The organism is Pseudoalteromonas maricaloris, from assembly GCF_024746855.1.
GTDB classification, from domain to species: Bacteria; Pseudomonadota; Gammaproteobacteria; order Enterobacterales; family Alteromonadaceae; genus Pseudoalteromonas; species Pseudoalteromonas maricaloris.
In genome coordinates this window covers 3,427,501-3,484,523 of sequence record NZ_CP024625.1, presented here as the reverse complement: position 1 = coordinate 3,484,523, position 57,023 = coordinate 3,427,501, and the positions used below count along the sequence as shown (strand labels likewise).

Annotated in this window: 58 protein-coding genes and 2 tRNA genes (1 of these 60 running past the window's edge); 43 read left to right on the top strand and 17 right to left on the bottom strand. The window is 43.4% G+C overall.

Going from position 1 to position 57,023, the window contains the following annotated elements:
* Positions 1–4 precede the first annotated feature (4 nt).
* From CTT31_RS15475 to rsmD, 3 genes are all read right to left on the bottom strand, one after another.
* On the bottom strand, positions 5–451 hold the full coding sequence (locus CTT31_RS15475; RefSeq protein WP_010374111.1) for a GatB/YqeY domain-containing protein: 447 nt from the start codon (positions 449–451) through the stop codon (positions 5–7).
* A gap of 20 nt (positions 452–471) precedes the next feature.
* Positions 472–687 carry a 30S ribosomal protein S21 gene (gene rpsU / locus CTT31_RS15470; protein WP_010362466.1) on the bottom strand — a complete coding sequence of 72 codons (216 nt, stop codon included), beginning with the start codon at positions 685–687 and terminating at the stop codon, positions 472–474.
* 186 nt (positions 688–873) lie between these two features.
* Positions 874–1,458, bottom strand: a complete 585-nt coding sequence (rsmD, locus tag CTT31_RS15465; RefSeq protein ID WP_010607193.1) for a 16S rRNA (guanine(966)-N(2))-methyltransferase RsmD — start codon at positions 1,456–1,458, stop codon at positions 874–876.
* 262 nt (positions 1,459–1,720) lie between these two features.
* On the opposite strand from rsmD, the gene ftsY reads away from it, so the two are divergent.
* The 7 genes from ftsY (at position 1,721) to CTT31_RS15430 (ending at position 9,577) form a co-directional block, all read left to right on the top strand.
* The gene (gene ftsY / locus CTT31_RS15460; protein ID WP_211858640.1) at positions 1,721–3,904 is read left to right on the top strand and encodes a signal recognition particle-docking protein FtsY; all 2,184 of its coding nucleotides are present in this window, start codon (positions 1,721–1,723) and stop codon (positions 3,902–3,904) included.
* Positions 3,905–4,017: 113 nt separating this feature from the next.
* Complete coding sequence (gene ftsE, locus CTT31_RS15455) at positions 4,018–4,695, top strand: cell division ATP-binding protein FtsE (RefSeq protein WP_017218471.1); 678 nt, start codon at positions 4,018–4,020, stop codon at positions 4,693–4,695.
* Positions 4,692–5,678: a permease-like cell division protein FtsX gene (gene ftsX, locus CTT31_RS15450; RefSeq protein WP_211858639.1), complete on the top strand. Its 987-nt coding sequence runs from the start codon at positions 4,692–4,694 to the stop codon at positions 5,676–5,678. Before ftsE ends, ftsX begins: the two co-directional genes overlap by 4 nt.
* Positions 5,679–5,976: 298 nt before the next feature.
* The gene (gene rpoH, locus CTT31_RS15445) at positions 5,977–6,834 is read left to right on the top strand and encodes an RNA polymerase sigma factor RpoH (RefSeq protein WP_039493011.1); all 858 of its coding nucleotides are present in this window, start codon (positions 5,977–5,979) and stop codon (positions 6,832–6,834) included.
* 194 nt (positions 6,835–7,028) lie between these two features.
* Positions 7,029–7,742, top strand: a complete 714-nt coding sequence (locus CTT31_RS15440) for a 1-acylglycerol-3-phosphate O-acyltransferase (RefSeq protein WP_010374100.1) — start codon at positions 7,029–7,031, stop codon at positions 7,740–7,742.
* Positions 7,742–8,077, top strand: coding sequence for a ribonuclease E inhibitor RraB (rraB, locus tag CTT31_RS15435; RefSeq protein WP_010374098.1), 336 nt, complete (start codon positions 7,742–7,744; stop codon positions 8,075–8,077). The genes CTT31_RS15440 and rraB overlap by 1 nt, the downstream gene beginning before the upstream one ends.
* Positions 8,078–8,302: 225 nt before the next feature.
* Positions 8,303–9,577 (top strand): HD-GYP domain-containing protein, encoded by a 1,275-nt coding sequence (locus CTT31_RS15430; protein WP_130164977.1) that lies wholly within the window; start codon positions 8,303–8,305, stop codon positions 9,575–9,577.
* Here CTT31_RS15430 and CTT31_RS15425 read toward each other — a convergent pair.
* Positions 9,574–9,891 (bottom strand): hypothetical protein, encoded by a 318-nt coding sequence (locus CTT31_RS15425; protein WP_010374094.1) that lies wholly within the window; start codon positions 9,889–9,891, stop codon positions 9,574–9,576. The genes CTT31_RS15430 and CTT31_RS15425 overlap by 4 nt on opposite strands.
* Before the next feature lie 373 nt (positions 9,892–10,264).
* Here CTT31_RS15425 and CTT31_RS15420 point away from each other — a divergent pair, with 373 nt between their 5' ends.
* Complete coding sequence (locus tag CTT31_RS15420; RefSeq protein ID WP_260491543.1) at positions 10,265–11,521, top strand: outer membrane protein transport protein; 1,257 nt, start codon at positions 10,265–10,267, stop codon at positions 11,519–11,521.
* 46 nt (positions 11,522–11,567) lie between these two features.
* Here CTT31_RS15420 and mutS read toward each other — a convergent pair whose 3' ends face one another.
* Positions 11,568–14,159 (bottom strand): DNA mismatch repair protein MutS, encoded by a 2,592-nt coding sequence (gene mutS / locus CTT31_RS15415; RefSeq protein ID WP_260491542.1) that lies wholly within the window; start codon positions 14,157–14,159, stop codon positions 11,568–11,570.
* Positions 14,160–14,183: 24 nt separating this feature from the next.
* Here mutS and CTT31_RS15410 point away from each other — a divergent pair, with 24 nt between their 5' ends.
* The 4 genes from CTT31_RS15410 (at position 14,184) to CTT31_RS15395 (ending at position 18,333) form a co-directional block, all read left to right on the top strand.
* Positions 14,184–14,675 carry a CinA family protein gene (locus tag CTT31_RS15410; RefSeq protein ID WP_260491541.1) on the top strand — a complete coding sequence of 164 codons (492 nt, stop codon included), beginning with the start codon at positions 14,184–14,186 and terminating at the stop codon, positions 14,673–14,675.
* A gap of 66 nt (positions 14,676–14,741) precedes the next feature.
* Positions 14,742–15,797, top strand: coding sequence for a recombinase RecA (recA, locus tag CTT31_RS15405; protein ID WP_017218478.1), 1,056 nt, complete (start codon positions 14,742–14,744; stop codon positions 15,795–15,797).
* A gap of 339 nt (positions 15,798–16,136) precedes the next feature.
* On the top strand, positions 16,137–17,453 hold the full coding sequence (locus CTT31_RS15400) for an adenylosuccinate synthase (protein WP_010378944.1): 1,317 nt from the start codon (positions 16,137–16,139) through the stop codon (positions 17,451–17,453).
* A gap of 241 nt (positions 17,454–17,694) precedes the next feature.
* Entirely contained in the window at positions 17,695–18,333 is a 639-nt protein-coding gene (locus CTT31_RS15395) for a tetratricopeptide repeat protein (protein WP_010378945.1), read from the top strand.
* A 348-nt stretch (positions 18,334–18,681) separates the two neighbouring features.
* Here CTT31_RS15395 and CTT31_RS15390 read toward each other — a convergent pair whose 3' ends face one another.
* Positions 18,682–20,553 carry a cation:proton antiporter gene (locus tag CTT31_RS15390; protein WP_211858627.1) on the bottom strand — a complete coding sequence of 624 codons (1,872 nt, stop codon included), beginning with the start codon at positions 20,551–20,553 and terminating at the stop codon, positions 18,682–18,684.
* Positions 20,554–21,118: 565 nt separating this feature from the next.
* Here CTT31_RS15390 and proB point away from each other — a divergent pair.
* Positions 21,119–22,225 (top strand): glutamate 5-kinase, encoded by a 1,107-nt coding sequence (gene proB / locus CTT31_RS15385; RefSeq protein ID WP_026001031.1) that lies wholly within the window; start codon positions 21,119–21,121, stop codon positions 22,223–22,225.
* Positions 22,226–22,228: 3 nt separating this feature from the next.
* A complete protein-coding gene (locus tag CTT31_RS15380) occupies positions 22,229–23,476 on the top strand; it encodes a glutamate-5-semialdehyde dehydrogenase (RefSeq protein WP_211858626.1) in 1,248 nt (415 codons plus the stop codon).
* 186 nt (positions 23,477–23,662) lie between these two features.
* On the opposite strand, the gene CTT31_RS15375 is transcribed toward CTT31_RS15380, so the two are convergent.
* Positions 23,663–23,738 (bottom strand) — tRNA-Ala (locus CTT31_RS15375).
* Positions 23,739–23,867: 129 nt separating this feature from the next.
* Here CTT31_RS15375 and CTT31_RS15370 point away from each other — a divergent pair.
* Together CTT31_RS15370 and CTT31_RS15365 are read left to right on the top strand one after the other, a co-directional pair.
* The gene (locus CTT31_RS15370; protein WP_017218483.1) at positions 23,868–24,263 is read left to right on the top strand and encodes a hypothetical protein; all 396 of its coding nucleotides are present in this window, start codon (positions 23,868–23,870) and stop codon (positions 24,261–24,263) included.
* Positions 24,260–24,772, top strand: coding sequence for a prolyl-tRNA synthetase associated domain-containing protein (locus CTT31_RS15365; RefSeq protein WP_083229911.1), 513 nt, complete (start codon positions 24,260–24,262; stop codon positions 24,770–24,772). Before CTT31_RS15370 ends, CTT31_RS15365 begins: the two co-directional genes overlap by 4 nt.
* Here the strand turns inward: CTT31_RS15365 and CTT31_RS15360 are convergent.
* On the bottom strand, positions 24,731–25,864 hold the full coding sequence (locus CTT31_RS15360; protein ID WP_211858624.1) for an MFS transporter: 1,134 nt from the start codon (positions 25,862–25,864) through the stop codon (positions 24,731–24,733). The genes CTT31_RS15365 and CTT31_RS15360 overlap by 42 nt on opposite strands.
* Positions 25,865–26,052: 188 nt before the next feature.
* Here CTT31_RS15360 and CTT31_RS15355 point away from each other — a divergent pair, with 188 nt between their 5' ends.
* The 4 genes from CTT31_RS15355 (at position 26,053) to CTT31_RS15340 (ending at position 29,058) form a co-directional block, all read left to right on the top strand.
* Positions 26,053–26,589, top strand: a complete 537-nt coding sequence (locus tag CTT31_RS15355) for a DUF2058 domain-containing protein (RefSeq protein WP_010378951.1) — start codon at positions 26,053–26,055, stop codon at positions 26,587–26,589.
* Between the two features lie 72 nt (positions 26,590–26,661).
* Positions 26,662–26,985 (top strand): c-type cytochrome, encoded by a 324-nt coding sequence (locus CTT31_RS15350; RefSeq protein ID WP_039493034.1) that lies wholly within the window; start codon positions 26,662–26,664, stop codon positions 26,983–26,985.
* A gap of 121 nt (positions 26,986–27,106) precedes the next feature.
* Positions 27,107–27,874, top strand: a complete 768-nt coding sequence (locus CTT31_RS15345) for a class II aldolase/adducin family protein (protein WP_010607214.1) — start codon at positions 27,107–27,109, stop codon at positions 27,872–27,874.
* An 8-nt stretch (positions 27,875–27,882) separates the two neighbouring features.
* A complete protein-coding gene (locus CTT31_RS15340; RefSeq protein ID WP_045988902.1) occupies positions 27,883–29,058 on the top strand; it encodes a mandelate racemase/muconate lactonizing enzyme family protein in 1,176 nt (391 codons plus the stop codon).
* Between the two features lie 128 nt (positions 29,059–29,186).
* On the opposite strand, the gene suhB is transcribed toward CTT31_RS15340, so the two are convergent.
* Entirely contained in the window at positions 29,187–29,990 is an 804-nt protein-coding gene (suhB, locus tag CTT31_RS15335) for an inositol-1-monophosphatase (RefSeq protein WP_045988903.1), read from the bottom strand.
* 215 nt (positions 29,991–30,205) lie between these two features.
* Between suhB and trmJ the strand changes: the two genes are divergently transcribed.
* The 16 genes from trmJ to CTT31_RS15255 all read left to right on the top strand — a co-directional run bounded on the left by trmJ (position 30,206) and on the right by CTT31_RS15255 (position 43,975).
* On the top strand, positions 30,206–30,934 hold the full coding sequence (trmJ, locus tag CTT31_RS15330; protein ID WP_039493041.1) for a tRNA (cytosine(32)/uridine(32)-2'-O)-methyltransferase TrmJ: 729 nt from the start codon (positions 30,206–30,208) through the stop codon (positions 30,932–30,934).
* 291 nt (positions 30,935–31,225) lie between these two features.
* Positions 31,226–31,717, top strand: coding sequence for a Fe-S cluster assembly transcriptional regulator IscR (gene iscR / locus CTT31_RS15325; protein WP_010378960.1), 492 nt, complete (start codon positions 31,226–31,228; stop codon positions 31,715–31,717).
* Between the two features lie 23 nt (positions 31,718–31,740).
* On the top strand, positions 31,741–32,955 hold the full coding sequence (locus tag CTT31_RS15320) for an IscS subfamily cysteine desulfurase (protein ID WP_010378962.1): 1,215 nt from the start codon (positions 31,741–31,743) through the stop codon (positions 32,953–32,955).
* A gap of 60 nt (positions 32,956–33,015) precedes the next feature.
* Positions 33,016–33,399, top strand: a complete 384-nt coding sequence (gene iscU / locus CTT31_RS15315; protein WP_010607219.1) for a Fe-S cluster assembly scaffold IscU — start codon at positions 33,016–33,018, stop codon at positions 33,397–33,399.
* Between the two features lie 9 nt (positions 33,400–33,408).
* Positions 33,409–33,732: an iron-sulfur cluster assembly protein IscA gene (gene iscA, locus CTT31_RS15310; RefSeq protein ID WP_010378967.1), complete on the top strand. Its 324-nt coding sequence runs from the start codon at positions 33,409–33,411 to the stop codon at positions 33,730–33,732.
* A gap of 60 nt (positions 33,733–33,792) precedes the next feature.
* Positions 33,793–34,317, top strand: a complete 525-nt coding sequence (gene hscB, locus CTT31_RS15305; protein WP_211858621.1) for a co-chaperone HscB — start codon at positions 33,793–33,795, stop codon at positions 34,315–34,317.
* 41 nt (positions 34,318–34,358) lie between these two features.
* A complete protein-coding gene (gene hscA / locus CTT31_RS15300; RefSeq protein ID WP_211858620.1) occupies positions 34,359–36,221 on the top strand; it encodes a Fe-S protein assembly chaperone HscA in 1,863 nt (620 codons plus the stop codon).
* Between the two features lies 1 nt (position 36,222).
* On the top strand, positions 36,223–36,561 hold the full coding sequence (fdx, locus tag CTT31_RS15295) for an ISC system 2Fe-2S type ferredoxin (protein ID WP_010607222.1): 339 nt from the start codon (positions 36,223–36,225) through the stop codon (positions 36,559–36,561).
* Positions 36,562–36,650: 89 nt separating this feature from the next.
* Complete coding sequence (locus CTT31_RS15290; RefSeq protein ID WP_211858619.1) at positions 36,651–38,084, top strand: NAD-dependent succinate-semialdehyde dehydrogenase; 1,434 nt, start codon at positions 36,651–36,653, stop codon at positions 38,082–38,084.
* 99 nt (positions 38,085–38,183) lie between these two features.
* The gene (locus CTT31_RS15285; protein ID WP_069022632.1) at positions 38,184–39,065 is read left to right on the top strand and encodes a nucleotidyltransferase family protein; all 882 of its coding nucleotides are present in this window, start codon (positions 38,184–38,186) and stop codon (positions 39,063–39,065) included.
* A 46-nt stretch (positions 39,066–39,111) separates the two neighbouring features.
* Complete coding sequence (locus tag CTT31_RS15280; RefSeq protein WP_045988907.1) at positions 39,112–40,185, top strand: phosphotransferase enzyme family protein; 1,074 nt, start codon at positions 39,112–39,114, stop codon at positions 40,183–40,185.
* A 141-nt stretch (positions 40,186–40,326) separates the two neighbouring features.
* Entirely contained in the window at positions 40,327–41,703 is a 1,377-nt protein-coding gene (locus CTT31_RS15275) for a Gfo/Idh/MocA family protein (protein WP_039493056.1), read from the top strand.
* Between the two features lie 80 nt (positions 41,704–41,783).
* Entirely contained in the window at positions 41,784–42,284 is a 501-nt protein-coding gene (locus tag CTT31_RS15270) for a nuclear transport factor 2 family protein (protein ID WP_260491540.1), read from the top strand.
* A gap of 29 nt (positions 42,285–42,313) precedes the next feature.
* Positions 42,314–42,580 carry a YkoF family thiamine/hydroxymethylpyrimidine-binding protein gene (locus CTT31_RS15265; RefSeq protein WP_017218496.1) on the top strand — a complete coding sequence of 89 codons (267 nt, stop codon included), beginning with the start codon at positions 42,314–42,316 and terminating at the stop codon, positions 42,578–42,580.
* Positions 42,580–43,200, top strand: coding sequence for a nicotinamide riboside transporter PnuC (gene pnuC, locus CTT31_RS15260; protein ID WP_039493061.1), 621 nt, complete (start codon positions 42,580–42,582; stop codon positions 43,198–43,200). Before CTT31_RS15265 ends, pnuC begins: the two co-directional genes overlap by 1 nt.
* On the top strand, positions 43,163–43,975 hold the full coding sequence (locus CTT31_RS15255) for a phosphotransferase (RefSeq protein ID WP_260491539.1): 813 nt from the start codon (positions 43,163–43,165) through the stop codon (positions 43,973–43,975). Before pnuC ends, CTT31_RS15255 begins: the two co-directional genes overlap by 38 nt.
* 66 nt (positions 43,976–44,041) lie before the next feature.
* Here CTT31_RS15255 and CTT31_RS15250 read toward each other — a convergent pair whose 3' ends face one another.
* Positions 44,042–44,224 carry a helix-turn-helix domain-containing protein gene (locus CTT31_RS15250; protein WP_010607231.1) on the bottom strand — a complete coding sequence of 61 codons (183 nt, stop codon included), beginning with the start codon at positions 44,222–44,224 and terminating at the stop codon, positions 44,042–44,044.
* A gap of 197 nt (positions 44,225–44,421) precedes the next feature.
* On the opposite strand from CTT31_RS15250, the gene CTT31_RS15245 reads away from it, so the two are divergent.
* Positions 44,422–44,496 (top strand) — tRNA-Arg (locus tag CTT31_RS15245).
* A gap of 14 nt (positions 44,497–44,510) precedes the next feature.
* Here the strand turns inward: CTT31_RS15245 and CTT31_RS15240 are convergent.
* Positions 44,511–45,476, bottom strand: a complete 966-nt coding sequence (locus CTT31_RS15240; RefSeq protein WP_260491538.1) for a zinc transporter ZntB — start codon at positions 45,474–45,476, stop codon at positions 44,511–44,513.
* 283 nt (positions 45,477–45,759) lie between these two features.
* Here CTT31_RS15240 and CTT31_RS15235 point away from each other — a divergent pair, with 283 nt between their 5' ends.
* The 3 genes from CTT31_RS15235 to CTT31_RS15225 are packed head-to-tail and all read left to right on the top strand — an operon-like array spanning position 45,760 to position 48,111.
* A complete protein-coding gene (locus tag CTT31_RS15235) occupies positions 45,760–46,194 on the top strand; it encodes an ATP-dependent zinc protease family protein (protein WP_010378990.1) in 435 nt (144 codons plus the stop codon).
* Positions 46,191–47,096, top strand: a complete 906-nt coding sequence (gene rimK / locus CTT31_RS15230) for a 30S ribosomal protein S6--L-glutamate ligase (RefSeq protein WP_010378991.1) — start codon at positions 46,191–46,193, stop codon at positions 47,094–47,096. The genes CTT31_RS15235 and rimK overlap by 4 nt, the downstream gene beginning before the upstream one ends.
* Positions 47,083–48,111: a succinylglutamate desuccinylase/aspartoacylase family protein gene (locus CTT31_RS15225; RefSeq protein ID WP_010378992.1), complete on the top strand. Its 1,029-nt coding sequence runs from the start codon at positions 47,083–47,085 to the stop codon at positions 48,109–48,111. Before rimK ends, CTT31_RS15225 begins: the two co-directional genes overlap by 14 nt.
* On the opposite strand, the gene CTT31_RS15220 is transcribed toward CTT31_RS15225, so the two are convergent.
* From CTT31_RS15220 to recQ, 4 genes are all read right to left on the bottom strand, one after another.
* Positions 48,101–48,664: a mechanosensitive ion channel domain-containing protein gene (locus CTT31_RS15220; RefSeq protein ID WP_010378993.1), complete on the bottom strand. Its 564-nt coding sequence runs from the start codon at positions 48,662–48,664 to the stop codon at positions 48,101–48,103. The genes CTT31_RS15225 and CTT31_RS15220 overlap by 11 nt on opposite strands.
* A gap of 58 nt (positions 48,665–48,722) precedes the next feature.
* Positions 48,723–50,390, bottom strand: a complete 1,668-nt coding sequence (locus CTT31_RS15215; RefSeq protein WP_130127004.1) for a POTRA domain-containing protein — start codon at positions 50,388–50,390, stop codon at positions 48,723–48,725.
* Between the two features lie 151 nt (positions 50,391–50,541).
* Positions 50,542–50,829 carry a DUF3630 family protein gene (locus CTT31_RS15210; protein ID WP_039493070.1) on the bottom strand — a complete coding sequence of 96 codons (288 nt, stop codon included), beginning with the start codon at positions 50,827–50,829 and terminating at the stop codon, positions 50,542–50,544.
* Complete coding sequence (gene recQ / locus CTT31_RS15205; RefSeq protein ID WP_370602703.1) at positions 50,829–52,652, bottom strand: DNA helicase RecQ; 1,824 nt, start codon at positions 52,650–52,652, stop codon at positions 50,829–50,831. The genes CTT31_RS15210 and recQ overlap by 1 nt, the downstream gene beginning before the upstream one ends.
* A 184-nt stretch (positions 52,653–52,836) precedes the next feature.
* Between recQ and rarD the strand changes: the two genes are divergently transcribed.
* Positions 52,837–53,727: an EamA family transporter RarD gene (rarD, locus tag CTT31_RS15200; protein WP_260491537.1), complete on the top strand. Its 891-nt coding sequence runs from the start codon at positions 52,837–52,839 to the stop codon at positions 53,725–53,727.
* Here rarD and CTT31_RS15195 read toward each other — a convergent pair.
* Together CTT31_RS15195 and maoP are read right to left on the bottom strand one after the other, a co-directional pair.
* A complete protein-coding gene (locus tag CTT31_RS15195) occupies positions 53,716–54,951 on the bottom strand; it encodes a GGDEF domain-containing response regulator (RefSeq protein ID WP_260491536.1) in 1,236 nt (411 codons plus the stop codon). The two genes, rarD and CTT31_RS15195, sit on opposite strands and share 12 nt — an antisense overlap.
* Positions 54,952–55,180: 229 nt before the next feature.
* Positions 55,181–55,552 carry a DUF413 domain-containing protein gene (gene maoP / locus CTT31_RS15190; protein ID WP_010607241.1) on the bottom strand — a complete coding sequence of 124 codons (372 nt, stop codon included), beginning with the start codon at positions 55,550–55,552 and terminating at the stop codon, positions 55,181–55,183.
* An 87-nt stretch (positions 55,553–55,639) separates the two neighbouring features.
* On the opposite strand from maoP, the gene CTT31_RS15185 reads away from it, so the two are divergent.
* Positions 55,640–56,485: a LysR family transcriptional regulator gene (locus CTT31_RS15185; RefSeq protein WP_010607242.1), complete on the top strand. Its 846-nt coding sequence runs from the start codon at positions 55,640–55,642 to the stop codon at positions 56,483–56,485.
* A 148-nt stretch (positions 56,486–56,633) separates the two neighbouring features.
* On the top strand, positions 56,634–57,023 hold the beginning of the coding sequence (locus CTT31_RS15180) for a porin (protein ID WP_010607243.1). It continues 540 nt past the right edge of the window; the window shows 390 of its 930 coding nt (coding positions 1–390); its start codon is at positions 56,634–56,636; the stop codon falls past the right edge of the window.

The following is a 57,023-nucleotide window of genomic DNA, read 5'->3' as shown; positions in this document are numbered from 1 at the left end:
GGGCTTAAGCGGTAAGTCTTTGCTTAATTAAACCAGAGACTTTACCCATATCAGCACGACCTTCAGCTTCTGCTTTAATCGCACCCATTACTTTGCCCATGTCTTGCATGCCTGACGCACCAGTTTGTGCAATCACGGCATCAATTAGCTCGACAATTTCATCTTCGCTAAGTGGCTTAGGAAGGAATGTCTCAAGTACGCTAATTTCGTTAGCTTCGATATCAGCTAAGTCTTCACGCCCTGCATCTTTATACTGGGTATAAGAATCGCGACGCTGCTTAACCAACTTAACTAAAACCGCAGTAATACCTGCGTCGTCTAGTGTAGTTTGGTTGTCGATTTCTCGCTGTTTAATTTCAGCAAGTACCGCACGAATCGCGCCAAGACGAAGTTTCTCTTTGGCTTTCATCGCTTCTTTTTGCGCGTCTTTTAGCGTAACTAATAAGCTCATTGATACAAGACCAATACTGATTAGTATAATTTAACGCGACGTGCGTTTTCGCGAGAAAGCTTCTTCATGTGACGCTTAACCGCTGCAGCTTTTTTGCGCTTACGCTCAGCAGTTGGCTTCTCGTAGTGCTCGCGACGACGAACTTCAGAAAGGATACCTGCTTTTTCACATGAACGTTTGAAACGACGTAGTGCAACGTCAAACGGCTCGTTTTCTCTTACTTTAATTACTGGCATTAAAAATTCACCTACCTAATTAATGAGCTTAGCTCTATCTGGCTAAAAACTAGCCAATTGGTTCAAAAATGGTGCGGTATTGTAATCTGAAGCAAGACCGCATGTAAAGCCTAAATTATAGCTAAAAACACCAGCCCTGTCATGTTATACGCTAGCGGCTGTTTTTTCATTCTTTGTGAGGGAATTTCAGCGCTGATAAAGGCGGCAGATCACTTGTCCTGCATGCTTTTCTTTAATCACTTGCCAATTTTCTGGTGTTTCAGGTTGTGCTTCTTGTTCAAATTCAACATAGATGAGTGCGTCTTCGCTGAGCCAAGATTGTGACTCAAGTAAGTCACAACAAGGAGTCACAAGTCCTTTGCGAAAGGGGGGGTCAATAAAAACCAAGTCATATTGCTGTTGCTTAAGGTTATTTGCCAGCATGGTTAACGCGTCGGTATTAATGATTTCAACGTTATCCAGTTTGAGTAAAGTTGCATTATTGCTAAGCTGCGTCGCCGCGGTTTTATCCAGTTCGATAAAGGTCCCGCTTGCAGCGAAGCGCGAAATAGCCTCAAATCCTAGACTGCCAGCACCAGCAAAGCAATCGAGTACTTTTGCGTCTCTTACGTCCTGCATGAGCCAATTAAAAACGGTTTCTTTCATTCTATCTGTTGTTGGTCTTAATCCCACAACATCATGAACAGGTAACTTGCGACCTTTATGCTTACCACTGATCAGGCGGATGAAACCAGATTGTTTGGTATTTGACTTGGGCTTAGATTTTCTCATAGCGACGTAATTTGCTTCTTTATTAAAGGTTCTTGGTGTCAGGATTTTTCATCCTTACGGAACATGGTACACTTGCACGCAATTTTGTCTAAGCACTAAGGTTGCCATCCTCGGCTTGCCTTTCGAGCCCAAAATTAAGTGTGATATCAATCCAAGTAAAAGCAATAAGCTGATGCGGATTGGCGTTTTCGAGTATGGTAGCAAGATCATCAACATTTTGCTTTGGGTTTATGCAATTTATCTAACACGGTCATAAGTGAATATGGGAAAGAAAAACAAATTTTTATCTTGGTTGGGCTTTGGTAAATCCGATAAAGAGCAACAAGAAGCTGAACGCCAAGAACAGTTAGCAAAAGAACAAGCCGAGCGTGAAGAAGCCGAACGTCAAGCACAACTTGCAAAAGAACAAGCTGAGCGTGAAGAAGCAGAACGCCAAGAAAAATTAGCTCAAGAACAAGCTGAGCGTGAAGAAGCGGAACGTCAGGCACAACTAGCGAAAGAACAAGCTGAGCGTGAAGAAGCAGAACGTCAGGCACAATTGGCTAAAGAACAGGCTGAGCGTGAAGAGGCTGAGCGTCAGGCGCAACAAGCAAAAGAACAAGCTGAGCGTGAGGAAGCAGAACGTCAGGCGCAATTAGCGAAAGAACAAGTTGAGCGTGAAGAAGCAGCACGCCAAGAACAGTTAGCGAAAGAACAAGCTGAGCGTGAAGAGGCAGAACGCCAAGCAAAATTAGCTCAAGAAGAAGCTGAGCGTGAAGAGGCAGAACGCCAAGAACAGTTAGCGAAAGAACAAGCCGAGCGTGAGGAAGCAGAACGTCAGGCGCAACTTGCAAAAGAACAAGCCGAGCGTGAGGAAGTAGAACGTCAGGCACAATTAGCGAAAGAACAAGCTGAGCGTGAAGAGGCTGAGCGTCAGGCACAACTTGCGAAAGAACAGGCTGAGCGTGAAGAAGCAGAACGTCAGGCACAATTAGCGAAAGAACAAGCTGAGCGTGAAGAAGCGGAACATCAGGCACAACTTGCGAAAGAACAAGCTGAGCGTGAAGAAGCAGAACGTCAGGCACAACTAGCGAAAGAACAAGCTGAGCGTGAAGAAGCAGAACGTCAGGCGCAATTAGCGAAAGAACAAGCTGAGCGTGAAGAAGCAGAGCGTCAGGCACAATTAGCGAAAGAACAAGCCGAGCGTGAAGAAGCAGAACGTCAGGCACAACTTGCGAAAGAACAAGCTGAGCGTGAGGAGGCAGAGCGTCAGGCACAATTAGCGAAAGAACAAGCTGAACGTGAGGAAGCGGAACGTCAGGCGCAATTGGCTAAAGAGCAAGCCGAGCGTGAAGAAGCAGAACGCCAAGAACAGTTAGCCAAAGAGCAAGCTGAGCGTGAAGAAGCGGAACGCCAAGCAAAAATAGCTCAAGAACAAGCCGAGCGTGAGGAAGCAGAACGTCAGGCACAATTGGCTAAAGAGCAAGCCGAGCGTGAAGAAGCAGAGCGTCAGGCACAATTAGCTCAAGAACAAGAAAAGCCGAAAAAAGAAGGTTTCTTCTCCCGTCTTAAAAAAGGCTTGTTGAAAACCAAGGCTAATATCGGCTCAGGCTTTGCTTCGGTATTCAAAGGCAAGAAAATCGATGATGAGTTGTTCGAAGATCTAGAAACGCAATTGCTAACAGCTGATATTGGTGTTGAAACTACGATGAAGCTGATAGATAACCTGACTGATGCTGCTGATAGAAAGCAGTTAAAAGACGGTGAAGCTTTATATGATCTAATGAAAAAAGAAATGTCAGAGATCTTAAATACGGCAGAGCAACCGCTTGAGTTCCCTGCCGATAAGAAACCTTTTGTTATCTTAATGGTTGGCGTAAATGGCGTTGGTAAAACGACAACAATCGGTAAGCTTGCCAAACAGTTTCAAAGCGAAGGTAAATCTGTCATGTTGGCGGCTGGCGATACTTTCCGCGCGGCTGCGGTAGAGCAGTTGCAGGTATGGGGTGAAAGAAACAGTATCCCTGTTGTTGCCCAGCACACCGGAGCTGATTCTGCGTCGGTGGTATTTGATGCCTTCCAAGCCGCTAAAGCGAGAAATATCGATGTATTAATAGCGGATACAGCGGGTCGATTACAAAATAAAGATAACCTAATGCAAGAGCTTGAGAAGATAGCTCGAGTAATGAAAAAGTTAGACCCTGATGCGCCACATGAAGTGATGTTGACGATTGATGCCGGAACTGGTCAGAATGCGATTAGTCAGGTAAAACTGTTTAATCAAGCGGTTGGCTTAACTGGTATCACGTTAACTAAGCTTGATGGTACAGCCAAAGGTGGGGTTATCTTTGCTGTGGCGGATCAGTTTAAGGTACCAATTCGATATATAGGTGTAGGTGAAGGCATTGATGACTTACGCACCTTTAAGAGTGATGACTTTATCGAGGCATTGTTCAGTCAAGAATAAATAGAGACATCAGTTGCAATAAAGCGGGCAAATTTGCCCGCTTTATTCGATTGCCGAATTGCTACAATGCCACGGACTGAGTGTCATGGTTAAAATAAGTATAAGAGGCCAACATGATTAAATTTGAGCAAGTGAGCAAAACTTATCCTGGTGGGCACAAAGCGCTGGAAAAAGTGAGCTTTGAACTTGCAAATGGAGAACTCGCATTTTTAACCGGCCACAGTGGCGCTGGTAAAAGTACATTATTAAAGTTGGTTAGCGTGATGGAAAGGCCATCAGCAGGCCGTGTCTACATTAATGGTGTCGATCTCAATACGGTATCTAACCGGCAGGTTCCTTTCGTTCGCCGAGATATTGGGATTATTTTTCAAAACCACCGCCTACTCGAACGTTACAGCGTATTTGATAACGTCGCACTACCTTTAGTTATTGAAGGTACTCACCATAAACAGATCACCAAAAGAGTACATGCCGCTCTGGACAAGGTGGGTTTGCTTGATAAAGCAAAGTGCCATCCGAGTGTGTTATCTGGAGGTGAACAGCAACGTGTTGGCATAGCAAGAGCGATTGTTAACTCGCCGCCTTTGCTGCTTGCAGACGAACCTACGGGGAACTTAGACCCAGAACTATCGATGGAAATTCTGAACCTATTTGAAGAATTTAATCGCCGTGGTACATCCGTTCTTATCGCTACTCATGATTTGGGGTTAATAGCACGTATGAAATACCGTAGCTTCACGCTTAATCAAGGACGCATGCTACAAGATCCGCTGGCGGAGGACACGCTATGAGTTTGCTGTTTAAAGGACGAGGAAATCAGGCTGAACAGAGTAAAAAGTCGGTATTTCATCATTTTTACTTTTTTTGTTTGATGATTATTCGTCAAGGTGTACAGAGCCTTGGGGAAATGTGGCGTACGCCAATGGCCTCTTTAATGACTATTCTAGTTTTGGGACTCAGCCTGACATTGCCAGCGACGCTTTATGTGGTAGTGAAAAATGTACAGCAGGTAAGTAGCGGGTTTAAAGAGGCATCTGAAATATCATTGTTTGTTAAAGACGAAATGACAGAGGCACAGACACAAACTCTGGTGAAGCGGCTTGCACTCTATCCAGAAATAGAAAAAGTAGTACTGATTAATAAAAGCCAAGCTTTGGATGAATTTAAGTCTATGTCTGGCTTTGGTCAGGCGCTTAACTATTTAGAAGAAAACCCGCTGCCTAATGTTGTGTTGGTAACGCCTGTTAGTCGTTTTAGAAAACCACAAGCCGCAACAGAGCTTCTCACTAAACTCGAAAAAGAACGAGAGGTTGAGTTTGGTAAGCTGGATATTGAATGGCTAGAGCGTCTAAATGCACTACTGGGGTTACTAAAAGAGAGTGTGATCACCGTGGGGTTTCTATTGCTTAGTGCCGTTATCTTGATTATTGGAAATACCATACGCTTATCTATCATGGACAAGAAAGAAGAAATCCAAGTGCTAAAACTGGTGGGAGCGACCAATACCTTTATTCAGGCTCCGTTTCTTTGGACTGGTGTATGGTATGGCATAGTCGGTGGTTTGGTTGCCTTTATCTGTGTTGGCCTTATGTTGTGGTGGCTGGAGTCAGCTGTATCTACAGTTGTTGGGGTATATCAAAGCAACTTTGTGCTTCAGGGAATGGCAGGGAATGAACTTTTAGTACTACTTGGCACTGCGATTACTTTAGGGTTTGTAGGCTCTTTTCTTTCTGTACATCGTTATATCAAAGAGATTGAACCTGAAAAGGTATGATTTAACGCTACAAACACCAATCGACTGCTAAAGTGTAGCAGTCGATTGCCAATTACTATCAAATTTTAGCACTCAAACAATCAGAACTAATTAAATTTAGCACTGTCATAAAAAAATAATATCGTAAAAAGAAGCCTAGTTAATTCAATATTTTTAATATTATTCAGCAGGTTATATTTTATTTTTGAAGTTCTTCTAAAAAGGTTGATTTTAAAAATCAGATAAAGTAGATTGCATTTAGCACTCTAGATGTTAGAGTGCTAAATATACACGAAACGGTTTATCACTGAGGTGAAACATGACTAAAGATTTATACGCATTAGCACTAACTGGGCAGCAGAGCGCAAGTGTTGAAGGTTACCTTCAATCTGTAAGCACAATACCTATGCTTGGCGCTGAGGAAGAGAGAAAACTTGCGACACGTCTTCAGGAAGAAGGGGATCTTAACGCGGCTAAGCAGCTCATTATGTCTCATTTGAGATTTGTTGCTCACATCGCAAAAAGTTATTCGGGCTATGGCCTACCTCAGGCTGACTTAATCCAAGAAGGTAATATTGGATTGATGAAGGCAGTAAAGCGTTTTGATCCAAGCGTGGGTGTGCGCCTTGTTTCTTTTGCGGTACATTGGATTAAAGCAGAAATCCATGAATATGTATTAAAGAACTGGCGTATTGTTAAAGTTGCGACGACAAAAGCGCAGCGTAAATTATTCTTCAATCTGCGCAAAAATAAAAAGCGTTTAGGTTGGTTTAACCAAGACGAAGTGACAACGGTTGCAAATGAGCTTGGTGTAAGTGAGAAAGAAGTTCGCGAGATGGAATCGCGTATGGCAGGCCAAGATATGGGCTTTGACCTATCTGCTGATGATGACGAAAGCCAAGCGGGTAACTTCTCTCCAGTACAGTATTTAACAGACACAAGTAGTGACCTTGCTGAAGAAGTTGAGCAAGAGCAGTGGCAAGAGCAGTCACATAATCGCCTATTTGCAGCACTGAAAACGCTTGATGAGCGTTCTCAAGATATCGTAAGTGCACGTTGGCTTGCTGACGAAAAGGCAACGCTACAAGATTTAGCTGAGAAATATAGCGTGTCGGCAGAGCGTGTACGCCAGCTAGAAAAGTCAGCAATGAAAAAGCTGCAAAACGCAATGAGCTAAATTTAGCAAAAATGATAAATCGTGTGTCAAATGCCGCTACTCAGCGGCATTTTTATTTTCTATAAACAGATCAGTATCTTAACTATCATACCTACAGACTCCTCTGGCAATCTCAAAACTATCATCATTTTGAGCTTACAAGTGTTCGCTTATTTTACTATAATGCGCGAGATTTTAATTCTGGAGTGGTTAAATTGATTGCCATTATACGAATTCTCTTATTAGCAGTGTTTATCATTGTTAGTGGTATTTGCGGATTGTTATTGTGCATTGTGCGTCCTTTTCATGCCAACAATGTGCACACGATAGCCAAATGGTATGGCTATATGTCAAAGTTGATAGGCGTTGAGTTGGTGATCACGCAGCATGAAAATGCCAAGCATGTTGTTCCTGCGATGTATGTTGCAAATCATCAAAATAATTATGATCTCTTTACGCTGCCGGCCGTGGTGCCAAAAAACACCGTCAGCATGGGGAAAAAAAGCTTAAAGTGGATCCCGTTCTTTGGGCAAATGTATTGGCTATCTGGCAACATTTTGATTGATAGAGCTAATCGCTCTAAAGCTTTAGGTACACTGACCAAATCAGCAAAAAAAATCACCGAGTCAAAACTATCGGTTTGGATGTTCCCTGAAGGAACCAGAAGCTATGGTCGCGGTTTGTTGCCATTTAAAACCGGGGCATTTCATACTGCAATGAGCGCCAATGTGCCTATTATCCCAGTATGTATGAGTTCAACACATGAGCAGATAAAGCTCAATCGTTGGAATAATGGTAAGGTCTATATCGATATACTAGAGCCAGAATATTTAGACCCAGAAGTGCCAGCAAGGGATCACGCTGCTCAGATCCATGCTAAAATGGCTCAAAGAATAGCTGAACTAGATGCAAAAGCGAGATTAAAATAATGGAAAACTGGCGTGAGATAAGTGAAGACATCGTTTCTTCATTGCTAGAAGACGGTTCAAACCCTGAAACACTTTATGAAGTAGAACATCACTTTGTAAGCGAGGATTTTGACAAGCTAGAAGCAGCGGCATTAGCGGCATTTAAATTGGGCTATGATGTTGAAGAACCAGCAGAGCTTGAGCTCGAAGACGGCGGTAAAATTTGGGGCTTTGATGTTGTAGTAGAAGCCGAACTGGATACCGACGTTATCATGGAAGACGTAGACAAGTTAGAAAAGGTTGCACTAGACGCTGGCGTTGAATACGACGGCTGGGGAACTTATTTCCAAGAATAGCAACTGTATAAAACCCAGCATGTATATGGTGTTGGGTTTCCCCTTCTGCAACACTTCATAAATACCTCAAATTAAATCACTTAATTAAGTAAACTGGTATAACAAGCGTTTCTGAGTGGTTGTAATTTCACCATACCTTTGTGTGAATTTAATCTGAATAGATGGTGTTTCACCTCATTCAATGGTATTAATATTCATTGGCTAACTACGTAGTGTAAGCGATTCATGCAGATTGTCCTCCCCATTGAAGATCTTAGACCAGGAATGTTTGTGGATAATGTTCACAAGCATAAGTCTGACGCGGGCATTAAGATCAAATCTCGGGGAATGGTCAGAGATGAAGCCATCATTCAAAAGCTGATTGATAAAGGGGTACTGGAGCTCACCATAGACTTTACACAGAGTGATATTCCTGTACCACAGAAATATCAGCAGCCAGCAGAACCGGTCACTGAAGCACCACAAGCCCCTGAAGAACCTGCCGCCAAAAATGGCATGGATGGCAGTCTTTCCACCGCTCGCAGCAAGCCAAAATCCAAAGCCAAAACGGTGAGTAAAGAACAAACTTTGCAGCAAGAATTTGCGGTTGCGATGCAAAAGTTTGAAAAGAATAACCGTCAGATCCAAAGCCTCTATGGAGATGTAACATCGGGTTTGAAGGTCGATATGAGCCTCATCAATGAGGTAAGTAAAGACATCGTCGATTCGGTACTGCGCAATTCAAATGCGATGGCGATTTTAACTCGGATCAAAGACAAAGATGCCTACAATTGGCGTCATATGACCAACTGCGCCATTCTGATCACCGTATTTGCCAAACACCTTGGCTTGCAACATCACATTATTGAACAGTTAGCCATGGGGGCGATGTTGCATGACATTGGTCACGCTAAGTTACCGCAAGGGCTGATCAATAAGCCGGGCAATTTTACCGATCTTGAGTATCGTGCGGTCAAAAAACATGTGGCACAGTCTTTAGGGTTGAGCAAAGGAGAGTCTGGGATCACGCCAATCATGCTGGACATGATCATCAACCATCATGAACGCTTAGATGGTACAGGCTATCCCAGAGGGATTAAAGACGACGCACTCAGCACCGCGGCAAGAATGATGGCGATTGTGGATGTATACGACGCCATAACCTCAGATCAGCACCACAAAGAGGCTGATGAACCTATTAATGCGTTACGCTTTTTGCTGTCGAGTAAAAAGCAATTTGACCCTATTTTAGTGCAACGTTTTATTAAGTGTATGGGGGTTCACCCCGTAGGAACTATTGTTAAACTGACCAACGAGCGATTAGGATTGGTACTCGAAGGCAATAAACATGCACCCACGGCGCCTCTTGTACGAGTGTTTTACAATACCAAACATCTCCACCATGTTACGGCAAAAGATTTGGATTTAAGCGAGTCAGACATCAAAGTGATCGCAAGTGTCAGGCCGCTTGATTATCAAATTAACCTCTCACGATTGCTAAGAGATCAATTATTGATTTAAGGCTTGGATTGCGCGACTGGGAAGAAAGCGTTTTTACAGCGTCTTTTGAGATTTTGCCATCTAGCAGAGAGCATTGCGCCAGTCATACAGCTTGCCATCATTAATATCCACAGTAATGTTCCCTTTTCCGAATGTAACGCCGCACAGCTTAGCAGCAGTGATAGCAGCGCTGCGACAATTGCACCTAGCCAGTATTGACTGACCGGATTATCACACTCTCCTGCGTGGCGACAGGCACAGTAGTTTGCTTTGCACAGGCAATATACGCTGAGACCGCAAAATACCAATGCGCAAACGATTAATGCTATCGACATGTTGTTCTCCTTGGCACGATTAGCACACAGAATGACTCATACTCAGATTGAAGAGTGTATATAAGGGATGAAGGTACGTCAATGATATTGGTAATTATTATCATTTGATAATTTATCTCATCCGATGAGTTTATAAAGTGCGTAATTTGTTCGTTATATGTTCACTTAATCAACGAAAAGTCGCAAAAAAGGAGATTTCTACTCCACTTTTAGGTAGGGTGTCATGAATTTATTATTCTGCCAATTTGGTGGGTGTGTGGCATAGCTGGATATTGGCTAGGTGAGCAAGGTCAAAGTGAGGCTACGCAGTGTTACTCGAATTGGTTTTTTTAACCATTACTCAGGAAATGGTTAGTTCACAGGGGATTAGAGTATGAACAAAGTATTATTAGGTCTTATCGCATCAGGTGCGATTTTATCGTCATCACAAGCACTAGCTGCCGCCTTCCAACTTGCGGAACAAAACGTATCTGGCCTTGGTCGTGCTTATGCGGGTGAAGCATCTGCAGCCGACGATGCGTCAGTGGTTGCACGTAACCCAGCATTGATGGGTAAGCTATCGGGCACGCAATTATCAGTAGCAGCTATGTATGTTCAACCGGACGTAAGCCTGACGGGAACAGGTACTAGCAATGGTATCCCTGCATCTGCGTTAAATGACAACAGCATCGCACCAAGTGCTATTATTCCTGCTATTTATGCAACACACAAATATAATGACCAATGGTCGATTGGTGCAGGTATCTATTCACAGTTTGGTCTATCTACAGAATTCGATAAGGATTATGTTGCCGGCCAAATCGCGGGTGAAACTGAAATTAAGACCGTTAACTTAGGTATTTCTGCTGCTTACCAAATTGATGAGCAATGGAGCGTAGCGTTTGGTATTAATGAAGTTTATGCCGATGCTAAAATTATCCGTAACCTTGGTGCGACAACGACAGGTTTGCCAGCAAGTACTCAAGCGGTACATTTAGAAGGTGACGATTATGGTTTTGGTTGGAACCTAGGCGTTGCTTATCAAATTGATGAAAACAACCTAATCGGCTTCCATTACCGTAGTGAAACAGATATCACATTTGATGGCCACTTTAGCAACGACTTACCAGCAGCGATTGGCGGCTTGAATGGCGCGTCACTACCAGGTTCAGTGGATGTAACGTTACCTGCGATCGCTGAGATCTCAGGTTCTCATAAACTAAACCAAGAAACCTCACTACACTATAGCGTACTTTGGACTGGCTGGAATAGTTTTGATGAACTGGAAGCTGTAGTTGGTAACGCAGGTTCAGTATTCACTAAAGAAGAGAATTTCTCTAATTCATTACGTTTTGCAGTTGGTGCTGACTATCAGCTTAGTAATGCGGTGAAACTACGTGCAGGTATGGCGTATGATGAATCACCAGCGGATGAAAACCATCTGTCTATTTCAATTCCTGATACAGACCGTACTTGGTACTCATTTGGTGCGGAGTATACACTTGCTAACCAAGCAACTGTAGATTTCGGGATCAGTGTTTTAAGAGGTAAAACACAAACTTTCACTGAAGCTGACAGATTCAGTGAGTGGGGCTATCGCTCTAAAGGCCATGCGATGATCTTTGGTCTTCAATATAATCACAAGTTCTAATTGTGAGAGAACATTAAAAAAGCGGCTTTTAGCCGCTTTTTACTTTCTATAGCATAGATTTAAGTTGATATAGCAAAGCATGAGCTTGCTTTGGTGTCATATCATCGGGATCCATATCTGCAAGTAGCGTTTCAACCTCAGAAGGCTCATTGGCAAGCATTAAGCTCTGCTGTACAGGCGCTGTAACATGAACAGGCTTATCGCCAACGACGCTCTGATGTTGCTCTAACAAAGCAAGTTTCTGTTTCGCCAACTTAATCACCGCTTTTGGCACGCCGGCAAGACTTGCTACCTGTAAACCAAAACTTTTACTTGCAGCTCCTTCCATTACTGTGTGTTTGAAGGCAATAGTATCGTTATGTTCAACGGCATCCAAATGCACATTAACAAGGCCTGCTTGTTGCTCAGCCAATTCGGTTAACTCAAAATAATGAGTAGCAAATAGTGTTTTTGCTGCAATTTTGCTGGCGAGATAATCCGCTGTCGCATAAGCGAGTGATAAACCGTCATAGGTGCTTGTCCCGCGACCTATTTCGTCCATTAGCACCAATGATTGAGCGGTTGCGTTGTTTAAAATGGTTGCAGTTTCGGTCATTTCAACCATAAAGGTTGAGCGCCCAGAGGCAAGGTCATCACTGGCACCAATGCGAGTAAAAATACGATCGACAATACCGATGGTGGCTGCGCTTGCCGGTACATAGCTGCCAATATGCGCCATCAACACGATTAACGCGGTTTGACGCATATAGGTCGATTTACCACCCATATTTGGTCCAGTAATAATGAGCATTTTACGTTCATCGTTGAGTTTTACTGGGTTGGCAATGAATGGTTCTTTACTTACTTGTTCTACGACTGGGTGGCGACCATCCACTAAATCAATTTCAGTGCCCTCGGTAAGCGTGGGCTTGCAATAGTCTAGTGTCTGAGCACGTTCAGCTAAGGTGTTTAGTACGTCCAAATCGGCAAGCGCCGCTGCCATGACTTGCAATTGTTCAATATAAGGAGCGATGAGTTCAAAGAGCTCTTCATATAGGCGCTTTTCAAGTGCTAGTGCTTTCGATTGGCTTCCAAGCACTTTGTCTTCATGCTCTTTTAGCTCAGGAATAATATAGCGTTCGTTATTTTTCAGTGTTTGTCTGCGAATGTATTCTGCAGGCACTAAGTGCGAATTGGCGCGGCTGATCTCAATATAAAATCCGTGAACGCGGTTATAGCCAATTTTTAATGTCGAGATCCCTGTGCGTTCGCGCTCTCTTTCTTCAAGTTTTTCTAAAACATCCGTGGCACCTGCGCTTAATGCGCGTAGCTGGTCAAGCTCTGCATTGTAACCCTGTGCTATCACTCCACCATCACGAATGAGAACAGGGGGATTGTCGATAACCGCTCGTTCTAACAAATCTTGTAACTTAGGTAATGCCGGTGAGTGGCTAATGATAGACTGAAGTCTCGCATCCGTCGCATCTTGTAAAATATCATGCAATGGCGGTAACGCTTGTAATGCACTTCTTAAACGCGTTAGATCACGCGGACGAGCGGTAAACAACGCTAACCGTGCTACAACTCGTTCAATATCGCCAATGTGTTTTAGTGCATCGTAAACTTCCATGCATAGTTGTTGTTCGATAAGGCTCGCAATCGCATTGAGTCGAGCATTGAGCTCTTTGCGTTCGCGCACGGGCGTATGAATACGGCGTTTTAGTAAGCGCGAACCCATGGCCGTTGAAGACTTATCTAAAATCTGCGCTAAGGTGTTTTCAACACCGCCAGAGAGGTTCAGTGTTAGCTCTAAGTTTTTGCGCGTCGCGGCATCTAAGATCACCGCGTGCTCATTCTTTTCGAGCGTGATCGCACGAATATGAGGTAATGCCGTGCGCTGTGTGTCTTTCACGTATTGCATGACACAACCCGCAGCGATTAAACCCATATTGGCATTGTCGACACCAAAACCGACTAAATCGCGGGTTTCAAACTGCTGACAAAGTAAATGCTTTGCTGTGTCTAAATCGAACTCCCAGTCCGGGCGGCGGCGACTGCCCTTAATACTTTCTAGCACTAAAAGGTTCTGAAATGATTCTGGATATAACAATTCTGCGGGTTGCAAGCGCTGTAGCGTAGAGTTAAGTGCTTCGTCAGTCTGTAGCTCTACGATATTAAATCGGCCCGAGTTAATATCAAGATAGGCAACGCCATAACCTAAGTTTTTTGGATGTTGGTAGACCGCCGCAAGTAAATTATCTTGGCGTTCTTGCAATAGTGCTTCGTCGGTGACGGTACCTGGAGTAACAATACGCACAACTTTACGTTCTACAGGACCTTTACTGGTCGCAGGGTCGCCAACTTGCTCACAAATAGCAACAGATTCACCCAGTTGTACCAAGCGAGCTAGGTAGTTTTCAACTGCATGATAGGGAACACCTGCCATTGGAATCGGATTGCCACCGGCTTTGCCCCGATAGGTTTGAGAAATATCAAGAAGCTGCGCAGCTCTGATGGCATCGTCAAAGAAGAGTTCATAAAAGTCGCCCATGCGATAGAACAGCAAGATTTCTTGATGCTGAGCTTTAATTCGCAGGTATTGCTGCATCATTGGGGTTTGTTGGTTTATAGTGTGTTCTGAATATAGATCTGACGACATTGTTGATACCTAAAAGGTTTTCCTATGGAGCACTACAAAGAGATAGCCGAATATGCGGCACAATTGGGCGCTATTCTAACGAATAACGGCGTAACAATCACTACCGCAGAGTCATGTACGGGTGGTGGGGTGAGTTATGCGTTAACAGATACGCCGGGGAGCTCTGCATATATAGAACGTTGTTTTGTGACATACAGTAATCAAGCTAAGCATGAATTATTGGGAGTATCACAACAAACGCTAACGCAATTTGGTGCAGTGAGCGAGCAAACGGTTTTGGAGATGGCCAAAGGCGCTCAGCGGGCAGCCCATGCCGAAGTTGCCATTGCTGTGTCTGGTATCGCAGGACCAACAGGGGGCAGTGCTGATAAGCCAGTAGGTACTGTATGGTTTGCTATTGCAAATAGTGACAAAGTTCAGGTATTTCACCAAGTATTTACTGGAAGTAGGGCCGAAATACGAGTTCAAGCTATTGAATTTGCATTAAAAAATGCTATAGCAATGGTAAAATCATAAAATTCTACTTGATACTGTAATTTCATACAGTATACTAGGTGTCATTACGCTGAATTGGAGAAGCAAATGAACGATAACAAGCAAAAGGCATTAGACGCAGCACTATCACAAATTGAGCGTCAGTTTGGTAAAGGCTCAATCATGAAACTGGGTGAGAACAAGGCGCTAGATATTGAAGCCATCTCAACTGGTTCACTAGGTCTGGATATTGCACTTGGTATCGGCGGCTTACCAACTGGTCGTATTGTTGAAATCTATGGTCCAGAATCATCAGGTAAAACAACGCTAACATTACAAGCGATTGCAGAAGCGCAGAAGCTTGGTAAAACATGTGCGTTCGTTGATGCTGAACACGCACTCGATCCAATCTATGCTGAAAAGCTAGGCGTTAATGTTGATGAGCTATTAGTATCACAGCCTGACACCGGTGAACAAGCGCTTGAAATTTGTGACATGTTAGTTCGTTCTGGTGCGGTTGATTTGGTTGTTATTGACTCGGTAGCAGCACTTACCCCTAAAGCTGAAATCGAAGGCGATATGGGTGACTCACATGTTGGTTTGCAAGCTCGACTCATGTCACAAGCATTGCGTAAGCTTACTGCTAATATCAAACGTTCGAACACATTATGTATTTTCATCAACCAAATTCGTATGAAGATTGGTGTGATGTTTGGCAACCCTGAAACCACAACTGGTGGTAACGCACTTAAATTCTATGCATCCGTACGTCTTGATATTCGTCGTATCGGTTCAGTGAAAGAAGGTGATGAGGTTGTTGGTAACGAAACTCGCGTTAAGGTTGTGAAAAACAAAGTAGCACCACCATTTAAGCAAGCTGAGTTCATCATCATGTACGGTGAAGGTACGTCGAAACAAGGTGAGTTGATAGACTTAGGTGTGAAACACAAACTGGTTGATAAAGCGGGTGCTTGGTTTAGCTACAACGGCAATAAGATTGGCCAGGGTAAAGCAAACTCGATTAAGTTCTTAAAAGAAAATGTTGAGATTGCCAACGAAATTGAAGGCAAGTTGAGAGAAATGCTCCTAGCGCAAGCGGTTATTATGCCTGAAGAGGGAGAAGATAAAGGTCTTGCTGAAGTTGAAGACGATTTAGAGCTATAGGCTAGTCACTCAAGCTTAACTGCTCGCGAGCAAGCTTGAGCTATATTTTAAAAAGCCCAAAGGTTAACCTTTGGGCTTTTTACGTTTTATAAAAGTTTACTTTTGATAACAAAGAGATAGTTATCGATTAATCCGAACAATACAGCTATTTTGATATAAAAATAAAATGCGTTGTTTGATTTTCAGCTATTAATCCACCTTTTCAACAAGTTATGTACCTTGCCTTGATGCTTTACATCGTCAATCTTATTGAAAGCAGAAAAATTAGGCAAATTGGGGTGATTTCGACTATGGTTTTCTGGTAAAATCTGCGCCTAATTTTTTCTAAGTGAATTTGCAATGGGTAAAAACGTCGTTGTATTAGGCACCCAATGGGGTGACGAAGGTAAAGGTAAAGTAGTTGACCTACTTACAGATAAGGCTTCTTTAGTTGTTCGCTATCAAGGCGGACACAATGCTGGCCATACACTAGTAATTAACGGTGAGAAAACGGTACTACACTTGATCCCATCAGGTGTACTACGCGAAGACGTTAAATGTGTAATTGGTAATGGTGTAGTACTTGCACCAGATGCACTAATGAAAGAAATCCACATGCTTGAAGCGCGTGGCGTTCCTGTACGTGAGCGTCTATTGATCAGCGAAGCATGTCCTTTGATCTTGCCTTACCACGTTGCACTAGACCAAGCGCGTGAACTAGCGCGTGGTGAAAAAGCCATTGGTACAACTGGCCGTGGTATCGGCCCTGCATACGAAGATAAGGTTGCACGTCGTGGTTTACGTGTTGGCGATCTTTTCAACCCAGAGCAATTTGCTGCGAAGCTTAAAGAAGTATTAGAGTTCCACAACTTCGCCTTGGTTAACTACTACAAAGTAGACCCAGTAGACTTCCAGAAGACATACGATGATGCAATGGAAGTAGCAAAAGTACTTAAGTCAATGATTGTTGACGTTACTGAACTACTTGATCAAGCGCGTAATGCTGGCGACCATATTCTATTTGAAGGTGCGCAAGGTACATTACTTGATATTGACCACGGTACTTACCCGTACGTAACTTCATCAAACACTACAGCCGGTGGTGTTGCGACTGGTGCAGGTTTTGGTCCGCTACACTTAGATTACGTTTTAGGTATTGTTAAAGCTTACACAACTCGTGTTGGTTCAGGTCCTTTCCCTACAGAGCTTTACGATGGTCAAGATAAGCAAGACCCAGTTGGCAGACACTTAGGTGAGAAAGGCAACGAGTTTGGTGCAACGACTGGTCGTTTACGTCGTACCGGTTGGTTTGATGCAGTGGCAATGCGCCGTGCAGTTCAAATCAACAGCATCAGTGGTTTCTGCTTAACTAAACTAGACGTACTTGATGGTCTAGAAAAAGTGAAAATCTGTACTGGTTACCAATTAGAAGACGGCACTGTGACTAATGTGACTCCTCTTGCTGCTGAAGGCTATGAGAAAGTGACTCCAGTATACGAAGAAATGCCTGGTTGGAGCGAAAACACCTTTGGTGCAACTTCTGTTGAGCAGCTTCCAGAAGCCGCTATCAACTATATCAAGCGCCTAGAAGAAATCACTGGCGTACCAATTGATATCATTTCAACAGGCCCAGACCGCGTTGAGACAATGATTGTTCGCAACCCTTTTGCTGAATAATTCTGCTGTCGATTAATAAAGAAAAAGCTGCTACGGCAGCTTTTTTTGTGTCTATTACCCTACAAGTTTTTGTCTTTCTGCCGATAACTAAGCGAATGTTTGCTCAGATGATGAAATTAGACTTCGCTTTGGCGTAAATAATGCTTAATCAAATTTGAGTGTCGATGTTGCTGCAGAGCAAGTAATTTGCCTTTGCAGCCTGCTATAGTTAAACAATCAGCTTTACTTTGATGGGTCTTCGATGAATTACTTACTTCGTTATTTTGCAGCTTCAGCATTGAGTGTTTCCTTAAGTCTCAGTATACAGAGCAAAGTATCTGCCGAAGAGGCTATCGAAGCTGTGCCTTTGTATACGCAGCAAGAGCTACTAGCACTCATTGAAAAAAATCAACACCTTGCTCGGGTTAAAGCGGATGAGTGCCAGCTGGTTAAAGATATTGAAGCGCGTGCTGAAATCATGGCGCTGCCTTCGTATCAGTTTCTTTATGGTGACATGTTAGCTTATGCCGTGTGTGTAGACAGAGATGTTGAGCTCGGCCTTTATTATATGAAAAGGGCTGCAGAGCAGGGCCTTGCCGCGGCGCTTGAACAATTAGGTCGTTACTATGATGTTGGCCAGTTAGTGCAAGAAGATAAAGCGATGGCGGTAACCTATCTGAGAGAAGCCGCTGCACTTGGCAACTTAAACGCTCAATTAAGACTCGTAGATGTGTTTAATCAAGGTCATGGTAGCCCTAGAGATTATGAAGACGCCTACCGATGGTTGTTCCATTCCGCAGTTGCAGATAAAAAGCTACATAAGCGGATTCAGGTAGCATTAGGGCAATTGGCAAACAAAATGCCTGATAGCGTGGTCAAGCGCGCGAGATTGCCTATATAACCTGAATTCGGGATAACAACTTGTTCTCTAGCAGCTGCTATCCCTTACTACTGCGTTAAATTTGCTTGCAATAGGCCAGCTATTGACGCACAAATTTGCCTTGTATTAAGAAATAACTTCTGGCTAGAGTGATACTACGCTTTTGAGCTTAGTGATTTTAGTGGATTAACTTACTTCTTATCCCGAGTTTAGGTTATATAACCTGAGGCTCAGGTTAACTCCGTTGGATCAATAGGTTTTACTTTCAGCAGATTATGAGTGGAAAGTAAAAGCGGCGTAAGTGACGCCGCTTTGCTTGTTCCTAAATAAAGCCGGTAAAGCTAGCTTATTTCTTATCCAAATCTCAGGTTAAGTAATTTGCTGGCTGCTAAGCTTTGCACCAATTTGGCCTTCTTTATTTGCATTTGGATCTTTAAGCACCGTTAACTTAGGCGGCTGCAATGCCAATACGCGGTCGCCTTCTTCAGGAAGCTTCTTCATATCAGAGGTAAACGGGCGGATCAAGATGGGTTCCTCATCTTTGGTCTGCTCTGTGAGTACAAACAGCGGGATTGCTTCACTGTTAACCTCTTTATACTGTTCCCATTTAAATTCTTCTGAGATCCGAGTTACGCTCACTTTACCGCCCTTAGCCATCATGCTACTTAGCTTGGCGTAATTACCTTCGTCGCCAAACAAGATTTGGCGAGAAAGGAAAGTGGCGCTATCTTTGTTCGCCTTAGCGTGGTTAGTGGATGATTTGAGCGAATAAACACATTGATCGCCAAGTAAGTGAGAAAAGTACTGTACACCCAAAGCGTTGTGGTGACGGTTAGGTGAAAGCGCTAGCACTGACTTTAAGCTGGTCAACGGGAGGTAACGCTCTGCATGCTCCGACTGTGGGTTACCATAGTAACAAGGCAGTCCGTCCATTCTCGCCATCTTGCAGTTTTCCCATGCGGGATCGGAGAGATAAACATCAATATTTTGGTCTTTTAAGCCTTTAGCCACCGCTCTAGCTACATGGTTTGCACCAATGATAAGTAAGGTATTGGGCTTTGGTTGACGTACTCCTAAAAGACGTGCGAAAGGCGTTGCCGTTAGGCTTTGTAGTACCACGGTGACAATGATGACGGTGAAAATAAGCGGCACCATTTTATCCGCATCTGCTATTTGTGATTTTGTCATACTCAACGCAAAAACTGAGCCTACAGCTGCAGCAACAATACCTCGAGGAGCTATCCAACTTAACAGAATGCGAGACTTTATCGGTAAGTCTGTATTGAACGTCGATAAGAATATCGACAGTGGTCGAGCAATAAATAATACTACAGCTAGAAAGATAAAGACGTCGGTGTCTAACAGCATTAAATCTTCTAACTTGAGTCGTGCCGCGAGTAATATAAATAAGCTCGAAATCAGGATCATTGAGAGATCTTCTTTAAACTCTAATACTGAGTCTATTTCCAAGTCATCTTGGTTAGCGAGCCAAATACCAAAGATAGTCACGGCCAGTAAACCCGACTCATGGCTCAGATGATTAGATAGCGTAAAGCTAAACAACACCAGCGCTAAAATGGCGAATTTGTGAAGCTCAAAGGGAAGCCACTCTTTTCTTATTAGGTATGTGGTTAGGTAACCTGATGCGACACCAATACTTATCCCAACACCAAGCGTTGATACGAGCGCCCACAAGGTGTGACTGAAGATACCTTCGCCACCAACTAAAGATACGGCTTCAAATACGAGTACCGCAAAGAGTGCACCAATAGGGTCTATGACTATACCTTCCCAACGTAAAATACGGTCTATGTCTTTGTCTGGGCGCATGGCGTTCAGCATCGGGGCAATAACTGTTGGACCGGTCACGACAAGTACTGCGCCCAAAACGGCGGCAACTTGCCAGTTAAGCTCCAGCACGAAAATTGCGGTCGTTGCTATCACCGCAAAGGTTGCTAACATCCCGATAGAACAAAGGTTTCGTACGACCTTACCAATTCCTTTGAGTTCTTTAAAATGCAGGGTTAGTGAACCTTCAAAAAGGATAACGGCAACGGAAAGTGAGACGACGGGAAAGAGTAAATCCCCGAGTAAGGCATCTGGATCCAGCGTGCCACTAAATGGCCCCAAAGCAAGACCAATAAGAAGTAAAAACAAAATTGCAGGAACCTTAAAGGCCCAAGCAAGCCATTGTGCTATTACAGAACATACTGCAATACCTGCAATGTAGATTGCTGACATAGATTCTCCCCGGTTGGATTATCCCAACATTTTTATCAGTATAGCTAGCATCCTGTTATAACACAGCGCGAATGAGGGTAAAGTGAATAAATTACTGAAAATAAGGTATTATAAAATTGATTTATGGTGGTCATAAATAATTAACATGGGATAGGGTTGCAATCTTACCCTTGCTTACGTTAAGGTAATAAGCGTTCAAGGCGTGGGGTAAATCGCGCCGTCATTCACAATCTACTCATTACGCAATTATTCATTGCGGTACAGCCTTTCCGGCCGCACCAAACCATGGTGGCCCTGTTGGAAACGGCTCGACATCAAAGGTTAAGTACTTGATGTCACAATCAATCTTCTATTAGTGAAATGTCAGCCAGTTAACGATTGTTACTGCGTCTGGGTTTAGCATGTGTGGCGACATGATGGGACTAAGGTCTTTGCCGTCGCACGTCTGTTTGTTTTATCTATTTGCCGACTTTTTGGTCGATGCATTGCGCTTTCTGTTGTCTTCTAATAGGAGATATTTGGAGTACCAACTCGTGAGTGGATGGTTAATTTAATGCAGGAATTTATGTCGATGAAACAGTCAAAACGTATAGTAATCAAGATCGGGAGTGCGTTGATCGCGCCAGAGCAAGATGGGTGTCGATCCCGCTATTTACTCAGCATCGCGCAATTCATCGTGCGTTGTCGAGCCCGAGGTATCGAAGTGATCCTTGTCTCTTCAGGTTCAGTCGCAGCAGGGTCGCACTTATTTCCAAACTCAGAGCAGCCTAGCATTGCGGTGAAAAAAGCGATGGCGGCAGCTGGCCAAACCGAGATGATGGCTACGTGGGACCGTTTCTTCGACTTCCCGTCGGCGCAGATATTGCTGACTCACGGTGACCTACGTGACAGGGAGCGATATACCAGTATTCGTGAAACAATATTCACTTTACTCGATCATGGAATACTGCCTATTATCAATGAAAATGACACTGTGACCACAGACGATTTGAAGGTGGGTGATAACGATAATTTGTCTGCCATGGTAGCGGGGGCTGCAGATGCCGACGGGCTAATTATTTGCTCCGATGTCAGTGGTTTATATAACAAAAACCCGAATTTACATGCTGATGCAGAGCTGATTTCAGAAGTGACAGAGATCACTGAAGAAATCTACGATATGGCAGGCTGTCCAACGAGTAAGGTTGGCACCGGTGGTATGAAGACTAAAATTGAAGCTGCTGAAAAGGCGACGTCTCACGGTATAGATACTTATATTGTTAACGGCTTCGAAGAAACAACCTTTGAATTATTGTTAGCGGGAAAAAATCCAGGCACGGTATTTACAGCCTATGATAAACCGATGCAAGAAGCAGTGCATTGGATGACTCACACAGCATCAGAGCAAGGTGAGCTGGTCGTAGATAGCGATTATGGCTCAGGCGAAAATCAAGTGGTGGGTCAGTTAAGTGGCGATGAAATCACTGAAGTAAAAGGTGAGTTTTCTGTTGGAGATACCGTACTCGTGAGGAGTAAAGATGGTAAGCGCTTAGCCAAAGCAACCACCAATTACAGTAGCTGCCTGCTGAACTTTTTAACTGAACATGAAGAGAATCCGATCAGCGAAAGAATTCAAGATAGCATCGGACCCGTTATTTCAGAACAAGATATTGCATTATTGGAGAAGTCATAAGACATGAGCTTAATCACAGATATTTCATCACAGGCTGCAAAAGCAGCGAAACAGTTAGCACTATTATCTACAGAGCAAAAAAATGCAGTGTTAGCAGATATGGCAAAAGGGATCCGTGATAACAGCGATGCCATTATTAAAGCCAATGAAGCTGACTTAGCTGCTGCTCGTGATAACCAGCTTAGCGACGCCATGATAGATAGATTAACGCTTAACCAAGCGCGGATTGAAAGCATGGCTGAGGGCATTGAGACCATCATTCAACTGGACGATCCAGTGGGTGCACGTAGAGACATGGGTGTAAGACCAAATGGCATTAAAATCAGCAAGATGCGAGTGCCACTTGGTGTTGTTTGCATGATTTATGAGGCGCGCCCCAATGTCACCGCTGACGCCGGTGCGCTGTGTTTTAAATCAGGTAATGGTGTTATTTTGCGTGGTGGTAAAGAAGCGTTAGCAAGTTCTTTGGAGATCGCAAAAGCGATGCATAAGGCGCTCGAAAAACATAATCTACCTGCCGCGTTGGTTTCTGTTATTCCGGATCCAGACCGCGCGTTGTTAATGGAGCTGATGCAGCAAAAAGAATATATTGACCTTATCATCCCACGTGGCGGTGAGGGTCTAATCAATTTCGTTACTGAGAATAGTACGGTGCCAGTGATCCAGCATTTTAAAGGCGTGTGTCACTTATATATAGACAAAGCGGCCGATCTCGATAAAGCAATGGCGCTTCTGTTAAACGGTAAAACGCAGCGTACTGGTGTGTGTAATGCGCTTGAAGGGTTAATCGTTCATCAAGATATCGCTCCGACTTTTTTACCGAAAGTTGCTGCAGCACTAGCAGAAAGGGGTGTGAAAATTAATGCGTGTAAGCAAACCGTAACTTATTTTGATAATGCAGTTGAATTAAGTGATGACGAATTTGGCGAAGAATACTTGAGCCTTGAAATAGCGGTTCGTCAGGTTGCTGATTTTAATGCAGCGCTTGCACATATTGATCGCTTTGGTAGTCACCATACCGAAGTTATCTGTACGGAAGACAAAGCAGCTGCTGATTTGTTTCAACGTGGTGTAGATGCTTCTGTTGTGATGGTTAATGCCTCTTCACGCTTTAGTGATGGTTCAGCGTTAGGTTTAGGTGCCGAGATTGGTATTGCTACCACCAAATTGCACGCTTACGGACCTATGGGCTTAGAGTCGCTAACAACCGAAAAGTTTTTAGTGAATGGTGAAGGCCAAATCAGAGAATAATGAACTGATGCTGCTTGAGTAGGTGGAAGAATTATACTCAGTGGTATACACAGAATGACATAAGTAACTGCAAAGCTCGGGTCGAAAGACTTGGGCTTTTTTCTTTTCGATTTAGAGGGTTAATTTAGTAAGAAGTAAGAAGTAAGAAGTAAGAAGTAAGAAGTAAGAAGTAAGAAGAGCGGAAAGTGGTGGAGCTAAGCAGGATCGAACTGCTGACCTCCTGCGTGCAAGGCAGGCGCTCTCCCAGCTGAGCTATAGCCCCACATTCCGTCAGTAGACGAAGCGAAATTTAATCATTTTTTATATTCTCGTCAACCCCAGACAAAAAATTTCGCTATTTTTTTATAGTCTTTGTTACACTGAACTGAAAATAAAACGAATTAAGCGAATTATGGTTCTGCGTCATATCTTTTCTATTCTCATTATTGGGCTGCTAGCGAGTTGTGCATCACAGCCTGATGAGCCTGAACTTATTATCGAAAAACAATCTCTTCATAAGCGTCTTTCGCCAACTGGTGATAAAGAATTTGCTTTCATTGTAACGGTACAAGCAACACCTCGAATGGAGCTGGATGCAAGTAAGCCAATATCAAGAAGAGAGCTAAAACGTTTTGCCGAGTTTGAGCGTATTGAAGATTCCCCCTCTCTAAAACTCAAGTTAGAAGAGCAAGCCGTCGCCTTGTTAAAACCGGCTTTGATTGAGGCGGACTACTGTAATTCAGGTCATAAAATTACCGATGTATACTGGCGACAGCGTAGCGTTCAGTTACGAGGTAAGTGTTTGTGATCAGAAACAATCCAAGTGCACTTGCAGAGCGGCTCGCTCAGCTAGATATCAACTATCTCAATTATGAGCACCCACCGTTACATACTTGTCTAGATGCTGACAACTTGAAGTTAGAGAGAAAAGGGACGCGACTGAAAAATCTCTTCCTCCGAGATAACTATGGAAAGCGACACTTTCTTTTTATTATTCCTGCAGATAAGCAAGTCGACCTAAAAGCGCTGTCTAAATCTCAAGGGATGTCGCGTTTAGGTTTTGCATCGACGGACAGGCTAGCAAAGTATTTAGGAGTGGAACAAGGCTGTGTATCAGCACTCACATTGCATAACGACAGTGAGCAACAAGTCGAATTATGGCTTGATAGTGAACTGCAATCTGCGCAGTTATGGCAGTGTCACCCTCTAGTGAATACTAAAACTTGGGTGTTAACGCTCGAAGATTTGAAACGCTTTTGGCAAGTCACAGGGCACTCACCTCACTGGGTTGACTGTGTTTCTCAAACTCAGAGCTAAGCCGACTGTACAGACGGTAAAAAGTGACGCACAAAACCAAGTGATACCAGCTTGCTCATAAATCAAACCCGGAAGATAAGAACCCAGCACGCCTCCGGAATAATAAAATGAAACATAAGCGCCATTAGTGACGGTTGCAGGTGCCTGACTAATACTGTTGGCTAATGGCGCAGCGGTTGAATGGATCACAAACATACAGGCGCAGAATAGCGTAAATAAGACCACAAAAAAGAACACAGACGCCACGGGTAATAGCGCAATGGTTGTAGCATAGATGAAGAACATCACAGCTAAAAATCGCCAGGTAGAATGAAATTTACTTTGTAGCCAAGGTGTAACGATAGACCCTAAAGCACCAACTAAATAGCCTGTATAGACCCAGCCCACTTTGCTGGGATCGGTTAAATTAAAGTCGTACTTGAGTATAAAAGGTAAAAAGTTAAGTAGTCCCGCGAAGCAGAAAAACATACAAAATACAGAGCTGTATAATCTCACTAGGCGTGATTGCTTGAGTGGTGCCAGGTAGTCCCTGATCCTTGTCGCGTGAATTATTGGTGGTTTGTTCTTGCTGGCCCGAATGCTAAATGCTAGCACAATCAATAACAATGCGTTTAGGTAATAGAAACTTTGCCACTCAAACCAGACAGTAAAGTTGGCTGCAAGCGTACGGCCAAAATAGCCTCCGGCTATGGTACTTCCGATGTACAAGCTCATGTTTCTTTTCAACTGTGAGCCACTAAACTGTTGGCCGATATAACCTGTCATCGCAGTAAGTGCAGCAGGTAATAATAGTCCTTGAATTAACCGGGTAAACAATAGACCTGAAAACGAAGTCATTGAAGCAAATGCTAAACTGCTGAGTGCCAACAGCAGCATGGTCCATTTTAAAATGCGTAGCGGATTGGACTTTGCCAGCAATAATCCGTAGCAGATTGGCGCGATAGCCAAAGGTAGCATAGTTGCTGACATCAGCATGCCCGCATCTGACGCTGACACACTAAATTGCTCTGCAAACTCAGCCAGCAGCGGCTGCGGTGCATAGAGCACAAAAAAAATGGTAACAGAGCAAAGCAATAGATGAATGACGGGCATTGAGCAATAAGGCTTTTTATTTCGATGAGTTAGCTTAAATTAAAGCAAACTATATGACAATTTTTTGCGCTAAATCACGATGCGTAACAATAATTTTGGTAGTTTTGCATTAGATTGACCGATTCCTCTCTGGTCAATCGAAATTGCTGAGTTAAAATAGTGAAAAGTCTATTTTACGGAGTTGCATGATGGGTTCACTGCAAGATCAGTTGCTAAAAGCAGGTCTAACAACTGAGCACAAGGCGAAAGTTGCAAAAACACAAAAGCGTAAACAGCAGAAGAAAAAGAAAAAAGGCGCAACGAGCGACCAAACAGATCTTCAAAAACATATTGAGCAAACGAAGCTTGAGCAGCAAAAGCGTGCCGAAGAGCTAAATAAAGCGAAGCAAGAAACGCTAAAAGATAAAGAACAAATTGCTCGTGTGAAGCAGATCTTAGAACATCATAACCAAGATGAGATCCGCGGCAATGTGACCTTTAACTTCACATACCAAAATAAGGTGAAGGAGTTAGAAGTTAATTCCGAAACACAAAAAGCGCTATCAAAGGGGCGTTTAGCGATTTGTGTGTTAGAAGAGCAGTTCTACGTACTACAAGATGAACCAGCTAGAAAGATCGCAGAGGTAGACGAGAAATATATCGTTTTCCATGTTGAGGACAATCAGCAAGGTGATGAGGATGACCCTTACGCTGACTTTGAAGTCCCAGATGATTTGATGTGGTAGTGATTAGGCTTTAGGTCGAACTTTAGTCTACACTGACTTACAACGTTAACCGTCAATAAAAAGAGTAATGATATGAGCAAGATGAAAAAACTACTAGTAGGGACTACGGTGGCAATTTGCGCACTAGGTTCAGCAAGTTCAATGGCTGCAGATGGTAAAGCATTATATACAGCAAAGATGTGTCAAACCTGTCATGGTGCAGATGGTAAAGCACCAATCATGCCTCTGTATCCTAAGCTAAATGGTCAAAGCAAAGAGTATTTAGCGGCGCAAATGAAAGATATCAAATCAGGTAAACGTAATAACGGTATGACAGCAGCAATGAAGGCGATGGTTGCTAATGTCACTGACGCTGAAATCGATGCGATTGCAGAGTATCTATCTAAAGTTGAATAACATCAAAGTTAGATATCAAAGATGATAAAAAACCACCGTTCGCGGTGGTTTTTAGTTGAAGATATAATTAAGCTAATTTAGACTTCTATACATCCAAATGTGGAGTCAATAAGGGATCCCCATGTTCGAATTACCTCAGTTAAATTTAAAAGACAAAGTAAGCGCAGAAGAATGGCAGCTGCGTGTTGACCTTGCCGCTTGCTATCGACTGGTTGAGCACTTTCGTTGGGGAGATCTAATTTATACGCATATGTCGGCGCGTTTGCCGGGTACGGATCATTATTTAGTAAACGCCTTTGGGCTGACCTTTGATGAAGTCACCGCTTCTAATTTAGTGAAAGTCGATCTTGAAGGGAATATTCTTGATGATACGCCATTTAAGATTAATCCCGCGGGTTTCACCATTCACAGTGCAATCCATGAGGTGCGAGAAGATGCGCATTGCGTTATCCACCTTCATACTAAAGAGACGATCGCAGTCGCGAGTGTAGAATGTGGTTTATTGCCTTTGAGTCAGCATAGTATGTTCTCCTTACCATCACTATCGTATCATGGCTATGAAGGCTTAGCAGTGAATATGGATGAGAAAAAGCGCTTGCAAGATGACTTAGGTACAACCAATCATATGCTGCTGGTGAACCACGGTGGTTTAACTGTTGGACCAACGGTAGGTGATGCCTTTATGCGTTTTTATGACTTACAGCGTGCATGCGAAATTCAAGTTGCGATTCAAGCAACGGGACAGCAAGCGGTACCTGTACCACAACCCATTATTGATAACATTTATAACCAAGCGAATGTCGTGCATAGCGGTAGCACCGGTGGTCAATTAGCATGGCCCGCAATGCTTCGTAAAGCTTACCGCCTAGACCCAAGCTTTGCTCAATAGGAGTCAACATGAAAGTTAATCGCGTCGAAGTCTTCGATATTCATTGTCCAGATAGACCTGCTTGGACACCCGTTTTTGTTCGTATTCACACCGATGAAGGCATTTCAGGGGTTGGTGAAGCAGGGCTTGCATACGACCTAGGTCACAGCGCTGCGGCCAGTATGATCAAAGAAATGGCTGAAGCTTTTTTAATTGGTCATGACCCTTTTCAAACCGAGCTGCTCTGGTCACGTATGCTGAGAGAAAGCTTTTGGGGTTTAGGTGGTGGACCTGTGGTGTATGCGGCAATGTCAGCAATAGATACCGCGCTTTGGGATATTAAAGGTAAAGCCTTAAACCTACCTGTTTATCAATTGCTTGGTGGTAAAGTGAACCCTGAGCTTCGCACCTATGCCTCGCAATTACAGTTTGACTGGGACAGCGAGTTTAAAGCATTAGTTCAACCACACGAATATGCTGAAGCGGCTCACAAAGCCATTGCAGAAGGGTACGATGCGGTTAAAGTTGACCCAATTCAGTACGATAAAGATGGTAACACCTATTACGATAGAACTAAGCTTATCTCGCGCGCGGAAATGAAATTATACCGTGCAAGAATGAAAGCAATACGTGAAGCGGTAGGTGATGAAGTGGACATTATTTTTGAGTGCCACAGCTTACCAGGCGCGACATCAGCTATTCAAATTGCAGACATCGCCGAAGAATTTGATTGTATGTATTATGAAGAGCCAGTGAACTATCTTAACCACTCTTTACATGCAAAGGTAGCCAACAAGACCTCTGTGCCAATCGCTGGTGGTGAACGTTTGTATAATCGCTGGGGTGTTCGCCCTTATTTTGAAGATCAAAGTATTGATGTACTGCAGCCAGATATTGGCCTATGTGGTGGCTTTACGGAAACTAAGAAGGTATGTGATTACGCCGATATCTTTGATATCCGTATTCAGGCGCACGTCTGTGGCGGCCCGGTAGCAACCGCAGCTTCATTACACTTAGAAACCGCGATCCCAAACTTCCTGATCCATGAGCACCATACTTACGCAATCAAAAAGTGGAACAGAGAGCTATGCTTGCAAGACCCGCAGCCTAAGAACGGTATCTTTAAAGTGTCAGAAGAGCCGGGGCTTGGTATTGAGCTAAACGATGAAATCGTGATGCGCTCAGCCCGTGTTGAAATTAAGTAGGCATCCGACGCTCAGCGTAAATACCTGAGTTTGGAATAACAGTTAGCTCTTACTATTGTTATTCTTAGACTCAATCAGATACAAAAAACCCAAGCACTGCTTGGGTTTTTTCATCTAAGCCAGAGTTATTATTTTAACAATGACTCAGTTAATACTGGGCGAATTTCTTTTACAATCGCTTGGCAAAGCTTAGGTGCGCCACAGATGATGTTGCCGCTACGGTTAAAGTTAGCACCGCCTGCAAAATCAGTGACCATACCGCCTGCTTCTTTTACTAACAGCTCACCGGCCGCTGTATCCCAAGGCTTAAGGCCAATTTCAAAGAAGCCATCCATACGACCTGCTGCAACATATGCCATGTCTAAAGCTGCAGAGCCCGCGCGGCGGATATCAGCTGTATGAATGAATAATGCTTTGAACGCTTCTAGGTAGGCATCCATGTGGTGCTTTTGCTTGAAAGGGAAACCTGTGGCAAGCACAGTGCCTTGTAATTCAATAGACTTAGATACACGAATACGTTTGTTGTTTAGCTGTGCGCCTTGGCCACGAGAAGCAGTAAATAATTCGTCGCGGATTGGATCGTATACAACAGCTTGCTCTACGCGGCCTTTAACTCTTAGCGCGATAGAAACAGCATAATGAGGGATACCTTTAACGAAGTTAGTTGTACCGTCTAGAGGATCGATAACCCAAAGGTAGTCTGCATCTTTGCCTTCGTGATGACCAAATTCTTCACCAACAATAGAGTGATCAGGGTAAGATTTTAAAATTGTGTCACGAACGATTGATTCCGCATCTTTATCGATGTTAGTTACTAAATCATTAGTGCCTTTTTGAGTGGCTTCAACGCGCGATAAATCTTCACTTGCACGTAGGATAATCTTACCTGCGTTACGCGCAGCGCGTACCGCAATGTTCAACATTGGATGCATAGCATTACCTTTAGGTTGTAAAAGAACAGGATCATTTTGAGCCGGCGTATTCTAGCGGTTTTTTCTCTAAAGTAAATAACCAATTGTGAATTTTTCTGGTTGTTTTTTGTACTCCGTTGCTGCGTAAAGATTTTTAATTTCTGGTTGTGGAGCTTGGAAAAACGCAAATCAGATATGCTACACTGCGCCATTATTTTTGTTTGAGACTCGTGTAAATGGCTTTAGAAGATATTCGAATTGTATTAGTGAACACCTCACACTCTGGCAATATTGGCTCTGTTGCGAGAGCGATGAAGACGATGGGGTTATCTAAGCTTTATTTAGTTGACCCTGCATGTGAAGTGGACAGCCATGCAAGTGCATTGGCGGCTGGCGCAACCGACGTGTTGGGTGCAGCGACTAAAGTCGATACACTTCAAGAGGCGATTGCTGATTGCGCTTTAACTATTGGCACGAGTGCGCGCTCACGCACTTTGTCGTGGCCAATGGTAGACCCGCGTGAGTGTGCACAAAAATTGGTTGCTGAGTCGGTGAATGGTCCTGTCGCCCTTGTATTCGGTCGTGAGAATAGCGGCCTAACAAATGAAGAGTTGCAATTGTGCAACTATCATGTGTGTATTCCAGCTAACCCTGAGTATAGCTCGCTTAATCTTGCGATGGCAGTGCAAACTTTGGCCTACGAAACGCGTATGACATATCTAGACACGCAAGAAAAGCAGCCAGAAGAAGTAGATGAAACGATTTACCCATCATCAAAGCAGATGGAGTTATTCTACGAACATCTTGAAAATACCCTGAATGACACCGGCTTTATCATCAAACAGCATCCGGGCATGGTAATGACTAAGCTAAAGCGTTTGTTCAACCGTGCTAGACCGGAAGATCAAGAACTTAATATTCTACGTGGGATCCTAAGTTCGATAGATAAATCTACTAACAAGTAAACCAAACACGATAACAGTATTGGCCAACTCAGCGCGCCAATACTGTTATATTTCTATTGTCTAAATATCAACCATTCCTTTTGTGAAATCTTGCATAAATCTTCATCACTAATACTTGACTAAAATACTCAGGTAATTACAATATCCATAATACCTGATTAAATTACTCAGGTATTTCGGGTAGGCATACGAGGGTTGCAGATTTAAAGCCGTTATTATGCTTGGTTAATACTTGACTATCTTAGTCAAGTAATTAAAATTTGCGGCTTGGTAAATTAGCGGGGGTTATGCATGAAACTGACATCAAAAGGCAGATACGCCGTGACAGCAATGTTAGATGTTGCGTTACACGCAAGTATTGGCCCTGTTCCACTAGCCGATATCTCTGAACGACAAGAGATTTCGCTATCTTACCTTGAACAATTATTTGCCCGTCTACGTAAACATGGCTTAGTTAGCTCTGTACGTGGTCCTGGCGGCGGCTACTTATTAGGCCGTGATGCACACACAATTTCCGTTGGTGATGTGATTAATGCAGTTGACGAGTCCGTTGACGCAACACGTTGTCACGGCGAAGGCGGCGGTTGCCAAAGCGGTATGCGCTGTCTGACTCATTCATTGTGGTCTGATTTAAGTGTGCGAATTGAAGAATTTTTAAACAGTATTTCCCTAGCCGAGTTAGTCGCCGACGCGGATGTTCAATCCGTAGCAACGCGGCAAGATAAGCACGTTAAACGTGTTATCGAGCAATTAGACAATATTCAAGTGAGCTGTCAACTCTAGGTTGACGTCAAGCGGAGAGATAAATGAAATTACCGATATATCTAGATTATGCAGCAACCGCTCCGGTTGATCAGCGTGTTGCAGACGAGATGATGCAGTGCCTGACAATGGATGGTAACTTTGGTAATCCAGCTTCTCGTTCACACCGTTTCGGTTGGCAAGCAGAAGAACTGGTTGATCAGGCGCGTAATGATATCGCTGATTTAATCAACGCTGACCCGCGTGAAATCGTTTTCACATCTGGTGCAACTGAGTCAAACAACCTTGCAATCAAAGGTGCTGCACAGTTCTATAAAAAGAAAGGTAAGCACATCATCACCGTTCGTACAGAGCACAAAGCTGTACTAGACACCTGTCGTGAGCTTGAGCGTCAAGGCTTTGAAGTGACATATATGGATGTTGAAGACAACGGCTTACTTGACTTGAAAAAGCTTGAAGCAACCATGCGTGAAGACACTGTTTTAGTGAGCGTAATGCACGTTAATAACGAGCTAGGTGTTATTCAAGATATCGCGACTATCGGTGAGATGTGTCGTGAGCGCAAGATCATGTTCCATGTTGATGCCGCGCAAAGTGCTGGCAAGGTATTAATCGACCTACAAACATTGAAAGTAGACTTTATGTCATTTTCTGGCCACAAAGTTTATGGCCCTAAAGGCATAGGTGCGTTGTACGTACGCCGTAAACCTCGCGCGCGTTTAGAAGCACAAATGCACGGTGGTGGTCATGAGCGCGGTATGCGTTCAGGTACTCTTGCTACTCACCAAATCGTGGGTATGGGCACTGCATTTAGAATTGCTAAGCAAGACTTTGAAAAAGACCATGCACACATCAGTGCGCTTCGTCAGCGTCTATTGGACGGCCTAATGGATATGGACGAAGTTTATTTTAATGGTGCTATCGACCAATCAGTACCTGGCATTGTAAACATTAGCTTCAACTTTGTTGAAGGTGAAAGTCTACTAATGGCAGTTAAAGACATTGCGGTTTCTTCAGGTTCTGCATGTACATCGGCGAGCTTAGAGCCATCTTATGTACTGCGTGCTCTAGGTCGTAACGACGAATTAGCACACAGCTCTATCCGTTTCAGTATTGGTCGTTTTACGACAGAAGAAGAGATCGATTACACCGTCAATCTTCTTAAGAATTCTATTGGTCGCTTACGTGAGATGTCACCGCTTTGGGAAATGCACCAAGATGGCATCGATTTAGATAGCGTTGAATGGGCACACCATTAAGCAAGTTTTAGCCGCTGGCTGGATACTATCCAGCCGCAAGCAGGTAGTGAGGAAATAGTTATGGCTTACAGTGATAAAGTTATCGACCACGTTGAGAATCCACGTAACGTAGGTTCTTTAGACAAGAACGATCCAAGCGTAGCAACGGGCATGGTGGGGGCACCTGCATGTGGCGACGTAATGAAACTACAAATTAAAGTGTCAAAAGAAGGCATCATCGAAGATGCGAAATTCAAGACATATGGTTGTGGTAGCGCGATTGCATCATCATCCCTTGTGACTGAGTGGGTGAAAGGTAAATCGTTAGAAGAAGCTTCCACTATCAAAAACACTGATATCAGCGCTGAGCTTGAGTTGCCACCAGTGAAAATCCACTGCTCAATTTTGGCAGAAGATGCGATTCAAGCTGCGATTGCAGATTATAAGAGTAAACAAGCGAAGTAAGAGACTATTATGGCAGTGACGTTAACAGATGCAGCCGCTAATCGCGTATTAGCCTTTTTGAGTAACCGTGGAAAAGGCATAGGGCTGCGCGTTGGTATTAAAACCACGGGCTGTTCAGGTCTTGCTTATGTTCTCGAATTTGTCGACGATTTAGATGAAGGCGATGAAGTATTTGAAGACAAAGATGTCAAAATCATCGTTGATGCAAAAAGTTTAGTTTATATCGACGGCACAGAGCTTGATTACACAAAAGAAGGTCTGAATGAAGGGTTTAAATTCAATAACCCAAATCAGAAAGACGAATGTGGCTGCGGCGAAAGCTTCACCGTATAGTTTGCAACAGTGAATAGCTTAAAGCCCTGCCTTGGTGGGGCTTTACTGTATTAGGTGCGTATGCGTTATTTTGAATTATTTGATTTACCTGTTGATTATCACGTTGATTTAAACAAACTAAATCAAGGCTATTTAGAGCTACAGCGTGCAGTTCACCCAGATAGATTTGCTGGTAGAAGTGAGCGTGAGAAGTTGCTCGCGGTACAGAAAACCGCAGAGATCAATGACGCGCTAGCGGTACTTAAACACCCAGTTAAACGCGCCGAGTATATGCTAAGCGAAAAGGGTGTAGACATACGTGCGGAGCAACAAACGTTGCAAGATCCGATGTTTTTAATGCAACAGATGGAGCTGCGCGAAGCATTAGAAGAATTGCCTGATGCGGCGGATCCTGACGGCGCGATTGCAGAGTTCGAAACACAGATTAAAGCGTTAGATACAGAGTTTAGCGCCTCCCTTGCCGAGCAGCTTCAAAGCGATGACATGAGCACATTAGAAGCCGCAGCAGACAATATTCGTAAGCTAAAGTTTGTCTACAAGTTACGCGACGAATTAGCACGTATCGAAGATGAATTATTCGATTGATGATGTATAGCATCAACAAACGTTAAAGTGAAAAGAGCATTATGGCATTATTGCAAATTGCTGAGCCGGGGCAGAGCGCGGCACCTCATGAGCATAAATTAGCGATTGGTATTGACTTAGGTACCACGAACTCTCTTGTGGCAACAGTACAAAGTGGCGAAACGAAGACCCTTAGCGATTTAATGGGTAAACCTATGCTGCCGTCGGTAGTAAGGTACACCGACTCAGAGGTTATCGTTGGTGAACAAGCCCAAGCCGCTTCTGCTGAAGACCCGACTAATACGCTTATTTCTGTAAAACGTTTTTTAGGTAAAACGCAGTCTGAAATAGAACAAAGCTATGGTCAGTTGCCTTATAACTTTGTCGATAATAACGGTTCGCTTGCTATTGAAACCGTAGCTGGCGCTGTAAGTCCAGTGCAAGCCTCCGCTGAAATTTTAAAAACATTACACCAACGTGCTATTGATAGCTTTGCTGGTGAAGATGTAATGGGCGCAGTGATCACTGTACCTGCGTATTTTGATGATGCACAAAGGCAAAGTACAAAAGACGCAGCCGAGCTTGCTGGTCTAAAAGTATTAAGACTTCTCAATGAGCCGACTGCAGCTGCGGTAGCTTACGGCCTAGACTCTGGTCAAGAAGGCGTGATTGCGGTTTATGATCTTGGTGGTGGTACGTTTGATATTTCTATTTTACGCTTAAACCAAGGAGTGTTTGAGGTATTATCAACCGGTGGTGATTCTAGCCTCGGTGGTGATGACTTTGATTCATTGTTGGTCGATTTCTTTAAACAGCAAACGCAGCTATTTGATTTAAACCCAAAAGAGCTACGCTTGTTTATCAATAAGGCAAGAGCCTGTAAAGAAGCGCTTTCAAGCTATGAAACGGTAAACGTAGAGCTACCAGTTCGCGAGCAAAAATTGGTAGTTTCGATCACGCGTCAAACATTTGCTGAAATGGCAATGCCATTGATTAAAAAGACTTTGCGCTCTTGTCGCCGCGCGTTAAAAGACGCCGATGTCACAGCAGAAGAAGTCTTACAGGTTGTAATGGTGGGTGGTTCGACTCGTATGCCGGTGGTGCGTGAAGAAGTCGGGCGTTTCTTTGCCAAAGAGCCGCTAACATCAATCGATCCAGACCGTGTAGTGGCATTAGGTGCTGCTATCCAAGCTGATATTTTAGTGGGTAACAAGCCTGACTCTGACATGTTACTGCTTGATGTATTGCCATTGTCTTTAGGCTTAGAAACTATGGGTGGATTGGTTGAAAAAATCATTCCGCGTAATACCACTATTCCTGTTGCACGCGCACAAGAGTTTACCACCTTTAAAGATGGTCAAACTGCTATGTCATTGCATGTATTGCAAGGTGAGCGTGAACTCGTTGATGATTGTCGTAGCTTGGCTAAATTTAGTCTAAAAGGCATTCCACCAATGGCGGCAGGCGCTGCGCATATTCGAGTCACTTTTAGAGTTGACGCGGATGGTCTATTGAGTGTTTCGGCTGAAGAAAAGTCGACAGGTGTGCAGGCTGAGATCCAGGTAAAACCGTCGTTTGGTTTGAGCGATGACCAAGTAGCACAAATGCTAAAAGATTCGATGAGCAATGCCAAAGAAGACATGAGCGCTCGTATGCTTAAAGAGCAGCAGGTTGAAGCACTGCGTGTGTTGGAAGCGTTAGAGGCATCGCTTGCAACGGATGGTCATCTGTTGGCAGAAGATGAGCTCAATACACTGCGTGGTGCAATGACTGAACTTGCACAAATTCGCGAAAGTGCAGACAATCCAGAGCAGATTAAAAAGGCGATCGAAGAAGTCGATCAGGCGAGTAGTGATTTTGCTTCACGCCGTATGGATGAATCAATTAAAAAGGCACTGCAAGGGCAGTCGGTAGACGAGGTGTAATATGCCACAAATTATCTTTTTACCCCATGAAGAGTTATGTCCGGAAGGTGCTGCAATCGAAGCGAAAACGGGTGAAACTGTACTCGATGTGGCGTTGAAAAACGGAATCAGTATTCCACATGCCTGTGAAAAGTCATGTGCATGTACTACGTGCCATATCGTTGTTCGTGAAGGTTTTGACTCGCTGGAAGAAAGCGATGAGTTAGAAGATGACATGCTAGATAAAGCATGGGGTCTTGAAGCTGAGTCTCGTTTGGGTTGCCAAGCGATAATTAGTGATGAAGACTTAGTGGTTGAAATTCCAAAGTACAATCTCAATATCGTTAATGAAGACCATTAAGAGCTGCTAACAACCTAGGTTGTTACTGACAAATTTAATAAAAGCCGTAGTCTTATACTACGGCTTTTTGCTTTTCTAGGAGGAACGCTATGTCACTCATCAGTAATCCCGAATTTTCACTTATCAATGGCCAAGCACATCATAGTAAAACGCATGTCGATGTGGTTAATCCTGCAACTGGAGAGCACCTTGCTCAGGTTTCGGAGGCGGATAATCAGGCAACTGATAAAGCGCTGCAAGCAGCGGCTGAAACCTTCGAAAAACTCGCTAGCACGACAGCACATGCCCGTAGTCAAGTACTTAGAAAATGGTATGAATTAGTAATAGAGCATCGTCAGGTGTTGGCTGAAATCGTCACTAAGGAACAAGGCAAACCGCTTAAGGAGGCACTTGCCGAGGCGGATTATGCTGCAGGATTTATTGAGTGGTATAGCGAAGAAGCCAAGCGCGCCTATGGTCAGGTTATTCCTAGTCATTCTCAATCTCATGAGCTAACGACTATTAGGCAAGGGGTTGGTGTTGTACTTGGGATCACACCGTGGAATTTTCCACTGGCGATGATCACCAGAAAAGTAGCACCAGCTTATGCCGCAGGCTGTAGTTTTATTTTAAAGCCTTCTGAGAAAACCCCTCTTGCGGCCATCGCCCTTGCAAAGCTGGCTATTCAGGCTGGAATGGAAGTTGGCGCTTTTCAGGTGTTAGTGACTAACGATTCTAAAGGGTTAGTAGCACATCTTACTGAGTCACCACAGGTGCGAAAACTCACGTTTACGGGGTCAACACAAGTGGGGAGTGCGTTGTTGAAGCAATGTGCCGATACGGTGAAAAGAACGTCAATGGAGCTTGGTGGTAATGCACCATTTATTGTTTTCGACAGCGCTGATGTTGAGCAAGCGGTAAGTGGCTTGATGGCCGCGAAGTTTAGAAATGCAGGACAAACTTGTGTGGCCGCAAATCGTGTGTTTGTTGCGAAAGGTATCGCGGCAGAGCTACTCAATACGCTCACTCAGCAGGTAAGCACGCTCACCTTGGGAAATGGCTTAGAGCAAGGTGTTGATATTGGTCCACTCATTTCACTTGAGGCCAAACAAAAAGCACAGCAGTTGTTGGAAGATGCGTTAGCTAAAGGTGCGAGCATCGCTTATCAAGGCGATAAACAAAACGGCCAATTTATGGCACCAGTAGTTATCACGGGTGTAAATAGCACCATGCGGATCTTCCATGAAGAAATTTTTGCACCGATTGTCAGCATTATTGATTTTGAGAGTGAAGATGATGTGGTAAGAATGGCAAACTCTGTGCCAGAAGGGCTTGCTGCTTATTTTTATTCGAATGATGGCAATCAAATAAGGCGAGTAAGTCATGCGCTTGAGTATGGCATGGTTGGGATTAATGAAGGGATCATATCCAATCCTGTAGCGCCTTTCGGTGGTGTGAAGTTTTCAGGTCTTGGCCGAGAAGGAGCACAGGAAGGACTGCTTGAATACCAAGAAATAAAATACTTATGCCAAAAGTTTAGCTAGTTCACACTAATTGCGAGGACGCCTTTCCTCGCAATTGCTTTTATTCTGTGCAAAAGCTCAGTACACTTACCCGCTTATTTGAGTTTTGATATTTTTTCAATGATAGGAATCGAACACCCCCCTAAGCTGATCATTTTGGCAGGTGGATTAGGAAGCCGCTTTGGTGGTAATAAGCAGGTTGCTGAGCTGCCAAGTATCGATAAAAGCATTATGGAATTGAGCATAATTGATGCGCATCATGCTGGTGTGCGCGATGTTATTTTGATCATCAATGATAAAGTGCGAAGTCTAATCGAAAATGTGATATTGCCACGATTGCCAAAGGCGCTGAACATTACTTTAGTGCAGCAGCGGCTTAGCGATATTCCGAATGAATTTATCGACTGTTTGGCAGGGCGAGAAAAACCATGGGGCACAGGACATGCACTGTTGTGTGCAAAACCATACGTTGATAAGCCTGCGATAGTTATTACGGCGGATGATTATTACGGGCCTGATGCATTTGAGCAGCTTGTTGAACATTTTCAGCATCATAGCAATATGGCGATGGTCGCATACCCAATTATAAATACCTTATCAGATCAAGGTGGAGTAAACCGTGGCGTTTGTCAGGTACAAGCGCAACAACTACACTCGGTTGAAGAGGCATTAGATATTCGCTTTGAAAACGGCGAGTTGTCAGGTGATATTGCAGGTAAGCGGTGTAAGATAGCAAGCTCTGCGCTGGCTTCGATGACCTGCTGGGGGGTGACACCGTCACTTTTTGATTCATTAGAAGTCGGGTTTAACGCGTTTTTAAGGAATTATGACAACGGTGTCAAAAAAGAGTATTATCTGCCGGATTGTATCCAACATAGTATCAATAAGGGCCTACAAACCGTGTCGGTCTACCAAGCTAAATCACATTGGTACGGTATAACTTATAAGAGCGAACTAGACATTGTCGCGAGAAAGATTTATGAAGCACGTCAGGGAAGATAATCATCTCCACACAATTACATCCGACTTAACTCCTTTTGAGGTGAATATGGAGTATCAAGCCGTTGCGCAACAACTTGCTGATGAGTACGGTCTCATTAGTGAAGAAGCTAAAATGAAGCCGATCGGTAGTGGTCATATCAACACGACTATGCTGTTGCAGGACAACCACAAAACCATGGTAGTACAAAAGCTAAATACCACGGTGTTTCCAAACCCTTTACACCTTGTTGAAAATGCGCGAGCGATTGAACAGCACTTAACAGCAAAAGCCTTAAATGGTGAATATAGTCTCGCTATCATTAAGCATCTAGCGACGAGTTCAGGCCAATATTTAGTCGATATTAATGACGAAGTTTGGCGTGCGCTTGCATTTATTGGCCGCAGTTATAGCGAAGACGTAGTGGCAAACGAACAACAAGCATTAACGGCTGCAAATGCCTTCGGGCAGTTTGCACATGCGCTAAATGACTTTGATGCGGCGCAGTTACATCATGTCATTCCAAACTTTCATAACTTGGCGATGCGTATTGACGCATTTAACCAAGTACTAGCGAAAGATGAGCATGGTCGCGCGGAAAAGTGCAGTGATGTTATCGCCGCTTTTCAGCAGCAATTTGCACTTGCAGAAGAATTGCAGCAGGCACAAAAACAAGTACCACTTAGAGCTTGCCACAACGATACCAAAATCAACAACATGCTGTTTTCAACACAGAGTGATGCAGCACGAGCCGTTATCGACTTAGATACTTGTATGCCGGGTAACTGGTTGTTTGATTTTGGCGATATGGTGCGCACCTTCTGTTCACCAGAAGCTGAAGACTCTACGAACTTGAGTAATGTGCAGGTAAGAGAAAATATCTTTGCTGCGTTGGCACAAGGGTATATTGAACCGTTACAAGACAGTGTGACTGAAGCAGAAAAAGACAGTTTTATTCTTGGCGCCAAAGTGATGCCATTCATGATAGGTCTGCGATTTTTAACAGATCACTTAGATGGAGATAATTATTTTGCAACCCACAGAGCCAATCATAATCTTGACCGTGCGAAGAACCAGTTTGCGTTGTATTCCAGTGTGCTAGAAAAAGAGGATTGTCTGAATAATATTATCAGAGCAATTTAACGATTTAGTATATTTTAAGAAAAAGCGCTTCAAGCGCTTTTTTTGCGGCTTTATCGCAATGTTTTGAACCTAAGATTGGGATAGGTTAGCTTGATAGCGAGCAGTATTAGTGCTGTTAAGAAGTATCGTTTAGGAGTAAGAATGAAAAATATAAACCGCCGCGACTTTTTAAAAGCCGCAGGAGCGGCAGCGGCTGCGAGTGTAGTAGCTGGGTGCGCAAGCTCGAATCAAAATAATAGCATTGTACCTAAGCAACAAGGCCGCTCTGTCATTGGGCTCGTAGCACCAAAAATGGACGTGGTTCGGGTAGGTTTTATTGGGGTTGGCCAACGTGGCTATGGTCATGTAAAGCGCATGAGTCACATCGATGGTGCACGTATTGTCGCGATTTGTGATACCCATGATGAAGTGCTTGAAAAATCGGCTGACTATCTTGTGCGCGAGCGAGGTTTGCCGAAACCTGCGCTGTATCGTGGTGGTGACTTAGCTTATCAAGAAATGCTAAATCGGGACGATATTGACATCGTTATCATTTCAACGCCTTGGAAATGGCACGCGCCGATGGCAATTGATACCATGAATAGTGGTAAGCACGCGTTTGTTGAAGTGCCTTTAGCGTTGACCGTTGAAGAAATGTGGCAGATAGTCGACACCGCAGAGCGCACGCAAAAGAACTGTATGATGATGGAAAATGTCAATTACGGTCGCGATGAGTTGATGGTACTGAATATGGTTCGCCAAGGTGTATTCGGTGAGTTATTGCATGGTGAAGCTGCATATATTCATGAGCTACGTTGGCAAATGAAGGAAATTGAGCACAAGACCGGCTCATGGCGTACACACTGGCATACTAAGCGAGATGGTAACCTATATCCAACTCATGGTTTAGGTCCAGTATCTCAGTACATGAATATTAACCGAGGTGATCGTTTTGATTACTTAACTTCTATGAGTTCTCCCGCCCTAGGTCGTGCAGCCTATGCAAAACGCGAATTTCCGGCAGATCATGAGCGCAATCAACTACATTATATTGCGGGTGATATGAATACCACGATGATTAAGACCATCAAAGGACGCAGTATCATGGTACAACATGATACGACCACGCCTAGGCCTTATTCTCGTCACAATCTTATTCAAGGAACTAATGGGGTCTTTGCTGGTTTCCCTAATCGTATCGCGTTAGAGCAAGGCGGTGCTAAGAGTTTCCATGAATGGGATTACGAAATGGATCCATGGTACAAACAATACGACCATCCGCTTTGGACGAAAATGGGTGAAGAAGCACAGCGCAATGGTGGTCATGGTGGTATGGACTTTTTAATGTTCTGGCGCATGATCTATTGCCTGCGCAATGGTGAAGCGCTAGATCAAGACGTATACGACGGTGCAGCTTGGTCGGTAATTTCTCCGTTATCGGCTCAGTCAGTGGCTAATCGCAGTGAATCATTGAGTATTCCAGACTTTACCCGTGGAGCGTGGAAAACCGCTAAACCATTGGGTATAGTGACAGTATAAAAATACACATTTTATCATCGTCGAATTAAGCGCTACAGGCGCTTTTTTTATACTCGATTAATACGGCTTTTGGAGTGGCTATGATGCGCTATCGGTTCTTGTTATTCTTTATATTAATACTGAGTGGTTGTAGTAACTCGGTTAATATCAGTAAGAAAGATACATTCATCAGCCATGCCGATGCTTACTTTAATACCTATGCTCAGAGGCAGAACTTTACTCAGTTTATCGAGTTCTATGCCGAAGATGCCGTGCTGGAAGATATGGTTTTTGGCCATAAGGCACAAGGTAAAGATCAGATTACGGCTTTTTTAAATTGGTCTGCTGGGAATTTTGCTGTGCTGGATGAACAACCCGTCTTAGTGGTAGAAGATAAGATAGTCGATAGCACGACTAGAACTGTGGTTGCTAGAGGCGTTTTTAATCGCTTTAATTATGCGTCACGCGAGTTAGGGCCTTGGCGATTTCTGATAGTGCTAAAGTTTGACGAAAAAGGTAAAATTATCTATCAGCAAGATTGGATTAACTATACCCCAAAATCGGATTTTACCGGTGGGGAAAATCTAAACCAGCAATATTAATAATCGGCTGCCATTTGTAAGGAGCGCCCATGCAAGTTTCTGTTGAAATAAGCAAGTACCCACTGCACCAAGACTATATCCCTTTTATTAAAGGTTTTATTGATAGGCTGAATGAGCATGAAGGGATCAAGGTGATCACAAACACGATGTCAACTCAGGTCTTTGGTGAATTTGATTTAGTGACTTCAGTATTGAATCAAGAAATGAAACACTCATTTGAAGCTTACGGAAAATGTATTTTTGTTTGTAAGTTTATCTCAGGCGATTTATCTCCAGCTGATAGTGCCTGCGATTAATGGACTGGTTTACTGAAACCTTTGCAGGGTTCACTGCGATGTCGAGTTGGGAGTATATCGCTGTGGTGCTGGCTGTAGCCTATTTACTGCTGGCAATTCGAGAGAATATTTGGTGTTGGCCTGTGGCCTTTATTAACACCTTCATCTATACCGTGCTGTACTGGAACGGAGCACTAGTGATGGAATCACTGCTGCACTTTTACTATATGGTCATGGCCGTTGTTGGCTGGTGGATGTGGCGTCAGGGTGACAAAAACAAGCCCAGTGATATTGTTTCTTGGTCGTTATCAAAACATCTTTCAATCATTGTTATCACTTCAGTTGTTTCCGTTGTGCTCGGGTATTTCACCAAGCATTATATGGCAGCAGATCTCGCCTATTTAGATAGCTTTACCACGTGCTTTGCGGTGGTGACGACCTATTTAGTGGCTAAGAAAATTCTTGAAAACTGGTTATATTGGGTCGTGATTGATGCAGCCTCCATCTACCTTTATTACCTTAAAGGTTTCTATCCTACGCTGGTACTATTTATTTTCTACACCTTGATGGCGTGTTGGGGCTACAAGCGTTGGTACGAAGAATATGAAGCTAAGCAAGGAAAGACGCTTGCAGCACTCTGAGCTTGAAAAATTAAAAGTAAAGGTGGATACCGTATTCAAGGTTTCAGCTGAGCGATTAGAAAAGCTAACTAAAGGTGTGAGTAACAATAATTACCTGATGGTGAGTAAGGGCGAAAGCTACCTATTAAAATGCTATAGCCATGGTATTCCTACTGAGGCATTAAAGGCACAGAATAAGTTAGCACAGCAAGGCATTACTTCTAAAGTACTGCAGTACGACCTACGCACTCGTATGGCACTGTTCACCTTTATGCCAGAAGTGTGTGCTGAGCCAAAGTTAAATACTGCGTTGTTAGCACAAGTTATTCAGGTGCATAGCTTAGAGCTTGAAGTATACGAGGTGCTGGACCTAGTCGGTTATGTTCAGGCTATTGATGAGAAATTGCGTCACTTAGTTGATATCGAATGGCTTATCGAAAGCTTAGCTTCTTTACCCGTGGATCAGGCGTTTTGCCATAATGACTTAGTCATGAGCAATATTATTCAAAGCCCAGAAGGGATTCGGTTAATCGACTTTGAGTATGCTTGTCATAGTGACATCTTTTTTGATTTAGCAGCGCTGGTGTGTAGTTTTAGCTGTGGTGTTGAAGCAGCACTTACGATAGTTGAGTCTTACTTTTCTCTAAAGCGGCAAGCAATGCCTTCATACGCTCAAGCTAAACTGACGGTATTTTGCCAAATTTATTTGATTGTTAGCATCCAATGGTACGAGCAGCGCGGCGTAAGGATAGAAGCCGAAAAGCTTAGGCAGTTACTGAAGCAGTGGATACCGTAGCTACAAGCTGAGCCAGTAGTATGTGATATTCCTTGATCACATTACTGGCCATCACTATTGGGTAGTTTAAATCCCACCCAGTCGCTGTGCTAGCTCTTTGTATTTTTCAACATCGGCTTTGTCAAAGATAGGTTCGCCATTGGCATCAGTGTCTTTGGCGACTAGCAAGTTTTCTCGTGCGAGGCGTCTTACGCGCTCAACCTTTACGTCAAGAAACTCTGCAACTTGCTCTGTTGTCATCGGTGTCATATTTGGGATCCTCAATGATGTATCGCGATATTTCTGAACGGGCAGCAATATCAGTCTATTTTATTATTTTCAAAGCATAGTTGAATAACTGGTTTTTTGCCCAAAGTACAGCTTTTTTTAAAAAATAGGTTACTAATTAGTCATATAGCAAACATTGTCTGGCAATTGCCTGCACTTAGCATTATTATATTGCCGACGCTCTCGTGGTGAAATGGATATCACGTAGCCCTCCGGAGGCTGAGTTCTAGGTTCGATCCCTAGCGAGAGCGCCAATGCTCACTCCTACTTACAACCAGCCTTTGCGTTTAAAGTACACGCCAATACCGCCAGTTAGTACCACCAACATAATAACAAAAAAGGCAAATGCGCCATCCCATTCAGTGCCAGGAATACCGCCAATATTCACCCCTAACAAGCCTGTTAAAAATCCAAGTGGTAAGAATAACGCTGCAACGACGGACATCACGTACATTCTTTGGTTTAATTGTTCATTTTGATGGTTGGTGATCGCATTTTGGATCACTTGTGCACGCTCAATCGCTGCCTCTAATTCTTCGATATATCGACTTAAGGCATTGCTCGCCTCTTCAATCATGTGTCGATGATCTTCATCTAGCCAAGCAATCTTTGCCAATAGCAGTTCGCTAATAGCAAGCTTTTGTGGCTTAAGATAGCGTTTTAAACCAATGGTTTGTCTTCTTAATGTTGAAAGTTGCTGATAGTTTGGCAGCTGCTCACTGCTTTCCATCGCGTCTTCAAATTCATCAAGCTGTTCTTCTATTTGCCAGATGATGTCTTGCATTCGCACAGAAAGTCGCATCACCAATGTAGACAGTAACTCACCGATACTTTTTGCGCCTTGACCCTTTTTAAGCGATGCCAGCATATCTTGGGCAGACATAATATGGCGCTTACGACAGGTGATAAGTAGTTTATCGTTTGCAAAACAGCGAATAGAAACCATGTCTTCAGGGCTTTGCTTGGGGTTAAGGTTCACGCCACGCAAGAACACTAGCAAACCTTCATCGCCATTAGCCGTTCTCGGACGAGTTTCATCTGCGGTTAGCGCTTCTCTTTCCCAGTCATCCAAAAACGTTTGCTGCTTCAGCCATTCGGTCGTTTCGTCGAAGCTGTAGTCAAAATGGAGCCAAAGTGGCTCCTTGTGAATTACGGATTTTACTTCACTCAGATCGCAAAGTAGCCTACCGCCACCTTGACCGTCGAGCACAAACGCATGGAGTAATCCAGTCATAGCTAATTCCTATTAAAAAGTTCGTCCCAAGACTGACATAGATAATTTAATTTTCAAATTCCTTTAGGACCTAAAATCTTGGCGATGAAATAAATTATTTGAATACTCTATTTTACTTTAGCTCAGTATAGGGCTTTACCTTGAAAAATGTGTAAGTGGTGTTACTGTAAGTTAAGGTGCTCGGCTTAACAGAGCGTTTTTATCTTTAGGATAAATTTATTTTGTTTTTCAAGTGACTTGAATCAGCGTATAAGTCCGAACTCATTTTGTACGAGAGCATAATATGATCACAGTTGGTTGGAGAGAGTGGCTTTCCTTACCCGATTTAGGTATCGAAAAAATCAAAGCGAAAGTAGATACTGGAGCAAGAACATCATGTCTGCATGCCTTTAAGGTTGAGCCTTTCAAAACAGAACAAGATGAACTTTGGGTAAGGTTTTGGATCCATCCCAAACAAGACAACACCGACTATGAAGTCTGTAGTGAAGCAAAAGTAGTAGATGAGCGCGTTGTTACCGATTCGGGCGGTCATAAAGAACTACGTTATGTGATAGAAACAAATTTAACTATCGGCAACCAGGCTTGGCCAATTGAAATCACGCTAAGCAATAGAGAAACAATGAAATTTAGAATGTTACTGGGTCGTACGGCGATGCGAGGCCGCATCCTTGTTGATCCAGAACAGTCATATTTAAGTAATAAAACGGATAAATCATGAAAATTGGCATTCTTTCAAGGAATCAATCTTTATATTCAACACGTCGTTTAATTGAAGCAGCAGAGCAGCGTGGGCACGAAGTAGAGGTTATTGACGCGCTACGTTGTTATATGAATATCAATAGTAGTGAGCCTGAAATTCACTTTAAGGGTCAGCAGTTGAGCGGCTTTGATGCGATTGTTCCGCGAATTGGTGCCTCTGTGACGTTTTATGGTTGTGCGGTACTCAGACAGTTTGAAATGATGGGGGTTTACCCATTGAATGAGTCTGTTGCAATCACTCGCTCAAGAGATAAGTTACGTTCATTACAGTTACTGTCAAGAAAAGGCGTAGGTATGCCAATCACAGGCTTTGCTAGTAAGCCTGATGACGTTAAAGACTTACTGGAAATGGTTGGTGGCACACCGGTTGTGATCAAGCTACTAGAAGGCACACAAGGTATTGGTGTGGTGTTAGCTGAGACACGAAAAGCGGCGGAAAGCGTTATCGAAGCATTTATGGGCTTAAAAGCCAACATCATGGTGCAAGAGTATATTAAAGAAGCTGGTGGTGCGGACATTCGCTGTTTCGTTATCGGCGACCGTGTCATTGCCGCGATGAAGCGTCAAGCGCAAGAGGGCGAATTCCGTTCAAATCTGCATCGTGGTGGTTCTGCGACATTGGTAAAAATCACTCCGGAAGAGCGCCGCACTGCAATTGCTGCAGCAAAAGCCATGGGCCTAAATGTTGCCGGTGTAGATTTATTGCGTTCAGAGCGTGGTCCTTTGGTGATGGAAGTGAACTCATCTCCGGGCCTTGAGGGCATTGAAAAGGCAACAGGTAAAGACATTGCTAGCTTGATCATCTCCTTTATCGAGAAGAATGCAGCGGCGAAAAGGACTGCTACACGTGGCAAAGGTTAAAATCAACCAACCCTTTACGTTATTAGATACACGAGTGGGTGTTGCTGAAAGGCAGACTGTCCAGTTGGAAGTGGCCAAGCTCTACACCCACACACCAATGACTATTCCGATTGAAGTCGTTAATGGCGCAGAGGCCGGACCGGTACTTTTGGTCTGTGCCGCAATTCATGGTGATGAATTAAATGGCGTCGAGGTCGTGCGCCAGCTATTAAGTAAAGTCGATGCGGCAACGCTACGTGGCACCTTGATAGCGGTGCCTATCGTAAATATCTTTGGCTTTATTCATAAGTCTCGCTATTTACCTGATAGACGAGACCTAAACCGCTGTTTTCCAGGTTCTGAGCAAGGCTCGTTAGGGGCTCGAATGGCATCTATGTTTTTCGATTTGGTGGTAAAAAAATGCACCCATATTATCGATTTACATACCGGCGCGATTCATCGCTCTAATTTACCGCAGATCCGTGGTGACTTGTCCTGCGAAATGACCAAAGAAATGGCGATGGCGTTTGGTACGCCGGTTGCGATAGATGCGCGACTGCGTAACGGCTCGTTGCGAAGTGAAGCGGCGGGATTGGACATTCCTGTTATCACCTATGAGGCGGGAGAAGCGTTGCGGTTTGACTCATTGGCCATTGCTGCTGGATTGCAAGGGGTTGAAAATGTCATGCGTAAACTCAGAATGTTGCGTGGACGTCGCAGGAAGCAACGTCATGACGCAGTTATCGCGGCTGCAACAAGTTGGGTGCGTGCAGACGTTGATGGTATTGTTCGAGCACAAGTTAACTTGGGGGAACGCGTATCAAAAGGTCAAATCTTGGCTTATATAGACAGTCCATTAGGTCAAAGCGAAGAAGCAATTATCGCGCCTCGTAGTGGGATAGTGATTGGTCAACAAATGCTACCTTTGGTGAATGAAGGAGACGCAGTTTTTCATTTGGCTTACTTTGCACATGCAAATAGCATTGTTGAACAACAGCTAGAAACTTTTATTGACGATATAGGCCCTATTTCTTAGGGCCTAATGTTCTTCTTGGTGTTGGAACCTGTTTAGGTTTAGCTGGTTCCTGACTAAGCACCATAACGGGTCGAGTAACAAACAAGTTGTTAGGATATACGACCTTATGGCCGTCAACATGGCGCAGTACTACACTCATCAATCCCATCTCTACAATGCAGCCTTCAACAAAGTTTGCACCGTCGACAATTCTTACCCAATTCCCAACGCGATAATCGTTTTGAATAAACATAAGTAAAAACGAAGTCAGATTGGAAAGTAATGACCAACCGGCAAACATGGCAACACCAAGCATCGCAAATAACGATGAACCAAGCACCAGTAAACCACGAAGTTCTATGCCCCAGAATACGAGCATAAAACAGACGAATACAAAGGCAACGAGTACACGAACGAGTAAGTCGGCACGTTGTTTACGATGAGAGTCTATTTTTCCGCGTGTTACTTTTTCTAAGAGTTTGCAACATGCTTTCATCAATAGTGGGAAGGATAATAGCGCCACCAAAGTTACAATTAGCTTGTATTGACTGAGTGCGAAATCTAACAAATGCAAAGTCGTATCCTAAGAAATTTTTTCTGCTTTATATCATGTTTATAGTTGTGCGACACCGTTAAAAGCGATTTTTTACCGTTAATAGCCACTGTACGCTATCGACGTTATCCGGGCCATTAATTGGCGCGGCCAAATCTATATGAACCATGATATCTGAATTGGCTCGGCTAGGCGCTAAACGTAAACCAATGCCGACATTTTTTAGGACAGATTCATCTGCTTCAATCGGCAGATGAGAGTGGTACGCGCGCCCTACATCAAAAAAAGCCGCACCGCCAATTTTGAATAGGCGCAGTAAGTCATATTCCCAGTAATATCGCTTTTCGATATTGAGTAGCATACTGCGGCTACCTTGTTGATATTTTATTGGGTATCCGCGAAGCCCGGTTTCCCCCCCTAACGTAATTTGATTATCAAAGGTCAGGTTATTTCCATAGGTATAGCTTGCATTGATAAACCAAGACTCATACAAGCTGGTATTTAAATAGTATTGAAAGGTCGTTTTCGCTATTAGGTTTTCGGTTTTATCTGTGTCTTTGTTCCAGTTGCCACTAACATCAAAATAAAAACGCCATAAGCTGTGATCTGAGGTGTAGTGCGCTGTATTGGCAGAAAATGAATAGACAAGACGCTCAGTATCGTCACTCCAAGATTCGGCTGAATAGCCAAATAGAGCATTAATATTCCAACCTAAATTAAGATCCTCTGTACGATAAATCGAGTCGAAATTGCGTACCTTTACATAGGAATCTTCAAACCACTGAGCTTGAACATAAGGGTAGGTGAGCGTTCTATCTTGTGCAATGGGTAAAGTGGTATCAGCTATCTCACGGAACGTATGTTGCTCATGTCTAACGCCTGCGATGAGACGACGAGTCCAACTGCCCGATAGCGCTTTTGAGTGTCCGAAGTAGACTTGCGTGACATCCGTGGATTGACTGAACTCTGAGATTGTTTCACCTTCAGAATATATGGGTTCTTCGCGTTTGTCTGAATAACTTGTAAAACCATAACTATATGGAGTATCGGTTGCAAAAAATGGATAGCTCACATCAATATAGTGGCGTTCACCATCGTCATTATCTGAATATTCTACGCGACCACGATATCTTGAGTTTAAAATATTAGGGTCATCATAGACAAACTGATAACCAGAGCGGTCGACCTCTTGTATGTGGGTAAAAGAAAGGCGCTTTCCCCAGCCAAATAAATTACTTTCTCTAAACCCAATTCGAGAAGTATTTTCCCCACCACTACGACTAAAACTTAAATCGGGCAATAGTGTCCAAAGATCCCGCGTTACAACCGTAACTAAAATATCACCATCACAGTTTTCCACGGCATAGATACGAGCATCATATAGGTATGATTGATTGCGAAGGAGTCGCTCGGATTCACTGAGTTTTCTTGGGTTGTAAGCATCCCCTTCCTGAAATAGGAGCACGCTTTTTAATACTTCGGGCTTGGTTTGAATATGATAACGGTTGGCAAATCGGAATAGGGCATTGTCTTCTTCAGGTTTATCGGTATCGAAAACATTAAGTTGTTTTAGAGTGATAGCGACGACCTTTTTACCTTCTGCAGGCTCAGGATAGGCTTGTTTGCTGTCTAGCTGGCGTGAAAGATTTTGGTCGCTTTGTGCTTCAACTCGGTTATTACCACAGCTATTAGCAAAATCAACAGCAGGCACTTTTTCAGCTTGCGCAGCTGCATTTAGGCTACACATTAGCACAATACTATTACACGAAATCCTCTTTACATTCATCACAGAGCCTTTAAGTCTAATATTCCTTTAGTATGGATTATATTGTTGCAGCTTGCTTTAGTTCTGCAACAAAAGTAATAATATTTATAGACTTAAAGAGCTTTATGTGGACTTAACGAGAAAGTTGTTGGCGTAGGAAAGGTAGGAGCTCTAAGGCATCAACGCCATCAGGAGCTATCCACACACTTTCACTGTAATGTTCAAAATTTAAATTAAAATTACAGCTTTTATATGAAAAACGCCACTGATGTCTATCCGCGCCAGCAGAGAATTCAATTAATTGAATCTCATCTTGATGTAAGAATATTTGCCCCCAAAGTTCAAATTCATCGTCTTGAGGTGTAATTTCACAGCTGACGATAATCACCTCGTGTGAATTATCCAAAGTGAGTGTAGTCATTATTCTCTTTCCAAATAATTGCGAATGAGCTGCATGAAAGGGGCACCGTACTTGCTGAGCTTAGTAAAACCGACACCAGATACTTGCAAAAACTCACTATCAGTTGTTGGCGTTCTTTGTGCCATTTCAGCCAACGTTCGGTCGTTAAATACAACATACGGCGGTACATCATCTTCATCTGCGAGCTGCTTTCTGAGTGCACGAAGCTTAGCAAATAGTTTCTTATCGTAATTAAACTGAGCCAGTTTATCTTGATAGACATGCTTAGCTACAAGTCTTGGTTCTGCGAGTTGTAGCACATATTCGCCGCGAAGTACGGCGCGGGCGGCTTCTGTTAATCTAAGCGTTGCGCCTTGAGTAATATCTTGACTCAATAAACCATGATGGATCAATTGACGTAATATACTCAGCCAAAATTCATTGCTGTGCTCTTTCCCGATCCCATAGGTTGAGAGGGTATGGTGGTTTTGTTCTCTGATCCTTGCGGTATTTGCCCCACGCAAAATATCCACAATGTAACCAATGCCAAAGCGTTGCTCTGCGCGGTATACGCACGATAACGCTTGTTGGGCAACTAATGTGCCATCAAATTGTTTCGGTGGATTAAGGCAAATATCACAGTTACCGCATGCTTCACGTTGATATTCGCTGAAGTAATTGAGCAAAATTTGACGACGACAGGTTTGCGCTTCAGCAAAACTCGACATCGCCTGAAAGCGCTGCTCTTCGACCTTACGACGTTGCTCGTCTGGAATATCTTCAAAAAAGCGTCTAACGCGGGGAATATCTGCAGGATCAAAGTACATAACGGCTTCAGCTGCTAAACTATCTCGCCCTGCACGGCCGGTTTCTTGATAATACGCTTCTACACTTTTAGGAATATCATAGTGAACCACAAATCGCACGTTGGGTTTATTGATCCCCATCCCAAAAGCAACGGTTGCAACTACGATTTGAATGTCATCTCGGGCGAAGCGGTTTTGTACAAACTGGCGCTGATCATTATCTAGACCTGCGTGATAACCTGCAGCATTGAACCCAGCATCAATCAGCTTTTCGGCAATATCATCAACACGTTTACGGCTACCACAGTAGATTATGCCACTTTGCCCCTTTTGCTCTTTTAAATAGCGGATCAATTGAGGCAGGGGTTTGAACTTTTCTTCGATGGTGTAACGAATATTGGGTCTGTCAAAGCTACCGGTATAGATAAATGGTGCTTGCATACCTAATTGCTGGACAATATCTTTTCGTGTTGCTAAATCAGCCGTTGCGGTTAATGCCATCATCGGAACAGACGGAAAATGTTGACGTAATTCTTTTAAACGAAAATAGTGCGGTCTAAAGTCATGTCCCCAATGGGATACACAATGGGCTTCATCAATGGCAAACAAACTGATGTTACAGTTGGATATGCGTTCAATAAAGTCTCGTTGTAAGGCCTTTTCTGGTGCAACGTACAACAGCTTTAAACGACCTTGGAAAAGCGCGTCATAGGTATCTCGTTGCTGCTCCCAAGCGACGCTGTTGTTGATATATTCTGCGGCTATGCCTTGTGCTTTTAACTGCGCGACCTGATCTTGCATTAATGAGATAAGTGGCGATATAACAATTGTCACGCCTGACAATAATACTGCTGGGACTTGGTAACAGAGTGATTTACCGCCGCCGGTAGGCAGTAGTACAAGCGTATCCTGACCAGCTAAGCTAGACTGAATAATATCAAGCTGACCATCTCTAAACGTACTGTAGCCAAACACATCTTTCAGTACTGAATGAGGGTCGTTAATTGGGGTGCTTACGAGGGTATCCATCGGCGTCATTTTAGAGCTTTTTTTGAACCTTGTCTTTGCTTTTTATCTAATCTTAAGAGACTTGAATAAGTTTTGAGCACTTGTCGGATTTAAACTTTGTGATTGTGAATTCATCGAACTTTCATCGCCGTGATTAGTAAAAATGAGTATAATGATTGACCTCTTAGTTGATCCCTCCAAAGGTTAAACGCCCGTGATTGAAGAACAAAAGAAAGGCCACTTACTCGCTGTACTCGCCTTTTTTATGTGGGGACTTGCACCCATCTATTTTAAGCAACTCGTCCATGTCGACGCGATTGAGATACTCATTCATCGCGTTGTGTGGTCTGTATTTTTTATTGCACTAATTGTACTGGCAAGACAGCAATGGCCCAAAATTAAGGTCATACTGGCTAATCCTAAGTTGCTGGCGATGTTGACCCTCACTGCGTTGCTGTTGGGTTTTAACTGGGGTTTATTTATTTGGTCAGTGAATAACGGCTTTATGTTAGACGCGAGTTTGGGTTATTACATCAACCCATTACTTAACGTGCTATTGGGAATGCTGTTCTTATCGGAAAGGTTGAGAACGGCGCAAAAGTTTGCTGTGCTATTAGCGATAGTGGGTGTGGTATTACAGTTAATTAGTTTTGGCTCATTCCCTGTCATTGCGTTTTCACTGGCGGGATCGTTTGCGATATATGGATTGTTACGTAAGACTTTAGCGGTTGAATCGCTTCCGGGATTGCTGGTGGAAGCCCTTATTCTCACCCCAATTGCACTGGCTTATTGGTGGTGGGTTGAGCCGAGTGCCACAAGCAACCTTTGGAATAATGATTGGTATACCAACACGCTATTGATAAGTGCAGGTGTGGTGACAACTTTGCCTTTGTTATGCTTTACCGCAGCAGCAAAACGGATACCCTACACGACACTTGGCTTTTTTCAATATATCGGGCCGAGCTTAATGTTCATATTGGCGGTACTCTTTTATGGGGAAGCCTTTGATGCAGAACGAGCAATAACGTTTGCCTTTATTTGGGGCGCGCTGGTGATGTTTAGCTTTGATTCTTATCGAGATAAAAGAAAGCGCTTAGTGAACTAAGCGGTTTCTTCCCGAAGCTTTCGCCTGATATAAACGCTCATCGGCTTGTTTTATCAGGCTTTCTATGTCCGTAGTCACCTGAGCGGCAAGTCCCATTGAAACGGTAAATGAGATCTGCTGTTCAGTCAGTTCGTTACTACTTTGCTCTAAATATTCCCTAAAGCACTCCAGTCTTTCTTTGCAATGATCAGCCACCGTATCTTTAAAATATATCGCAAACTCTTCGCCGCCTAATCGAGCGACTAAATCATTGGGAAAGTATTGAGCAAACGCTTGGCCAATTGACTCAAGCACTGCATCGCCGCCTTCATGGCCATATTTGTCATTTACTTGCTTAAAATGATCTATATCTATCATAGCGATCAGCCCGTAGAGCTCCTTTTTATGTCTTGCTTTTAGGCTTTTCTTTACGGTATCGAAAAAGTAGCGTCGATTTGGCAAGCTGGTTAGATAGTCTGTATTTGCTTGTCGGCGTATCGTTTGAATATGTTCTAGCATATCGACGTTCTGGCTAAGACGGCAGTAAAACTCTTCAGCGTTAAAGGGTTTTCTGAGGTAGTCATTAGCACCATTTTTCAAAAATCGTGTAGATAAATTTTCGGTTTCAACTCCAGATATACCAATTATCGCTTTATCATCATCAGTGTAGAGTCGCCTAATTTCGATACATAACTCTTCGCCTCGCATATTTGGCATTTCATTGTCGGTAATGATCACTGAAATATCTGGATTGTCTTTTAATACCGCGAGTGCCTCTATGCCATCACAGGCTTCTAGTACCTGATATTTATGGCGAGTGAGGAGTGCTGAGACATAGTGTCTCGACGAAATAGAGTCGTCCACAACCAGTACTCTGACATTTTCATTTCTTGGCAGGCGTTCTAATTGGCGACGTAAATAATGATAGGCTTGTTTATTTTCCTTGGTGATATAGTCGATGATGGGGTATTGCTCAACGATTGAGCGAGTCTGACTTTCAAGATTACCAGTCATCACTATGGTAGGTATATCAGCTTCAACCGTGCAAGGAATAGCTTCTCCAAGTGGCGCATCAGGTAACACAAAATCTACCACGGCACAAAAATAGTCGTGCTGTGATAATAATGCTTTGGCTTCAGCCAAAGACTCTGCAATATCTACATGATATCCCACAGTGGTTGCAATATGCTTTTGCACCTTCGCAATGGTGGGGGTGTCTTCAATGATTAAGATTTTCCGTAACACAACCTTCGCCAATCATTTCCTGTTTTACTAATTCTTAACCTAACTGCGCTTAATTGCAATGCTTGTGCTAATAAACAGATAACGACTAAGAACAAAATACGAGAAAGATAGGGGGTGATGAGGTAATCGAGATTGAAATGGGATTGATAATAGAAGTGCTTAGACACCAACGACAGAAATAAGGTTACTCTGTTGGCGTCTAAGCTTGATAGGATTTAGACGATTTCGCTTATAGCTCGTCGTCAATATCTACCGGGATCACCACGCTACCATCGTTTTGAACTTTAGAGCGTCCAAATAGCGTGTGAAACTTTGTCTTACACGTAGTATGCTTCAAATATTTGGTCCAGGCTTTTTCTACAGCGTTAGTTGGAGGAATTAACCCTTCCATTACCTGAACAAACTGGGATTGGAAACTGTTTTGAGGTTCTTCTGCTTTGCTGTATAAGCTTCTTAATGTGGCACCACAGCGTTCAAGAATTTCGGCTTCTTGTAGCGTGAAGTGACCACTGCGTCCGAATCCTCTAGGGAAGTTGGCGTCATCATAAAAGGCTCTGGGGCTTGCAAATGCATTTTTCAAAGTCGCTAAATTATGATCCATAACTGAGTCCTCTAAGATTATCTGGCTGGAGTATGGACCAAGTTTTATAATTTTTTAAACGAGTAATTTTTATCGTCAGGAAGAAAAATGGACATAGATCTATTAAAAACTTTTGTCGAAGTTGTCAAAACCCGTCACTTCGGTCGAGCGGCAGAAAATTTATACATCACTCAGTCAGCTGTAAGTTTTAGGATCCGTCAGCTTGAGCAAAGTTTAGGAGTGAATCTTTTTATTCGCCAGCGTAACAATATTCAGTTAACTGCGCCAGGTGAAAGGTTGTTACCACACGCCAAAATGATCTTAACTGGGATGCAGCGCGCCAAAGTCGATGTTGCGCTTGCAAACAATATGCACAAGCAATTGTCATTGAGCGGCACGGCTAATATTTGGGACGCATTTTTACAATTCGGGATTAACCATATTGTATCTGCTATGCCCGGAGTATCGCTTGTTGCTGAAGTGAAAGCACAGCAAGAAAGCACGCGACTATTATTAGAGCGAACACTGGACCTTGCTGTACTATTCGATCCGCCAAAAGTGGATGAACTGGTTGTTAAGCCGATCAGCGATCTTGCTATTATTCCTGTAAGCACTTTTGATAACGCAACAAAGGAAGACTTTTTTGACAACCAGTATGTTTATGTTGATTGGGGAACTGCTTTTTCTCTATGGCATGCAAAACAGTTCACTGGCGCAACCCCTCCTTATTTTAGAACCAGCACCGGCAGAATAGCACTCGATCTTATTCTTCAGTGTGGTGGCTCTGCATTTGTGCCAGAAGCGTTAGCGTTAGAGTCCATTGAGGCTGGAAGGTTGACTCAAGTTGATGAAGTAGAAAGTAACTCAAGAGAGATATTTGTGGCATATCACAAAGACAACGACCAACTAGAGCAAATAGAAACCATCGTAAATTTACTGGGGGCGGTGAAGTAATTCTTATAATGAATCTTTTGTGACGCATTTCTTAAAGTTGGGTGTCATTTTATTTTCAGAAATATTTTATGTGTAATATTTTTGTCATTTACCAGTGTCAAACTGCGCGTGTTTTGAAAATACGTGTTGCGATATTGAGGAAATACACATGAAACTAACTAAGACTGCTTTAGCGCTATCATTACTAAGTGCATTCACTTTTCAAGCAAACGCTGAAGTAGATGTTTATGGTAAAGCGAATGTATCGGTACAATCTTCTGACGATGGTGCAGGTTCAGTTACTGAAATTAAAAGTAACGCCTCTCGCTTTGGTTTCAAAGGTTCTGAGAAATTAGACTCTGGTTTAGAAGTTATTTATAAGCTTGAGTTCCAAGTAGATGTTTCTGACGCTGATTCAAAAGGTGATAAAGACAATATTACTGCACGTAATCAGTACGTGGGTTTAAAAGGTAACTTCGGTGAAGTGGTTATCGGCCGTAATGACACAGCATTAAAACAGTCTCAAGGTAAGTTAGACCAGTTCAACGACCTTGAGGGT

Excerpts from the sequence above, each read along its gene's own strand:
- CTT31_RS15475 (WP_010374111.1), bottom strand. The coding sequence starts at position 451 with ATGAGCTTATTAGTTACGCTAAAAGACGCGCAAAAAGAAGCGATGAAA.
- rpsU (WP_010362466.1), bottom strand. The coding sequence starts at position 687 with ATGCCAGTAATTAAAGTAAGAGAAAACGAGCCGTTTGACGTTGCACTA.
- rsmD (WP_010607193.1), bottom strand. The coding sequence starts at position 1,458 with ATGAGAAAATCTAAGCCCAAGTCAAATACCAAACAATCTGGTTTCATC.
- ftsY (WP_211858640.1), top strand. The coding sequence starts at position 1,721 with ATGGGAAAGAAAAACAAATTTTTATCTTGGTTGGGCTTTGGTAAATCC.
- ftsE (WP_017218471.1), top strand. The coding sequence starts at position 4,018 with ATGATTAAATTTGAGCAAGTGAGCAAAACTTATCCTGGTGGGCACAAA.
- ftsX (WP_211858639.1), top strand. The coding sequence starts at position 4,692 with ATGAGTTTGCTGTTTAAAGGACGAGGAAATCAGGCTGAACAGAGTAAA.
- rpoH (WP_039493011.1), top strand. The coding sequence starts at position 5,977 with ATGACTAAAGATTTATACGCATTAGCACTAACTGGGCAGCAGAGCGCA.
- rraB (WP_010374098.1), top strand. The coding sequence starts at position 7,742 with ATGGAAAACTGGCGTGAGATAAGTGAAGACATCGTTTCTTCATTGCTA.
- CTT31_RS15430 (WP_130164977.1), top strand. The coding sequence starts at position 8,303 with ATGCAGATTGTCCTCCCCATTGAAGATCTTAGACCAGGAATGTTTGTG.
- CTT31_RS15425 (WP_010374094.1), bottom strand. The coding sequence starts at position 9,891 with ATGTCGATAGCATTAATCGTTTGCGCATTGGTATTTTGCGGTCTCAGC.
- CTT31_RS15420 (WP_260491543.1), top strand. The coding sequence starts at position 10,265 with ATGAACAAAGTATTATTAGGTCTTATCGCATCAGGTGCGATTTTATCG.
- mutS (WP_260491542.1), bottom strand. The coding sequence starts at position 14,159 with ATGTCGTCAGATCTATATTCAGAACACACTATAAACCAACAAACCCCA.
- CTT31_RS15410 (WP_260491541.1), top strand. The coding sequence starts at position 14,184 with ATGGAGCACTACAAAGAGATAGCCGAATATGCGGCACAATTGGGCGCT.
- recA (WP_017218478.1), top strand. The coding sequence starts at position 14,742 with ATGAACGATAACAAGCAAAAGGCATTAGACGCAGCACTATCACAAATT.
- CTT31_RS15400 (WP_010378944.1), top strand. The coding sequence starts at position 16,137 with ATGGGTAAAAACGTCGTTGTATTAGGCACCCAATGGGGTGACGAAGGT.
- CTT31_RS15395 (WP_010378945.1), top strand. The coding sequence starts at position 17,695 with ATGAATTACTTACTTCGTTATTTTGCAGCTTCAGCATTGAGTGTTTCC.
- CTT31_RS15390 (WP_211858627.1), bottom strand. The coding sequence starts at position 20,553 with ATGTCAGCAATCTACATTGCAGGTATTGCAGTATGTTCTGTAATAGCA.
- proB (WP_026001031.1), top strand. The coding sequence starts at position 21,119 with ATGTCGATGAAACAGTCAAAACGTATAGTAATCAAGATCGGGAGTGCG.
- CTT31_RS15380 (WP_211858626.1), top strand. The coding sequence starts at position 22,229 with ATGAGCTTAATCACAGATATTTCATCACAGGCTGCAAAAGCAGCGAAA.
- CTT31_RS15370 (WP_017218483.1), top strand. The coding sequence starts at position 23,868 with ATGGTTCTGCGTCATATCTTTTCTATTCTCATTATTGGGCTGCTAGCG.
- CTT31_RS15360 (WP_211858624.1), bottom strand. The coding sequence starts at position 25,864 with ATGCCCGTCATTCATCTATTGCTTTGCTCTGTTACCATTTTTTTTGTG.
- CTT31_RS15355 (WP_010378951.1), top strand. The coding sequence starts at position 26,053 with ATGGGTTCACTGCAAGATCAGTTGCTAAAAGCAGGTCTAACAACTGAG.
- CTT31_RS15350 (WP_039493034.1), top strand. The coding sequence starts at position 26,662 with ATGAGCAAGATGAAAAAACTACTAGTAGGGACTACGGTGGCAATTTGC.
- CTT31_RS15345 (WP_010607214.1), top strand. The coding sequence starts at position 27,107 with ATGTTCGAATTACCTCAGTTAAATTTAAAAGACAAAGTAAGCGCAGAA.
- CTT31_RS15340 (WP_045988902.1), top strand. The coding sequence starts at position 27,883 with ATGAAAGTTAATCGCGTCGAAGTCTTCGATATTCATTGTCCAGATAGA.
- suhB (WP_045988903.1), bottom strand. The coding sequence starts at position 29,990 with ATGCATCCAATGTTGAACATTGCGGTACGCGCTGCGCGTAACGCAGGT.
- trmJ (WP_039493041.1), top strand. The coding sequence starts at position 30,206 with ATGGCTTTAGAAGATATTCGAATTGTATTAGTGAACACCTCACACTCT.
- iscR (WP_010378960.1), top strand. The coding sequence starts at position 31,226 with ATGAAACTGACATCAAAAGGCAGATACGCCGTGACAGCAATGTTAGAT.
- CTT31_RS15320 (WP_010378962.1), top strand. The coding sequence starts at position 31,741 with ATGAAATTACCGATATATCTAGATTATGCAGCAACCGCTCCGGTTGAT.
- iscU (WP_010607219.1), top strand. The coding sequence starts at position 33,016 with ATGGCTTACAGTGATAAAGTTATCGACCACGTTGAGAATCCACGTAAC.
- iscA (WP_010378967.1), top strand. The coding sequence starts at position 33,409 with ATGGCAGTGACGTTAACAGATGCAGCCGCTAATCGCGTATTAGCCTTT.
- hscB (WP_211858621.1), top strand. The coding sequence starts at position 33,793 with ATGCGTTATTTTGAATTATTTGATTTACCTGTTGATTATCACGTTGAT.
- hscA (WP_211858620.1), top strand. The coding sequence starts at position 34,359 with ATGGCATTATTGCAAATTGCTGAGCCGGGGCAGAGCGCGGCACCTCAT.
- fdx (WP_010607222.1), top strand. The coding sequence starts at position 36,223 with ATGCCACAAATTATCTTTTTACCCCATGAAGAGTTATGTCCGGAAGGT.
- CTT31_RS15290 (WP_211858619.1), top strand. The coding sequence starts at position 36,651 with ATGTCACTCATCAGTAATCCCGAATTTTCACTTATCAATGGCCAAGCA.
- CTT31_RS15285 (WP_069022632.1), top strand. The coding sequence starts at position 38,184 with ATGATAGGAATCGAACACCCCCCTAAGCTGATCATTTTGGCAGGTGGA.
- CTT31_RS15280 (WP_045988907.1), top strand. The coding sequence starts at position 39,112 with ATGGAGTATCAAGCCGTTGCGCAACAACTTGCTGATGAGTACGGTCTC.
- CTT31_RS15275 (WP_039493056.1), top strand. The coding sequence starts at position 40,327 with ATGAAAAATATAAACCGCCGCGACTTTTTAAAAGCCGCAGGAGCGGCA.
- CTT31_RS15270 (WP_260491540.1), top strand. The coding sequence starts at position 41,784 with ATGATGCGCTATCGGTTCTTGTTATTCTTTATATTAATACTGAGTGGT.
- CTT31_RS15265 (WP_017218496.1), top strand. The coding sequence starts at position 42,314 with ATGCAAGTTTCTGTTGAAATAAGCAAGTACCCACTGCACCAAGACTAT.
- pnuC (WP_039493061.1), top strand. The coding sequence starts at position 42,580 with ATGGACTGGTTTACTGAAACCTTTGCAGGGTTCACTGCGATGTCGAGT.
- CTT31_RS15255 (WP_260491539.1), top strand. The coding sequence starts at position 43,163 with ATGAAGCTAAGCAAGGAAAGACGCTTGCAGCACTCTGAGCTTGAAAAA.
- CTT31_RS15250 (WP_010607231.1), bottom strand. The coding sequence starts at position 44,224 with ATGACACCGATGACAACAGAGCAAGTTGCAGAGTTTCTTGACGTAAAG.
- CTT31_RS15240 (WP_260491538.1), bottom strand. The coding sequence starts at position 45,476 with ATGACTGGATTACTCCATGCGTTTGTGCTCGACGGTCAAGGTGGCGGT.
- CTT31_RS15235 (WP_010378990.1), top strand. The coding sequence starts at position 45,760 with ATGATCACAGTTGGTTGGAGAGAGTGGCTTTCCTTACCCGATTTAGGT.
- rimK (WP_010378991.1), top strand. The coding sequence starts at position 46,191 with ATGAAAATTGGCATTCTTTCAAGGAATCAATCTTTATATTCAACACGT.
- CTT31_RS15215 (WP_130127004.1), bottom strand. The coding sequence starts at position 50,390 with ATGTGTAGCCTAAATGCAGCTGCGCAAGCTGAAAAAGTGCCTGCTGTT.
- CTT31_RS15210 (WP_039493070.1), bottom strand. The coding sequence starts at position 50,829 with ATGACTACACTCACTTTGGATAATTCACACGAGGTGATTATCGTCAGC.
- recQ (WP_370602703.1), bottom strand. The coding sequence starts at position 52,652 with ATGACGCCGATGGATACCCTCGTAAGCACCCCAATTAACGACCCTCAT.
- maoP (WP_010607241.1), bottom strand. The coding sequence starts at position 55,552 with ATGGATCATAATTTAGCGACTTTGAAAAATGCATTTGCAAGCCCCAGA.
- CTT31_RS15185 (WP_010607242.1), top strand. The coding sequence starts at position 55,640 with ATGGACATAGATCTATTAAAAACTTTTGTCGAAGTTGTCAAAACCCGT.